General features: G+C 55.2%; 55 protein-coding genes (1 of these 55 only partly in view). 20 read left to right on the top strand and 35 right to left on the bottom strand.

Annotation, left to right across the window (positions count from 1 at the left end):
• From NR195_RS10625 to tkt, 7 genes are all read right to left on the bottom strand, one after another.
• A protein-coding gene (locus NR195_RS10625; RefSeq protein ID WP_010248826.1) for an oxidative stress defense protein crosses the window boundary here: on the bottom strand, window positions 1–390 show its 5' portion. The gene continues 333 nt to the left of window position 1, outside the view; 390 of the gene's 723 nt are visible here — the first part of the coding sequence; the start codon lies at window positions 388–390; its stop codon lies beyond the left edge, outside the window.
• Window positions 391–533: 143 nt separating this feature from the next.
• Window positions 534–1157 (bottom strand): arginine exporter ArgO, encoded by a 624-nt coding sequence (gene argO / locus NR195_RS10620; RefSeq protein WP_010671062.1) that lies wholly within the window; start codon window positions 1155–1157, stop codon window positions 534–536.
• 124 nt (window positions 1158–1281) lie between these two features.
• Window positions 1282–2163 carry a small-conductance mechanosensitive channel MscS gene (gene mscS / locus NR195_RS10615; RefSeq protein ID WP_010248833.1) on the bottom strand — a complete coding sequence of 294 codons (882 nt, stop codon included), beginning with the start codon at window positions 2161–2163 and terminating at the stop codon, window positions 1282–1284.
• A 190-nt stretch (window positions 2164–2353) separates the two neighbouring features.
• Window positions 2354–3433: a class II fructose-bisphosphate aldolase gene (gene fbaA, locus NR195_RS10610; protein WP_010248835.1), complete on the bottom strand. Its 1080-nt coding sequence runs from the start codon at window positions 3431–3433 to the stop codon at window positions 2354–2356.
• Between the two features lie 105 nt (window positions 3434–3538).
• Entirely contained in the window at window positions 3539–4702 is a 1164-nt protein-coding gene (gene pgk, locus NR195_RS10605; protein ID WP_010248837.1) for a phosphoglycerate kinase, read from the bottom strand.
• Between the two features lie 51 nt (window positions 4703–4753).
• Window positions 4754–5773: an erythrose-4-phosphate dehydrogenase gene (gene epd, locus NR195_RS10600; RefSeq protein ID WP_010248839.1), complete on the bottom strand. Its 1020-nt coding sequence runs from the start codon at window positions 5771–5773 to the stop codon at window positions 4754–4756.
• A 314-nt stretch (window positions 5774–6087) separates the two neighbouring features.
• The gene (gene tkt, locus NR195_RS10595; protein ID WP_031592557.1) at window positions 6088–8082 is read right to left on the bottom strand and encodes a transketolase; all 1995 of its coding nucleotides are present in this window, start codon (window positions 8080–8082) and stop codon (window positions 6088–6090) included.
• A 271-nt stretch (window positions 8083–8353) separates the two neighbouring features.
• On the opposite strand from tkt, the gene NR195_RS10590 reads away from it, so the two are divergent.
• Complete coding sequence (locus NR195_RS10590; RefSeq protein WP_031592558.1) at window positions 8354–9109, top strand: M48 family metallopeptidase; 756 nt, start codon at window positions 8354–8356, stop codon at window positions 9107–9109.
• A 55-nt stretch (window positions 9110–9164) separates the two neighbouring features.
• On the opposite strand, the gene NR195_RS10585 is transcribed toward NR195_RS10590, so the two are convergent.
• The 3 genes from NR195_RS10585 to speA all read right to left on the bottom strand — a co-directional run bounded on the left by NR195_RS10585 (window position 9165) and on the right by speA (window position 12838).
• Entirely contained in the window at window positions 9165–9575 is a 411-nt protein-coding gene (locus NR195_RS10585) for a YidB family protein (protein WP_010248845.1), read from the bottom strand.
• A 196-nt stretch (window positions 9576–9771) separates the two neighbouring features.
• Entirely contained in the window at window positions 9772–10692 is a 921-nt protein-coding gene (gene speB / locus NR195_RS10580; RefSeq protein WP_010248847.1) for an agmatinase, read from the bottom strand.
• A 169-nt stretch (window positions 10693–10861) separates the two neighbouring features.
• Window positions 10862–12838, bottom strand: coding sequence for a biosynthetic arginine decarboxylase (gene speA / locus NR195_RS10575; protein WP_010248849.1), 1977 nt, complete (start codon window positions 12836–12838; stop codon window positions 10862–10864).
• Between the two features lie 843 nt (window positions 12839–13681).
• Between speA and metK the strand changes: the two genes are divergently transcribed.
• Together metK and NR195_RS10565 are read left to right on the top strand one after the other, a co-directional pair.
• Complete coding sequence (gene metK / locus NR195_RS10570) at window positions 13682–14833, top strand: methionine adenosyltransferase (protein WP_010248851.1); 1152 nt, start codon at window positions 13682–13684, stop codon at window positions 14831–14833.
• 534 nt (window positions 14834–15367) lie between these two features.
• On the top strand, window positions 15368–16765 hold the full coding sequence (locus NR195_RS10565) for a sugar porter family MFS transporter (RefSeq protein WP_010248855.1): 1398 nt from the start codon (window positions 15368–15370) through the stop codon (window positions 16763–16765).
• An 81-nt stretch (window positions 16766–16846) separates the two neighbouring features.
• On the opposite strand, the gene NR195_RS10560 is transcribed toward NR195_RS10565, so the two are convergent.
• Together NR195_RS10560 and NR195_RS10555 are read right to left on the bottom strand one after the other, a co-directional pair.
• Window positions 16847–18079 (bottom strand): O-antigen ligase, encoded by a 1233-nt coding sequence (locus tag NR195_RS10560; protein ID WP_256844500.1) that lies wholly within the window; start codon window positions 18077–18079, stop codon window positions 16847–16849.
• 25 nt (window positions 18080–18104) lie between these two features.
• Window positions 18105–19253 (bottom strand): glycosyltransferase, encoded by a 1149-nt coding sequence (locus NR195_RS10555; RefSeq protein ID WP_256844511.1) that lies wholly within the window; start codon window positions 19251–19253, stop codon window positions 18105–18107.
• 141 nt (window positions 19254–19394) lie between these two features.
• Between NR195_RS10555 and NR195_RS10550 the strand changes: the two genes are divergently transcribed.
• From NR195_RS10550 to ruvX, 6 genes are all read left to right on the top strand, one after another.
• Window positions 19395–19907 (top strand): SprT family zinc-dependent metalloprotease, encoded by a 513-nt coding sequence (locus tag NR195_RS10550; protein ID WP_069026548.1) that lies wholly within the window; start codon window positions 19395–19397, stop codon window positions 19905–19907.
• 76 nt (window positions 19908–19983) lie between these two features.
• Window positions 19984–20688, top strand: coding sequence for a deoxyribonuclease I (gene endA / locus NR195_RS10545; RefSeq protein WP_060681026.1), 705 nt, complete (start codon window positions 19984–19986; stop codon window positions 20686–20688).
• Between the two features lie 70 nt (window positions 20689–20758).
• Window positions 20759–21490 (top strand): 16S rRNA (uracil(1498)-N(3))-methyltransferase, encoded by a 732-nt coding sequence (gene rsmE / locus NR195_RS10540; protein ID WP_010248866.1) that lies wholly within the window; start codon window positions 20759–20761, stop codon window positions 21488–21490.
• 106 nt (window positions 21491–21596) lie between these two features.
• A complete protein-coding gene (gene gshB / locus NR195_RS10535; RefSeq protein ID WP_010248868.1) occupies window positions 21597–22541 on the top strand; it encodes a glutathione synthase in 945 nt (314 codons plus the stop codon).
• An 87-nt stretch (window positions 22542–22628) separates the two neighbouring features.
• Window positions 22629–23192 carry a YqgE/AlgH family protein gene (locus NR195_RS10530; RefSeq protein WP_010248870.1) on the top strand — a complete coding sequence of 188 codons (564 nt, stop codon included), beginning with the start codon at window positions 22629–22631 and terminating at the stop codon, window positions 23190–23192.
• Window positions 23192–23611 carry a Holliday junction resolvase RuvX gene (ruvX, locus tag NR195_RS10525; RefSeq protein ID WP_003853387.1) on the top strand — a complete coding sequence of 140 codons (420 nt, stop codon included), beginning with the start codon at window positions 23192–23194 and terminating at the stop codon, window positions 23609–23611. The genes NR195_RS10530 and ruvX overlap by 1 nt, the downstream gene beginning before the upstream one ends.
• Before the next feature lie 5 nt (window positions 23612–23616).
• Here ruvX and NR195_RS10520 read toward each other — a convergent pair whose 3' ends face one another.
• The gene (locus tag NR195_RS10520; RefSeq protein ID WP_256844499.1) at window positions 23617–24612 is read right to left on the bottom strand and encodes a type IV pilus twitching motility protein PilT; all 996 of its coding nucleotides are present in this window, start codon (window positions 24610–24612) and stop codon (window positions 23617–23619) included.
• Window positions 24613–24626: 14 nt separating this feature from the next.
• Here NR195_RS10520 and NR195_RS10515 point away from each other — a divergent pair, with 14 nt between their 5' ends.
• From NR195_RS10515 to hemW, 4 genes are read left to right on the top strand one after another with little or no spacing between them, the layout of a single operon-like run.
• Window positions 24627–25334, top strand: a complete 708-nt coding sequence (locus tag NR195_RS10515; protein WP_010248877.1) for a YggS family pyridoxal phosphate-dependent enzyme — start codon at window positions 24627–24629, stop codon at window positions 25332–25334.
• A 12-nt stretch (window positions 25335–25346) separates the two neighbouring features.
• Window positions 25347–25901 carry a YggT family protein gene (locus NR195_RS10510; RefSeq protein WP_010248879.1) on the top strand — a complete coding sequence of 185 codons (555 nt, stop codon included), beginning with the start codon at window positions 25347–25349 and terminating at the stop codon, window positions 25899–25901.
• A gap of 21 nt (window positions 25902–25922) precedes the next feature.
• A complete protein-coding gene (locus tag NR195_RS10505) occupies window positions 25923–26516 on the top strand; it encodes an XTP/dITP diphosphatase (protein ID WP_256844498.1) in 594 nt (197 codons plus the stop codon).
• Entirely contained in the window at window positions 26509–27648 is a 1140-nt protein-coding gene (gene hemW, locus NR195_RS10500) for a radical SAM family heme chaperone HemW (protein WP_256844497.1), read from the top strand. Before NR195_RS10505 ends, hemW begins: the two co-directional genes overlap by 8 nt.
• A 36-nt stretch (window positions 27649–27684) precedes the next feature.
• On the opposite strand, the gene NR195_RS10495 is transcribed toward hemW, so the two are convergent.
• The 3 genes from NR195_RS10495 to trmB all read right to left on the bottom strand — a co-directional run bounded on the left by NR195_RS10495 (window position 27685) and on the right by trmB (window position 29512).
• Entirely contained in the window at window positions 27685–28401 is a 717-nt protein-coding gene (locus NR195_RS10495) for a DUF2884 domain-containing protein (RefSeq protein WP_010671073.1), read from the bottom strand.
• Between the two features lie 65 nt (window positions 28402–28466).
• Entirely contained in the window at window positions 28467–28793 is a 327-nt protein-coding gene (locus NR195_RS10490) for a YggL family protein (protein ID WP_003853403.1), read from the bottom strand.
• Complete coding sequence (gene trmB, locus NR195_RS10485; RefSeq protein ID WP_010248887.1) at window positions 28793–29512, bottom strand: tRNA (guanosine(46)-N7)-methyltransferase TrmB; 720 nt, start codon at window positions 29510–29512, stop codon at window positions 28793–28795. The genes NR195_RS10490 and trmB overlap by 1 nt, the downstream gene beginning before the upstream one ends.
• Before the next feature lie 154 nt (window positions 29513–29666).
• Here trmB and mutY point away from each other — a divergent pair, with 154 nt between their 5' ends.
• The 3 genes from mutY to mltC are packed head-to-tail and all read left to right on the top strand — an operon-like array spanning window position 29667 to window position 32158.
• Window positions 29667–30752, top strand: a complete 1086-nt coding sequence (gene mutY, locus NR195_RS10480) for an A/G-specific adenine glycosylase (RefSeq protein ID WP_033769896.1) — start codon at window positions 29667–29669, stop codon at window positions 30750–30752.
• On the top strand, window positions 30752–31024 hold the full coding sequence (locus NR195_RS10475) for an oxidative damage protection protein (RefSeq protein ID WP_003853409.1): 273 nt from the start codon (window positions 30752–30754) through the stop codon (window positions 31022–31024). The genes mutY and NR195_RS10475 overlap by 1 nt, the downstream gene beginning before the upstream one ends.
• A gap of 54 nt (window positions 31025–31078) precedes the next feature.
• Complete coding sequence (gene mltC, locus NR195_RS10470; protein ID WP_010248892.1) at window positions 31079–32158, top strand: membrane-bound lytic murein transglycosylase MltC; 1080 nt, start codon at window positions 31079–31081, stop codon at window positions 32156–32158.
• A gap of 945 nt (window positions 32159–33103) precedes the next feature.
• Here mltC and NR195_RS10465 read toward each other — a convergent pair.
• The gene (locus NR195_RS10465; RefSeq protein ID WP_022623848.1) at window positions 33104–35257 is read right to left on the bottom strand and encodes an ornithine decarboxylase; all 2154 of its coding nucleotides are present in this window, start codon (window positions 35255–35257) and stop codon (window positions 33104–33106) included.
• Window positions 35258–35822: 565 nt separating this feature from the next.
• On the opposite strand from NR195_RS10465, the gene NR195_RS10460 reads away from it, so the two are divergent.
• Window positions 35823–36806, top strand: a complete 984-nt coding sequence (locus tag NR195_RS10460) for an MDR family oxidoreductase (RefSeq protein ID WP_064689971.1) — start codon at window positions 35823–35825, stop codon at window positions 36804–36806.
• 27 nt (window positions 36807–36833) lie between these two features.
• On the opposite strand, the gene NR195_RS10455 is transcribed toward NR195_RS10460, so the two are convergent.
• The 6 genes from NR195_RS10455 to NR195_RS10430 form a co-directional block, all read right to left on the bottom strand.
• Window positions 36834–37331, bottom strand: coding sequence for a CinA family protein (locus NR195_RS10455; RefSeq protein ID WP_010671076.1), 498 nt, complete (start codon window positions 37329–37331; stop codon window positions 36834–36836).
• Between the two features lie 91 nt (window positions 37332–37422).
• Entirely contained in the window at window positions 37423–38199 is a 777-nt protein-coding gene (locus NR195_RS10450; RefSeq protein ID WP_081113819.1) for a heme ABC transporter ATP-binding protein, read from the bottom strand.
• Complete coding sequence (locus tag NR195_RS10445; RefSeq protein WP_039388212.1) at window positions 38199–39197, bottom strand: iron ABC transporter permease; 999 nt, start codon at window positions 39195–39197, stop codon at window positions 38199–38201. Before NR195_RS10445 ends, NR195_RS10450 begins: the two co-directional genes overlap by 1 nt.
• Window positions 39190–40011, bottom strand: coding sequence for a hemin ABC transporter substrate-binding protein (locus NR195_RS10440; protein ID WP_111534617.1), 822 nt, complete (start codon window positions 40009–40011; stop codon window positions 39190–39192). Before NR195_RS10440 ends, NR195_RS10445 begins: the two co-directional genes overlap by 8 nt.
• Window positions 40008–41039, bottom strand: a complete 1032-nt coding sequence (locus NR195_RS10435) for a hemin-degrading factor (RefSeq protein ID WP_256844496.1) — start codon at window positions 41037–41039, stop codon at window positions 40008–40010. The genes NR195_RS10440 and NR195_RS10435 overlap by 4 nt, the downstream gene beginning before the upstream one ends.
• A 49-nt stretch (window positions 41040–41088) precedes the next feature.
• Window positions 41089–43461, bottom strand: coding sequence for a TonB-dependent receptor domain-containing protein (locus NR195_RS10430; RefSeq protein WP_256844495.1), 2373 nt, complete (start codon window positions 43459–43461; stop codon window positions 41089–41091).
• A 239-nt stretch (window positions 43462–43700) separates the two neighbouring features.
• Between NR195_RS10430 and NR195_RS10425 the strand changes: the two genes are divergently transcribed.
• Window positions 43701–43997: a SelT/SelW/SelH family protein gene (locus NR195_RS10425; protein ID WP_010248912.1), complete on the top strand. Its 297-nt coding sequence runs from the start codon at window positions 43701–43703 to the stop codon at window positions 43995–43997.
• Between the two features lie 8 nt (window positions 43998–44005).
• Here the strand turns inward: NR195_RS10425 and NR195_RS10420 are convergent, their stop codons facing one another.
• From NR195_RS10420 to NR195_RS10385, 8 genes are all read right to left on the bottom strand, one after another.
• On the bottom strand, window positions 44006–44545 hold the full coding sequence (locus NR195_RS10420) for a PadR family transcriptional regulator (protein WP_256844494.1): 540 nt from the start codon (window positions 44543–44545) through the stop codon (window positions 44006–44008).
• Window positions 44546–44617: 72 nt separating this feature from the next.
• Window positions 44618–45400, bottom strand: coding sequence for a siderophore-interacting protein (locus NR195_RS10415; RefSeq protein ID WP_306278181.1), 783 nt, complete (start codon window positions 45398–45400; stop codon window positions 44618–44620).
• Window positions 45401–45731: 331 nt separating this feature from the next.
• Complete coding sequence (locus NR195_RS10410) at window positions 45732–45926, bottom strand: hypothetical protein (protein ID WP_010671084.1); 195 nt, start codon at window positions 45924–45926, stop codon at window positions 45732–45734.
• Between the two features lie 218 nt (window positions 45927–46144).
• The gene (locus tag NR195_RS10405) at window positions 46145–47014 is read right to left on the bottom strand and encodes a helix-turn-helix domain-containing protein (protein WP_122889627.1); all 870 of its coding nucleotides are present in this window, start codon (window positions 47012–47014) and stop codon (window positions 46145–46147) included.
• Window positions 47015–47232: 218 nt separating this feature from the next.
• On the bottom strand, window positions 47233–47406 hold the full coding sequence (locus NR195_RS10400) for a DUF2474 domain-containing protein (protein WP_010671086.1): 174 nt from the start codon (window positions 47404–47406) through the stop codon (window positions 47233–47235).
• Window position 47407: 1 nt separating this feature from the next.
• Window positions 47408–48412, bottom strand: a complete 1005-nt coding sequence (cydB, locus tag NR195_RS10395) for a cytochrome d ubiquinol oxidase subunit II (RefSeq protein WP_010248926.1) — start codon at window positions 48410–48412, stop codon at window positions 47408–47410.
• Between the two features lies 1 nt (window position 48413).
• Complete coding sequence (locus NR195_RS10390; RefSeq protein ID WP_010671087.1) at window positions 48414–49826, bottom strand: cytochrome ubiquinol oxidase subunit I; 1413 nt, start codon at window positions 49824–49826, stop codon at window positions 48414–48416.
• A gap of 781 nt (window positions 49827–50607) precedes the next feature.
• Entirely contained in the window at window positions 50608–50988 is a 381-nt protein-coding gene (locus NR195_RS10385) for a helix-turn-helix domain-containing protein (RefSeq protein ID WP_010248931.1), read from the bottom strand.
• Window positions 50989–51086: 98 nt separating this feature from the next.
• Between NR195_RS10385 and NR195_RS10380 the strand changes: the two genes are divergently transcribed.
• Window positions 51087–51944: an SDR family oxidoreductase gene (locus NR195_RS10380; protein ID WP_256844492.1), complete on the top strand. Its 858-nt coding sequence runs from the start codon at window positions 51087–51089 to the stop codon at window positions 51942–51944.
• A 351-nt stretch (window positions 51945–52295) separates the two neighbouring features.
• Window positions 52296–53954, top strand: coding sequence for an alpha,alpha-trehalase TreF (gene treF, locus NR195_RS10375; protein WP_045139632.1), 1659 nt, complete (start codon window positions 52296–52298; stop codon window positions 53952–53954).
• 80 nt (window positions 53955–54034) lie between these two features.
• On the opposite strand, the gene NR195_RS10370 is transcribed toward treF, so the two are convergent.
• From NR195_RS10370 to NR195_RS10355, 4 genes are all read right to left on the bottom strand, one after another.
• The gene (locus tag NR195_RS10370) at window positions 54035–54541 is read right to left on the bottom strand and encodes a ferritin-like domain-containing protein (RefSeq protein WP_033758779.1); all 507 of its coding nucleotides are present in this window, start codon (window positions 54539–54541) and stop codon (window positions 54035–54037) included.
• A 10-nt stretch (window positions 54542–54551) separates the two neighbouring features.
• Window positions 54552–55034: a ferritin-like domain-containing protein gene (locus tag NR195_RS10365; RefSeq protein ID WP_111534623.1), complete on the bottom strand. Its 483-nt coding sequence runs from the start codon at window positions 55032–55034 to the stop codon at window positions 54552–54554.
• A 502-nt stretch (window positions 55035–55536) separates the two neighbouring features.
• Window positions 55537–55701 carry a general stress protein gene (locus NR195_RS10360; protein ID WP_004571242.1) on the bottom strand — a complete coding sequence of 55 codons (165 nt, stop codon included), beginning with the start codon at window positions 55699–55701 and terminating at the stop codon, window positions 55537–55539.
• Between the two features lie 744 nt (window positions 55702–56445).
• Entirely contained in the window at window positions 56446–57411 is a 966-nt protein-coding gene (locus tag NR195_RS10355) for a sensor domain-containing diguanylate cyclase (protein WP_256844491.1), read from the bottom strand.
• Window positions 57412–57671: the final 260 nt, after the last annotated feature.

Genomic DNA, 57671 nt, shown 5'->3' with positions numbered 1-57671 from the left:
CAGATCATTCAGCTTGTCCAGCTGACGCAGGGTTACCTGCACCTGACGCACCGCACGGTAGCCTTTCAGGACGGATTTACCCTCTTTGGTGTAATCGTACTCAGGCTGGGTGCTCAGGTTTGCCGCATCAATATCTTTCTTCTCAATGCCGTTTTTCTGCAGAAAATCGAAATATTGTGCAACCCGGCTATCCGCCTGCTTTTTCGCATCTGCGGCATCTTTTGACGACACGTTCACCACGATAGAGAGCGTGGCGATATCGGGACGGGCATCGACCGTTGCCTTGCCTGAGGTCACCACGTGTGGCCCGTTCGGTAACTCATCAGCGTGTACGCCAGGCAATGCCCCGGCGCTCATGATTGCGGCCAGAGCCAATGCTTTCAGTTTCATGAAAGTCCTCCTTGAAAAGGTACTATGACGGCTTCCAACCGGCGAAGCCCAACAGCGCATCGGTATGCGCCATGCTTTGAGTGGTCATTATGGCAAAAGTTCGGCCTCCGCGCGGCAATAACCGCACCGGATCGACGTTGGGATCAAAATCCGGCAATGCCCTGGCGCGCCAGTTGCAGGGCAATAAACCACATCACCGCGCCTACCAGCAGGTTAATGATGCGCTGGGCTTTGGCGGTGCGCAGGCGTGGTGACAGCCAGGCGGCCAGCAGCGCCAGACCAAAGAACCACAGGATCGACGCACTGATGGTGCCCAGCGCAAACCACTGACGCGCGGTGGTGGTCGGCAACTGACCGCCAAGACTGCCCAGCACCACAAAGGTATCGAGATAGACGTGCGGATTGAGCCAGGTCACTGCCAGCAGCGTCGCGATAATGCGTCCCCTGCTCTGCTTTAATGGCTCACCGTCCGCCAGATCGGCGTCGCCGCGAAAAGCGCTACGCAGTGCGCCCCAGCCATACCACAACAGAAAGGCTACGCCCGCCCAGGTGATCACCATCAGCAGCAGTGGAGACTGGCTCAGCAAGGCACTGCCGCCAAAGATCCCACCGCAAATCAGCAGAATATCACTCAGCGAGCAGAGGGCCGCCGTCATCAGATGATACTGACGCTTCACGCCCTGATTCATCACAAAAGCGTTCTGCGGTCCTAGCGGCAGAATCAGCGCGGCGCCCAGGGCAAGCCCCTGAAAATAGAGAGATAACACAGGATTATTTCCTCACATCGTTAGAGGAGGAGAAGTATAAAGAGAGAGGATGATTAGCGGAAATTGAAAGAATTAATCTGCGATTAGCAAAATGAATGGGCGACAGACGCCGCCCACTTAAAGATTACTGTGGCTGAACCTGGGTTGCTTCTGCTTCAGGCGCCGGCTTCTGATGCAGATGCACATCCATCTGCGGATAAGGAATACCAATCCCTTTTCCATCCAGCGCACGCTTAAAGTTCTTCAGCAGATCCCAGTAAACGTCCTGCAGGTCGCCGCTGTTGCTCCAGCAACGCACCACAAAGTTCATAGAGGAGGCTGCCAGTTCGTTAAGACCGATCTGGATACCTTTATCTTTCAGCACGCGGCTATCCGCTTCTACGACCTGTTGCAGTAAGGCGATCACTTCATCCACATCCGCCTCGTAAGCCACGCCAATGATAAATTCATTACGGCGAACCGGTTCACGCGAGAAGTTGACGATGTTCCCGCTGATGATCTTGCCGTTTGGCACCACCACGATTTTGCCGTCTGCCGTTCTCAGCGTGGTGGAGAAAATCTGCACATGCAGCACGGTTCCCATAACGCCGCCCAGATCGACGAACTCGCCGGTGCGAAACGGACGGAAGGTGACCAGCAGAACGCCTGCAGCAAGGTTAGAGAGTGACCCCTGCAGCGCCAGACCCACGGCCAGACCCGCAGCACCCAGCACGGCAATCACCGAGGCGGTCTGCACACCGATGCGTCCCAGCGCTGCGATAACGGTGAAGGCGATGACCCCATAGCGCACCAATGCGGAGAGGAAGTCCGCCACGGTAGCGTCTATGTGACGGGCGCGCAGCAGGCGATTTACGGCATTAGAAATGATACGGGCGATAATCATCCCGATAATAATGATGGCAATAGCTGCAACGATATTTACGGCATAGCTGATGATCAGCGCCTGATTGCGAACCAGCCAGTTACCTGCGTTGTTTAAGCCGTCGACGACGTGTAACTCTTCCATTAATAAGCCCTGTTGTTAGATTCCCACCGGGAATGAAAAAACTGCCAGATGACATCCGACACCCTGCCATCAAGGGTAATCAATTATCTCCTTAAGCGCCAAACCGACCGGCGTTTAACCCTGTTTTTCCAGAAATTGTGCATAAAAAAAGGCCCTTTCGGGCCTTTTTTGTACGGTAACGACTCGTCAGTTACAGCACGTCGACAGCGTTAAGCTCTTTGAAAGCCTGCTCCAGACGCACTACCATAGAGGCCTGGGCTGAACGCAGCCAGACGCGTGGGTCGTAGTATTTTTTGTTTGGCTTGTCAGCGCCTTCCGGGTTACCCAGCTGCGACTGCAGATAGCCTTCGTTCTTTTTGTAGTACTGCAGGATGCCGTCCCAGGTTGCCCATTGGGTATCGGTATCGATGTTCATCTTGATCACGCCGTAGCTGATAGACTCTTCGATTTCTGCAGCAGAAGAACCTGAACCGCCGTGGAAAACGAAGTCCAGCGCGTTGTGCGGCAGGCCATGTTTTTCACACACATATTTCTGCGAATCGCGCAGAATGGTTGGGGTCAGTTTCACGTTACCTGGCTTGTAAACGCCGTGTACGTTACCGAATGATGCCGCAATGGTGAAGCGCGGGCTGATAGCATTCAGTTTTTCGTACGCGTAGTTCACATCTTCTGGCTGGGTGTACAGTGCAGATGCGTCCATGTGGCTGTTATCAACGCCATCTTCTTCACCACCGGTGCAGCCCAGTTCGATTTCCAGCGTCATGTCGAGTTTCGCCATGCGCGCCAGATATTTGCTGCTGATCTCGATGTTCTCTTCCAGTGACTCTTCTGACAGGTCGATCATGTGAGAAGAGAAGAGTGGCTTACCGTTTTTCTGGAAGTACTCTTCACCTGCGTCCAGCAGACCGTCGATCCATGGCAGCAGTTTCTTGGCACAGTGGTCAGTGTGCAGGATAACCGGCACGCCATACTGCTCAGCCATCAGGTGAACATGGTGCGCACCCGCGATAGCGCCGAAAATTGCCGCGCCCTGTGGTTTGTCAGTTTTGAAGCCTTTACCCGCGATAAATGCAGCACCGCCGTTAGAGAACTGGATGATGATTGGCGCTTTAACTTTCGCCGCTGCTTCCAGTGCCGCATTGATGGAGTCAGTGCCGACGCAGTTTACGGCTGGCAGTGCGAATTTGTTCTCTTTCGCAACTTTGAAGATCTTCTGTACGTCATCACCAGTGACAACGCCGGGTTTTACGAAATCAAAAATTTTAGACATGATTGTGTCCTGTTTCGTGACCGTTGTTCCCCTTGAGGAACGTCGATTTAAACGCCCAGACGGGCAAGACTTCAGGCGATGCCGCCAGGCATCGCCCCCAAAGGATTACTGCTTCGCACGCTCTTCCAGCATGGCAACTGCAGGCAGTTTTTTGCCTTCCACGAACTCAAGGAACGCGCCGCCGCCGGTAGAGATGTAGGAAATTTTGTCTTCGATGCCGAACAGGTCGATAGCCGCTAAGGTATCGCCGCCGCCTGCAACAGAGAAGGCATCGCTGTCTGCAATGGCGTTAGCTACGATCTCGGTGCCTTTACGGAAATTAGGGAACTCAAACACGCCCACCGGGCCATTCCACAGGATGGTTTTGGCATCCTTCAGGATGGCAGCCATCGCCTGTGCGGTTTCATCACCAAAGTCCATAATCTCTTCGTTATCCGCAACTTCCGAAACCTTTTTCACGGTAGCGGTCGCAGTTTCAGAGAATTCTGTGCCGACACGTGAGTCAGTTGGAACCGGAATACCGTGCTGATCGCGCAGGCCTTTAGCCGCTTCAACAAAGTCTGGCTCATACAGAGATTTGCCGACGTTGTTGTCGATAGCGACGAAGGTGTTGGCAATGCCGCCGCCCACAATCACGGTGTCCGCGATTTTGACCAGAGATTGCAGCACGTCAAATTTGGTAGAGACTTTAGAACCCCCTACCACAGCCACCAGCGGACGCTCCGGGTTGCTCATGACTTTACCCAGCGCTTCCAGTTCTGCAGAGAGCAGCGGGCCGGCACAGGCGATAGGGGCAAATTTACCGACGCCGTGGGTAGAAGCCTGTGCGCGGTGCGCGGTACCAAAGGCGTCCATCACAAAGACGTCGCACAGAGCAGCATATTTTTTAGACAGTGCTTCGTCATCTTTCTTTTCGCCTTTGTTAAAGCGAACGTTTTCCAGCACAACCAGTTCGCCAGCGCCGACTTCAACGCCATCGAGGTAATCTTTTGCCAGGGTCACGGTGGTGCCGCTAAGCTTGTCTTTCAGGTAGTTAACTACCGGCAGCAGCGAGAACTCTTCATTGTATTCACCTTCGGTCGGACGACCCAGGTGAGAGGTAACCATTACTTTCGCGCCCTGTTTCAACGCCGCTTCAATGGTTGGCAGAGAAGCACGGATACGTGCATCAGACGTCACTTTACCTTCTTTAACCGGTACGTTCAGATCGGCACGGATCAGAACGCGTTTACCAGCCAGATCCAGATCGGTCATCTTAATTACAGACATGGTGAATCCTCTCGTTGATTCTCATAAGTTTTGCCAGACGCATACCGCGTCTTACCTGAAACCGCTTGCGGCCATCGCTAACGTCGTGTCGAGCATTCGGTTAGCAAAGCCCCATTCGTTGTCACACCAGACCAGGGTCTTGATAAGGTGTTGACCGCTGACCCGCGTTTGTGTTCCGTCCACAATGGCACTGTGCGGATCATGGTTAAAATCTACTGAGACTAACGGTAATTCCGTATAGTCAACTATACCACGAAATGTCCCTTCTGCCGCGCTTCGCAACAGGGTGTTAACTTCACACGCCGTCACCGCCTGATGCACAGAAACGCTGAGATCAATGGCCGTCACGTTAATCGTCGGAACGCGAACGGCTATCGCCTCGAAGCGATCGTTGAATTTCGGAAAAATACGGGTAATGCCTGCCGCCAGGCGAGTGTCCACCGGGATGATCGACTGACTGGCTGCACGCGTACGGCGCAGATCGCTGTGATAGGCGTCGATCACCTGCTGATCATGCATCGCCGAGTGGATCGTGGTGACGGTGCCGGATTCGATACCAAACGCATCATCCAGCAGTTTAATCACCGGGATAATGCAGTTAGTGGTACAGGAAGCGTTGGAGACGATGCGGTCACTGGCGGTGAGTAACTGCTGGTTAACGCCATACACCACTGTGGCGTCGAGATCGTTTCCGCCGGGATGAGAGAACAGCACTTTTTTGGCGCCAGCCTGAAGATGCGCTTCGCCATCAGCGCGTGAGCCATAGACGCCGGTGCAGTCCAGCACCACATCCACGTCGAGTTCACGCCACGGCAGATCGGCAATGGCTGCACGGTGCAAAATGCGCAGGGTATCGCCACCCACCCACATTACATCGCGCTCCTGGCGGACATCGAAAGCAAAACGGCCATGGCTGGTATCGTATTTCAGCAGATGCGCCATACCGGTGGCTTCTGCCAGCTCGTTAATCGCGACCACGGTGATCTCTGCACGTCGGCCCGTTTCATACAGCGCGCGCAGGACGTTGCGTCCAATCCGGCCAAAACCATTTATCGCTACCCGTACCGTCATTTCTCTCCTGCCACGTCAGACTGAAAAAAACGTGCCGTTAGCCTGAGCGTTTCACTGCATTTTGTACAGGAGATTCTTACCCGGCATTGTCCGAAACCAGGGCGATTTGCCTGGCGACTGAAACGGTTCAGCTACAATAATAGAAGGAAGGAATAACAGGAATGATTGTGATCAATCTGACTGCTTAAATTTGGATCTGCGTCACAAATTAAAGCAAAAGGCGGTTATTACTGCAGGAATAAAAAAGTAAAAGGGACGAAAATTTCGTCCCTCTGTTTTTACAGCCGGGCGGGAACAGGCCCGCCTGACCGGTTTTACGCCAGCAGCGCTTTCGCTTTCGCGACAACGTTGTCGACGGTAAAGCCAAACAGTTCGAACAGCTGATCGGCAGGTGCAGATTCGCCGAAGCTGGTCATGCCCACGATAGCGCCGTTCAGGCCGGTGTATTTGAACCAGTAATCAGCGATGCCCGCTTCGATTGCGACGCGTGCGCTGACCGCTTTTGGCAGCACGGATTCACGGTACTCATCGCTCTGCTTGTCGAAGGCATCCGTTGATGGCATAGAGACCACGCGCACTTTGCGGCCTTCGCTGGTGAGTTTGTCCCAGGCACCGACAGCCAGTTCAACTTCGGAACCGGTGGCGATCAGGATCAGCTCAGGCGTGCCATCGCAATCTTTCAGCACGTAACCGCCGCGCGCTACGTTAGCCAGCTGTGCCGTGTCACGCTCCTGCTGCGCCAGGTTCTGACGAGAGAAGATCAGCGCAGTCGGGCCATCTTTACGCTCAATGGCATATTTCCACGCCACCGCAGATTCAACCTGGTCACATGGACGCCACAGGCTCATGTTTGGCGTGGTGCGCAGGCTCGCCATCTGTTCAACCGGCTGGTGCGTCGGGCCATCTTCGCCCAGACCGATAGAGTCGTGGGTGTAGACCATGATCTGACGGATCTTCATCAGTGCCGCCATACGCGCTGCGTTACGCGCATATTCAACAAACATCAGGAAGGTCGCGGTGTAAGGCAGGAAGCCGCCGTGCAGCGCCAGGCCATTGGCGATTGCGGTCATACCGAACTCACGCACGCCGTAGTGGATGTAGTTACCCGCAGCATCTTCGTTGATCGGCTTAGAGCCAGACCAGATTGTCAGGTTGCTGGGTGCCAGATCGGCTGAGCCGCCCAGGTATTCCGGCAGAATTTTACCGAAAGCTTCAATAGCATTCTGTGAGGCTTTACGGCTGGCGATCTTCGCCGGGTTCGCCTGCAGCTGCTCAACGAACTTCTGCGACTCTTCCTGCCAGTTAGCTGGCAGTTCGTTGCTGACGCGGCGTTTAAACTCGGCAGCCAGTTCAGGATGAGCCTGTGCGTAAGCGGCGAATTTCTCATTCCATGCAGACTCTTTCGCCTGGCCCGCTTCTTTCGCGTCCCACTCAGCGTAGATATCAGAAGGAATTACGAACGGCGCGTGGGTCCAGCCCAGCTGTTTGCGGGTCAGTGCCACTTCATCATCACCCAGCGGTGCGCCGTGTGAATCATGGGTACCGGCTTTGTTCGGTGAACCAAAACCGATAACGGTTTTGCACATCAGCAGGGAAGGCTTGTCGCTGACGCTTTTCGCTTCCTCGATCGCTTTCGCAATCGCATCCGCATCGTGACCATCGACGCCGCGCACCACGTGCCAGCCATAAGCTTCAAAGCGCTTAGCGGTGTCGTCGGTGAACCAGCCATCAATGTGACCATCGATAGAGATACCGTTGTCATCATAAAACGCCACCAGTTTGCCCAGCTTCAGGGTACCGGCCAGTGAGCAGACTTCGTGCGAGATACCTTCCATCATGCAGCCATCACCCATGAAGACATAGGTGTTGTGGTCTACGATGTCATGACCCGGACGGTTGAACTGTGCTGCCAGCGTGCGCTCAGCAATGGCAAAACCGACTGCGTTAGCGATGCCCTGCCCCAGCGGACCGGTAGTGGTTTCAACGCCCACGGTGTAGCCATATTCCGGGTGACCTGGAGTTTTTGAGTGCAGCTGACGGAAGTTTTCCAGTTCGCTCAGGGGCAGATCGTAGCCGGTCAGGTGCAACAGGCTATAGATCAGCATTGAGCCGTGACCGTTAGAGAGCACGAAACGGTCGCGGTCAGCCCACAGCGGGTTGGTTGGGTTGTGGTTCAGGTAGCCGCGCCAGAGTACTTCAGCGATGTCCGCCATGCCCATTGGGGCACCCGGATGTCCCGATTTCGCTTTCTGTACTGCATCCATACTTAACGCACGAATGGCGTTGGCAAGCTCTTTACGAGAGGGCATTTTCTACTCCAGGTCGGATTAATGCTTCGCACCTTAACTTATTGTTATTAATGAGTTACCGGGCAAAACAAGGAAAAAGTTGCCCATCAATGTACATGAGAAACGGGGCAAAAGTACATGCTGTAAAACGCTAAATGCAGCCGCTTCGTATGGCTTTTCCAGCCATATCTGCTAGCAAAGTGCAGACTGGCACGCTATAACCAAATCGTTTATTCACCTGTCTGAGTTTCAGGTGTTTGTTTTTCTTACCTTGTTATGAATGGGATACAGCATGAAAATCAAAAAAATGGTGTTAGCGCTTGGACTGACCACGCTGCTCAGTGGCTGTCAGGGTTTAGACAACAATGCGCTGATGCAGTCGGGCGCGCAGGCGTATCAGGCTTATACCCTCAGCGACGATCAGGTAAAGCAGCTGAGCGATAAATCCTGTGAGCAGATGGACAAAGATAATCAGATTGCGCCTGCTAACAGTGATTATCAGCAGCGTCTGAACAAGATCGCCGCGGCGCTGGGCGATAACATCAACGGCGTACCGGCTAACTACAAGGTTTATCAGACCAAAGATGTCAACGCCTGGGCGATGGCAAATGGCTGTATTCGTGTTTACAGCGGTCTGATGGATATGATGACTGACAATGAAGTGGAAGGCGTGCTGGGTCATGAGATGGGCCACGTCGCGTTAGGTCATACGCGCAAGGCGATGCAGCTGGCGTATGCCACAACCGCGGCCCGCACCGCAGCCGCCTCGGTTGGCGGCGTGATTGGTTCACTGTCGCAGTCGCAGCTGGGTGAAATGGGTGAAAAACTGGTGAATGCGCAGTTCTCCCAGACGCAGGAATCACAGGCGGATGACTACTCCTACGACCTGATGAAGAAGCGCAATATCGATCCAATGGGCCTGGCCACCAGCTTTGAAAAGCTGGCGAAGATGGAACAGGGACGTCAGAGTTCGATGTTTGACTCGCATCCCGCCTCTGAAGCGCGCGCAGCGCATATTCGTGAGCGAATTGCTGCCGACAGCAAGTAATCCTGCCTCTGAGCGCGCATGCATCCGGCGTGCGCGCTTAGCCGTGCGAAGTCCGCTAGCGCTTAAATATCTGATCCACCATCGAGCCCAGATCCAGCTTATTGTCATGCAGCGCCTGTTCATCCATGTGTCCCTGCGGCGACATTTTATCAATTAGCTGCGGCAATAGCGCGGCCAGCGTACCCGATGCCCCTTTCACATCGGTGCCGAGTTTGTCGGCCAGTGACTGCAGTTCATCCTGACCAAAAGCAGACTGAATCTCACTGTGGCCAACCGGATGGTTATCGCCGGTGCCGATCCAGGAACCAAACACCTCACCCAGCCCGCCCTGCTGGAATTTTTGCAGCAGCACTTCAATACCGCCCTGCTCCTGCACCCAATGCCAGACAGCCTGTAACTGTCCCGGCGGATGCCCTTCACTCTGGTTGCCATCCAGTGCGCCAGCCAGTTCATCAAGAAAGCCCATGATTATCTCCACTACGCCATTTTTACGCTGTAAGTTTAGTTGCAGATAGGGGTTCGCGCCTGACGGTTACCCGTCGGGGTCAGAAGGGAATCGATCGGATCCGGCAAAGAGAGGAAGATCACAGCAGCGGCGTCTGCCCGATGGACAGGACGCCGCGTTCAGCGCCTGCCGGACTGAAGCCGACAGGCAGCAGGCATCAGCCTTTGTTTACAGCCTGAACATGCAGCATATCCAGCGCCAGCGTAGCCGCTGCCAGTGCCGTCAGATCAGCATGATCGTAACCCGGTGCGACTTCCACCAGATCCATGCCGACAATGTTCATGCCCTGCAGGCCACGGATCAGCTTGGTCGCTTTATCGGTGGTCAGCCCGCCAATCACCGGCGTGCCGGTGCCAGGCGCATGCGCCGGATCCAGACAGTCGATATCGAAGGTCAGATAGACCGGCAGATCGCCGACGGTGCGTTTCACTTCGGCGAGGATATCGTCAACGCTGCGGTCATTGACCTGCGCCGCATCCAGCACGTTGAAGCCCAGGCTCTTGTCGAATTCGGTACGGATACCAATCTGCACTGAGTGCTGCGGATCGATCAGACCCTCTTTCGGCGCGGTAAAGAACATGGTGCCGTGGTCAAAGGTCGGGCCGTTGGAGTAGGTGTCGGTATGCGCATCAAAGTGCACCAGCGCCATCTTGCCAAAGTGTTTTGCATGGGCGCGCAGCAGCGGCAGTGTGACGTAGTGGTCGCCGCCAAAGGTCATCATGCGCTTGCCATTGGCCAGCAGTTTTTCAGCATGGGCCTGCAATTTGTCGGAAAGATCCTGCGAATCACCGAAGGCGTAAACCAGATCGCCGCAATCGACGACGTTCAGACGCTGACGCAGGTCGAAATCCCACGGCCAGCGGCAGCCTTCCCAGGCCAGATTGGTGGAGATCTGGCGAATCGCACCCGGACCCAGGCGGCTGCCCGGACGACCCGAGGTCGCGGCATCAAACGGCACGCCGGTGATAACCCACTCGGCGTCGCTGTCGTAAGGCTGAAAATTCAGCGGAAAACGCATGAAACCAAAGGCGTTAGAAACCAGGGAGTTGTCGTACTGATTGCCAAGCGTGTTATACATAATTGCTCTCTCTATGTGCGTAAGTCGGGCCAGCCCGCAAACCATTAAGGTTGAGATGAAAAAAATCCCCTCCGCGTCGTTAGGCCCGACGAGGAAGGGATTGAGTGAGTCAGATTATCGACATAGTTAACGGCAACTGCAATATGCGATTACCGGTCGCCAGGATCGATTATTCATCTTCTAAATAGGTATAGCCGTAGAGGCCGCTCTCGAACTCTTCCAGGAACTGCGCGCGCAGCTCTTCGTCGAGATCGGATGCCTGAACCTGATTGCGGAACAGCGCCATCAGCTCGTTGGGATCAAGCTGCACGTAACGCAGCATGTCCGCCACGGTGTCGCCTTCATCGGAGAGCTGCACTTCCACATCGCCATTTTCGCGTGCGTAGACATCCACCGCTTCGGTGTCACCAAACAGGTTATGCATGTTGCCCAGAATTTCCTGATAAGCGCCCACCATAAAGAAGCCCAGCATGGGTGGGTTATCAAGGTCATATTCCGGCATCGGCATGGTCGTCGCGATACCGTCGCCATCCACGTAGTGATCGATGGTGCCATCGGAGTCACAGGTGATGTCGAGCAGCACGGCACGGCGCTCCGGCTTCTTGTTCAGGCCTTCCAGCGGCAGTACCGGGAACAGCTGATCGATACCCCACGCATCCGGCATTGACTGGAACAGCGAGAAGTTAACGTAGATCTTATCCGCCATCCGCTCCTGCAGTTCGTCGATGATTGGACGGTGTGCACGGTTGCTCGGATCGAGATGCTGCTGAATATAGTGGCAGATGCTCAGATAGAGCTGCTCAGCCCATGAACGCTGCTTGAGATCGTAGGTGCCTGACGAGTAGCCGGTATGGATATCAAACAGATCCATCTGGCTGTCATGCAGCCATTCACGAAGCGAGCGGCGGGTACTTGGCTCGTGCATCTCCTGCCAGGTTTCCCACATGCTGAGGATCGGGCGCGGCGCATCCGCATCCGGCGTTTCAGGTTCGCTGAACTCGTTGCGCTCCACCCCAATGATGTTGGAGACCAGTACCGTGTGGTGCGCGGTTACCGCACGGCCCGACTCGGTGATCACGGTCGGATGCTCCAGACCGTGCTCATCACAGGCAGCACCAATCGCCCAGATTACGTTGTTGGCGTACTCATTCAGGCCGTAGTTGACCGAGCAGTCAGACTGCGAGCGCGTTCCTTCGTAATCGACGCCCAGACCGCCGCCGACGTCGAAACATTTGATGTTGACGCCCAGCTTGGCCAGTTCGACATAGAAGCGCGCCGACTCACGCACGCCGGTGGCGATATCGCGGATGTTGGACATCTGCGAGCCCAGATGGAAATGCAGCAGCTGCAGGCTGTCGATGCGACCCGCTTCACGCATGATCTCAACCAGTTTCAGCACCTGGGTGGCTGACAGGCCAAACTTCGACTTTTCGCCGCCGCTCGACTGCCATTTACCGGAGCCCTGCGAAGCCAGACGCGCACGGATACCAAGACGCGGCACCACATTCAGACGCTCTGCTTCTTCCAGCACCAGCCGCACTTCGGTCATCTTCTCCAGCACCAGATAGACCTTGTGGCCCATCTTCTCGCCGATCAGCGCCAGACGAATATATTCGCGATCTTTATAGCCGTTACAGACGATCACCGAACGGGTCTGACCGGCGTGCGCCAGCACCGCCATCAGCTCGGCTTTTGAGCCCGCTTCCAGTCCCAGCGGTTCGCCGGAGTGGATCAGTGACTCAATCACGCGTTTGTGCTGGTTAACTTTAATCGGGTAAACCAGGAAGTAGTCGCCTTTGTAACCGTAAGATTCACGCGCACGTTTAAAGGCGGCGTTAATGGAACGCAGACGGTGTTGCAGGATCTGCGGGAAGCAGAATAAAGCAGGCAGACGCTGGCCCTGCGCTTCGCGCTCTTTGACCAGACGAGCTAAATCGACGCGCACATCAGGACGATCCGGATCGGGACAGACACTGATGTGGCCCAGTTCGTTAACGTCGTAATAGTTGTTGCCCCACCAGGCGATGTTGTACGTACGCAACATTTTGCTCGCATCCTGATCGTTCATTGCAACCTCCTGCATGGAGCGGAGTGTACCCTGTTCGCCAGCTGACGAACCTTTGATATTCTTCATGTCGTCAGACATCGCGAACCTCAATTTTCCGTTGAAAGATGAAACTGTTAACCGGCTTTATGGCCGCTAATCTGAAAACCTGTTGCCACATTAAACGCAATGTCCTGTTCACCTGACGTTGCCGTCAGCGCGATTCACGCATGAGAGTTAAGTGTAAAACACCCGGGCCATCTCCGTTTAAACAGAGAACATTTAACTGATCTGTATTGACCATGGATAACCTGCGTCGTTCCGCTGCGCGAGCGCAGAGAAGAGACAAAACCGATCGAGCAGAGATAAAGATTAGCCTGCGCCTGTGTCGGTAAAATTACCGCATCGGACATCGCGTCGGCAGGAAAGAGAAACAGATGGGAGGCAGGAGAGAGCCAGCGCAGCGCCGCAGCGCAGAGAACCGGAAGAAGAAAAAGCGTGGTTCATTACTTGTATCACCTCCGCATATGCCAGGGGCACATGGAAAACAACCTGGGTGAAAGCCAGACCAGAGTCTGACAGGCGCGACGCAAACAGTGGCGTCATCCTTGCTGCTGCTATCAAAGCAGCGGCGTTTTATACAGTTTACAGCCGTAAAATGCAAAAATATTATCGGGGAATTGCGTGTAGCGTCAGCAAATTATGCCGATAACAGAGACAGGTTAAAGGCTGAAACAGAAAAAGGGCTGGTAATTGGTTTACCCTCTATCCTAAAATAGCCGTCCAGATGGTTTTCCATCTAAACAGGTTACTATCCAGGCGGTGTTGGCCTGCTGTGCTGACACAACCTCACTGCTCGCGGCTTTGCCTGAAGGGGCGTCAGGTCAGACCACCTCACTGGCGCTATGCAGTCGTACTCAAACCATATTTAAGGTAAAGAACAGAATGGCTAAACACCTTTTTACGTCCGAGTCTGTATCAGAAGGACATCCCGATAAAATCGCCGACCAGATCTCCGATGCTGTGCTGGATGCGATCCTTGAACAGGATCCTAAAGCGCGCGTGGCCTGCGAAACCTACGTTAAAACCGGTATGGTGCTGGTTGGCGGTGAAATCACCACCAGCGCCTGGGTTGATATCGAAGAGATCACCCGTAAAACCGTACGTGAAATCGGCTATGTCCATTCCGATATGGGCTTTGACGCCAACTCCTGCGCGGTATTAAGCGCGATTGGTAAACAGTCTCAGGATATCAATCAGGGCGTTGACCGTACCGATCCGCTGGAACAGGGCGCGGGCGACCAGGGCCTGATGTTCGGCTATGCCACTAACGAAACAGACGTGCTGATGCCTGCGCCGGTGACCTATGCGCACCGTCTGGTACAGCGTCAGGCTGAAGTGCGTAAAAATGGCACCCTGCCGTGGCTGCGCCCGGATGCCAAGAGCCAGGTCACTTTCCAGTATGACGATGGCAAAATCGTGGGCATCGATGCAGTTGTGCTCTCTACCCAGCATGCTGAATCTATCAGCCAGAAAGATCTGCAGGAAGCAGTGATGGAAGAGATCATCAAGCCGGTTCTGCCTGCAGAGTGGCTGAGCGCCTCGACCAAATATCACATCAACCCAACCGGTCGCTTTGTGATCGGCGGCCCGATGGGCGATTGCGGTCTGACCGGTCGTAAAATCATCGTAGATACCTACGGCGGCATGGCGCGTCACGGTGGCGGTGCGTTCTCGGGTAAAGATCCATCTAAAGTTGACCGCTCTGCAGCCTATGCGGCGCGTTACGTGGCGAAAAACATCGTAGCGGCCGGTCTGGCTGACCGTTGTGAAATCCAGGTCTCCTACGCTATCGGCGTGGCTGAACCCACTTCTATCATGGTGGAAACCTTCGGCACCGAGAAAATCTCTACCGAACAGCTGACGCTGCTGGTGCGCGAGTTCTTCGACCTGCGTCCATATGGTCTGATCCAGATGCTGGATCTGCTGCACCCAATCTATAAAGAGACCGCAGCTTACGGTCACTTTGGTCGTGAACATTTCCCATGGGAAAAAACCGACAAAGCTGCCCTGCTGCGTGAAGCGGCTGGCCTGTAAGGTTACCGGCTGCTGATAAAAACCCTGCCACTGCGGCAGGGTTTTTTATTGCCTTTTCAGCCCCATTGCTAACCGGAGCAATTTTGCTCCCGCTACCCTTCTGAACGACAGGCCAGCGCAATTTCTGGTGAGCGCGTGACGACAAAAAAAACGCATCTGCCCGACATCTTCTTCTCTCTGCAGCAAATTTTCAGTTCTCAGCTACACTTCTTTTCGCTTTTTCTGACGACTAAATGTTAACGATTACAAATTGAAATGCTTTGTTTATCCGATATTTAGGAATTAACGCACGTAGTTATTCTGCTGAAAATGCGTTATTTTCAGCGTCGTCTGATAGCCAGTAAATAGAGCATTGTCAGAAACTTAATGAGTGCTATACCTCACTGGTTAATTAATCTTTCCGGGAAAAATATGCTGAATTTCAGGGTTTCAGCGTGTGTAAGCGATTACACTGATGTGATCAGGCTCACTTTTTTCCCGCAAAAGGTTTTTTAACATTGATAAAAACAATGATGGATAAACCTGGAGGCTAAAATGCCTGGCAATACACACAAAAGCAGAACTTCAAATAAGGCGATGACCTTATTTGTCTGCTTTCTGGCGGCCCTTGCGGGTCTGCTGTTCGGTCTGGATATCGGCGTTATCGCCGGTGCTCTGCCGTTTATCGCAAAGGACTTTAACGTCACCCCTCATCAGCAGGAGTGGATCGTCAGTTCCATGATGTTTGGTGCGGCGGTCGGTGCTATCGGCAGCGGCTGGATGTCATCCCGCCTGGGCCGTAAAAAAAGCCTGATGGCCGGTGCGATTCTGTTCGTTATCGGTTCACTCTGGTCGGCGATGTCGCCAAACCCGGAAATGCTGATCAGCGCCCGCGTTCTGCTGGGCCTGGCAGTCGGTATCGCCTCTTATACTGCCCCGCTTTATCTTTCTGAGATCGCTCCGGAAAAAATTCGCGGCAGTATGATTTCGCTTTATCAGCTGATGATCACCATCGGTATTCTTGGCGCTTACCTGTCCGATACGGCGTTTAGCTTTACCGGCAACTGGCGCTGGATGCTGGGCATCATCACTATTCCGGCACTGTTGCTGCTGGTCGGCGTTTTCTTCCTGCCAAACAGCCCACGCTGGCTGGCGGCGCGAGGCAACTTCCGCGATGCACAACGCGTACTGGATCGTCTGCGTGACACCAGCGAGCAGGCAAAACGTGAGCTGGAAGAGATCCGTGAAAGCCTGAAGATCAAACAGTCTGGCTGGGGTCTGTTCACCAGCAGCAGCCACTTCCGTCGTGCGGTCTATCTCGGCATCCTGCTGCAGGTGATGCAGCAGTTTACCGGCATGAACGTCATCATGTATTACGCGCCAAAAATCTTTGAAATCGCGGGCTTCACCAACACCACCCAGCAGATGTGGGGCACGGTGATTGTGGGTCTGGTTAACGTACTGGCGACCTTTATTGCCATTGGCCTGGTGGATCGCTGGGGTCGTAAACCTACCCTGATTCTGGGCTTTATGGTGATGGCAGCCGGTATGGGCGTTCTGGGTACGATGCTGCATTTCGGCATTCACTCGCCGGGCGCACAGTACTTTGCGGTAGGTATGCTGCTGATGTTCATCATCGGTTTTGCGATGTCAGCCGGTCCGTTGATCTGGGTACTCTGTTCCGAAATTCAGCCGCTGAAAGGCCGCGATTTCGGTATCACTGTCTCCACCACCACCAACTGGATCGCGAACATGATCGTGGGTGCGACCTTCCTGACGATGCTGAATACGCTGGGCAATGCGAACACCTTCTGGGTCTACGCACTGCTTAACCTGTTCTTCATTCTGCTGACGGTGATGCTGATCCCTGAGACCAAAAACGTCTCGCTGGAACACATCGAACGTAACCTGATGGCAGGTAAAAAACTGCGCGACATCGGTTCACGCGACTAACTTTACCCGGTAAAAAACGCGGTAAAAAAAACGGCGGGGTTTCTCTGGAAACCCCGCCGTTTTTATTTGTTCAACGCCCCACTACGCTGTGGTTACCCGCGTTACCGGCAGGGGCCGCCGTATGCAGCAGAGCGCCAGTGCCATAATGAAAATGGTCGCGGTCTGATTATAGGGCAGCACCGAATCGGTCAGTCCGGTGGTAAATAGCGCCACCATCGGCAGCGCCACGCCGCGCAGATCACACTTCTTCATCCAGCCCGCCAGCACAGTCAGATAGAGCAGCGCCAGCGACGCCGTACCCAGCCAGCCCTGCAATGACGTCACCTCGAGGAACTCGTTGTGCATGTTGTATTTAACGTTGGTGAAGCCTTCAACATTGAGAGGATAGTGCGCAGTGATGAACTGACGCGCCTCAGTGGTGCGCGCATCCGGCGTCGCAAAACCGCCATGGTGCTCAATAAAGTTGACCGCCCCGCCCCAGATGGCGACACGTGCGCCCAGCGAGGTCGAACTGTTTGAACCAAAGTTCTCAATATCCTGCACTCCCTCTACCCAGCGGTTGCTGGTCATCAGAATCAGCACCGCCATTACGCCCACCAGCAGAGCGCTAATCCGCCAGTTGGTCAGCAGCGACAGCCGGTAGGTCTGCACCAGGAACAGTAGCCCCACGGCAATCAGCGCAATCAGGGTCACACGGGTGCCGCACAGGTAGAGCAAGGCAAAGGTCACTGCCACCACAGCGATATCGGCTACCTTCCAGTAAGCGTGCGTCTCATAGCGGCTTAGCCACAGCCAGGCACAGTAGATAAACAGAATCATGTAGGAGGACATGGAGGCGGCTTCGGTGGTGAGCTTGATGCGGATATTCTCAGTGTAGAGATGCTCGTGGATACCAAAGCCCAGCGTAATCAGCAGGCCGATAAGGATGAGCCCTTTTCCGACGCGTAGCGTAGTCAGGGAGACACGATCCCCATAAACAGCCAGACTGAGCAGCACAAAGGCACCCATCAACAGCCGCTTCGCCCCCAGCAGATAGTTGCCCATATTAGTGATGGCATCGCTTGAGGGCGCGGTTTCGATCCCCTTCACGTGAATCGCCCAGAACAGCCGAATCAGGGCAAAGATAATCACCACAGCAAACAGGGCGATATAAAAACCGTTCTCTTTAAACTCCACCCGCCTGCGCACCAGGCCATACAGCACGGACGCGATAGAGAGATAAGAGACCAGATAGAATATTTTTTGCGGCAGGCCGGTAACAAACATATTCAGTGACAGCGCCAGGCAGAGCGCAATAACTGAAAAATTAACCATTAACGTTAATCCATTGCGACTAATTTTATTCGTCATGCTTAACCTCAGTAAGGCGGTTAAACACACTCATCAGGTGCTTCATATAATTTTCCTCATAAAAACCGGTGATGCTCGCTTTAATAGCCTGATGATCGGGGAAGTGGAAATCCCCGCTCATAGCGTTGAGAATCGCGGCCAGCGCCATGCTGTCATGGGTGGGATAGAGCTGACCATTAATACCGTTCTGAATAATTTCCGCCGGGCCGCTGATGCAGTCGGATGAAACACAGTAGACGCCGCGTGACATCGCCTCCAGCAGGATCAGCGGGAAGCCTTCGAAGTTAGAGGTCATGACCAGGCAGGTGACCAGTCTGATATGGCGGATGACATACTCCCAGGCATTCTCCTGCCAGCCATGCCAGGTGATGCGATCCTGAATGCCGAGTTGCGTCACGTAGTGCTGACATTGCGTCAGATCTTCCCCGTCACCCACTATCTCCAGCGTCCAGGGCGCATCCAGCTGCTGCAGGGCATCAAACAGATCTTTAAGCTGTTTCTGCCGCTGATAATGGACGCGACCAATATAGAGAAACTTCAGCGCCTGGGGTCTGCCGATTAGCGTCTCATTGCGTTTGATCGGGTTATAGATCACGTCAACGTCAGTGGCGCGTGCGCCCAGTTCCACCAGCTGCTCTTTAATCTGATTACTGATCGCAAAATGGTGATCGGCCCGCAGCAGATAATGGGGACGATAACGTTCACGCGGAGGCAGGTGCATCCAGCTCGACAATACGATTTTACGTCCTGAAAGCGTGATTGCCCGGCGCGTCATCAGGCAGGGAATGGTGTTGAGGGTCAGGACATGATCGGGCTGATAACGACGAAAGAAGGCGGCCATTCTCAGCGTATGAATAAGATTTTTTATTTTCTTATTCCGCAGCGTGCAGACGCTCTCAGCCAGAACAGCATTGGCGGTCCAGGCGCGGGAGTGGCTCTCCTCTCCGCTGTTGATAATAAACAGCCCTGCTTCGGTACCGGGTTCCGCATTCAGGGCCGTGATCAACTGACCGGTCACATTTTCCATCCCACCACGACCGGCCATCAGATCCGTCACCAGCACAATCCGTTGTTTCCTGACGTTATCATTATTTTTCATTGGTTTATCCATGCCCTGTGCCGTTCGCTTTTCATCCATCCACTCTGCGGTGAATGTCATTAATAGAATATTCTAAAAAAGCCCATAACAATATTTAAACCAGAAATTTTCCCCCAGCCAGAACCACACTTGTCGCTGGCGACGTTGAGTTCCTGCGCGGCGGCGATTATTCTGAGCGCCATGAAAACGCCTCGTCTCCCCATTGCCCTGCAGCAGGCCGTAATGCGCTCGTTGCGCCAGTCGCTTGAACGTGCGAATCAGGCGCTGAAAACCCGTTATCCGGAACCGAAGCTGCTCTACCAGCAGCGTGGTACGGCGGCGGGCACCGCCTGGCTGGCGTCCTGGGAAATTCGCATCAATCCTGTGCTGCTGCTGGAAAACCAGCAGGCATTTATCGATGAAGTGGTGCCGCATGAGCTGGCGCATCTGCTGGTCTGGAAGCAATTTGGTCGCGTCGCGCCGCACGGCAAAGAGTGGAAGTGGATGATGGAGCAGGTGCTGGGCGTTCCGGCACGGCGTACTCACCAGTTTGAGATCGCATCCGTACGCAGCAACACCTTTGCCTACCGCTGTCAGTGCCAGCAGCATCAACTGACCGTGCGCCGCCACAATCGTATACTGCGCAAAGAGAGTGAATATCGCTGCGTGCACTGTGGCAGCCTGCTGACCGCGGGTGAATTTGTCGCGTCCTGAGAAGAATCCCCATTCCGCCCTATTCCACATTCTGTTACCCTGCCGCCCTTTTTCGTACTGAGTAGAAATCTGGAATATGTCTCGCATACTAAGTCTGGCGGTTGCGCTGCTGTTTGCGCCCGCCGCTGACGCCCTTAACCTGAATAACTATCATCAAAATAACTTTCAGCAGGCCAAAACCTTTGCGGCGGCGATCAACGCCGATGCACCGGGTTCTTTTTACTGTGGCTGTAAGATTCAGTGGCAGGGAAAAAAGGGGATTCCCGATCTCAACAGCTGTGGCTATCAGGTGCGCAAAAACGCCAATCGCGCCGCACGCATTGAGTGGGAACATGTGATGCCCGCCTGGGAGTTTGGCCATCAGCGTCAGTGCTGGCAGGATGGCGGTCGTAAAAACTGCAGCAAAGATCCCGACTACCGCCGCATCGAAACCGACCTGCACAACCTGCAGCCTGCGGTGGGTGAAGTGAATGGCGACCGTGGCAACTTCGCCTACAGTCAATGGAACGGCAGCGAGCAGCAGTACGGCCAGTGTGAGATGAAGATCGACTTTAAACTCAAACAGGCGGAGCCACCTGCGCGGGCGCGTGGTGCCATTGCCCGCACCTATTTCTATATGCGCGACCAGTATCATCTGCGTATTTCGCGCCAGCAGACGCAGCTGTTTACCGCCTGGAACAAGCTCTATCCCGTATCAGTTTGGGAGTGCGAACGCGACCAGCGCATTGCAAAGGTTCAGGGCAATCACAATCCTTATGTGCAGCAGGCTTGCCAGCGCTAAAATCCCTGCCCTACACTAGCTCTTTTTCCAATGACGCCGCTGCAGCGCGGCGTCCGGTCTCAGGAACCTTATGCGTATACCTCGCATCTATCACGCCGGGCCATTAAGCATCGGCAGTGAAATTACCCTGGATGAAGATGCATCCAATCATGTGGGCCGGGTGCTCCGGATGACGGCAGGTCAGCGTCTGGAACTCTTTGATGGCACTAATCTGACTTTTGCAGCAGAGATCACGCATGTAGATAAAAAGCGTGTAAAAGTATCGGTCACAGAGAGCCAGCCGGACGATCGCGAGTCACCATTACATCTGCATTTAGGTCAGGTGATGTCGCGCGGTGAAAAAATGGAATTCACTATCCAGAAATCGATCGAACTGGGCGTGAATGTCATTACACCCTTGTTTTCCGAGCGCTGTGGCGTAAAGCTTGATGCTGAGCGTCTGGCGAAGAAGATCCAGCAGTGGCAGAAAATTGCTATTGCCGCCTGCGAGCAGTGCGGCCGTAATCGCGTGCCGGAGATTCGTGAAGCGATGACGCTGGAAGCCTGGTGTGCAGAAGCAGATAGCGGACTGAAGCTTAATCTGCATCCGCGCGCCAGCCACAGCATCAACACGCTGCCACAGCCTGTTGAGCGGGTAAGGTTGCTGATTGGCCCTGAAGGCGGTTTGTCTGCGGACGAGATTGCGATGACGGCGCAGCACGATTTTACTGACATTCTGCTTGGCCCACGGGTATTGCGTACCGAAACTACCGCGCTGACAGCCATTACGGCACTTCAGGTGAGGTTTGGCGACCTGGGTTAAGCGATACTTTCAGCGGAAAGAGAGCAGGCATGATGTCCTGACCGATCGGCCCACTGCAGACCGAACCAGACGAGGCGGTAAATGCCGCCTCACCGAGGAGATAATAATGATTAAACTTGGCATCGTGATGGACCCTATTTCGTCCATCAATATTAAAAAAGACTCCAGCTTCGCTATGCTGCTGGAAGCACAGCGCCGTGGTTATGAAATTCACTACATGGAGATGCACGATCTCTCCCTGCGCGGTGGCGTGGCCTCTGCCCGCACCCGCCTGCTGACCGTCGAGCAGAACCCTGAGAACTGGTATCAGTTCGGCAGCGAGCAGGTGATCCCGCTGGCTGACCTGAATGTGGTGCTGATGCGCAAAGATCCGCCATTCGATACCGAGTTCATCTATGCGACCTACATTCTGGAGCGCGCTGAAGAGCTGGGTACGCTGATCGTGAACAAACCGCAGAGCCTGCGTGACTGTAACGAAAAGCTCTACACCGCCTGGTTTGCCGAGTTTACGCCTGATACCCTGGTGACCCGCAGCAAAGCGCAGCTGCGCGCTTTCTGGCAGGAGCATGGCGACATCATCATGAAGCCGCTGGATGGCATGGGTGGTGCGTCGATTTTCCGCGTGAAGAAAGATGATCCTAACTTTGGCGTGATTACCGAAACCCTGACCGAGCATGAGAGCCGTTTCTGCATGGCGCAGAATTATATTGCGGCGATCACCGAGGGTGACAAACGCGTGCTGGTCGTCGATGGCGAGCCGGTGCCTTACTGCCTGGCGCGTATCCCGCAGGGCGGTGAAACGCGTGGCAACCTCGCCGCCGGTGGTCGCGGTGAAGCGCGTCCGCTGAGCGAAAGCGACTGGGAAATCGCGCGCCGTGTTGGCCCGACGCTGAAAGCAAAAGGGCTGATTTTTGTCGGTCTGGACATCATCGGTGATAAACTGACTGAAGTTAACGTGACCAGCCCAACCTGCATTCGTGAAATTGAGGCTGCGTTCCCGATCTCCATCACCGGCATGTTGATGGATGCCATTGAGAAGCGCCTGGGCTGAGCATGACGCCGGGGCGAAGCTCCGTGATCAACCCAATACCGGTGCGGCCGTCGCGTGCCGGTTATTTTTTTGGTACATCGTGTGAGAATGAATTTACAACATCACTTTTTGATTGCCATGCCTTCATTGCAGGATCCTTTCTTCAAACGTTCCGTGGTCTATCTCTGCGAACATAACGAAGAGGGTGCAATGGGACTGATCATCAATAAACCCATGGAAAACCTGACGGTTGAAGGCATTCTGAAGAAGCTCAAAATCTCTGCTGACGATCGCGATCCGGCGATCAAGCTGGATAAACCGGTGTTTACCGGCGGCCCGCTGGCGGAAGATCGTGGCTTTATCCTGCACTCCGCGCAACGCACCTTTACCTCCAGTATTCGTGTTTCCGATAACACGATCATCACCACGTCCCGTGACGTGCTGGAGTCGATCGGTACGGCGTCTCAGCCCACTAACGTGCTGGTCGCGCTGGGTTACTGCGCCTGGGAAAAAGATCAGCTGGAGAATGAGCTGATGGAAAATGCCTGGCTGACCACGCCTGCTAACAGCAACATCCTGTTCCAGACGCCGATTTCAGAGCGCTGGCGCGAAGCGGCGCGCAGTATTGGCGTCGATATTCACAACATGGCCAGCGACGCCGGACACGCCTGATGTCAACTCAAACTCTGTTAGGATTCGACTTCGGCACCAAAAGTATTGGTGTCGCCGTAGGTCAGCAACTCACTGGCAGCGCCCGTCCGCTGACCGCCCTGAAAGCGCAGGATGGCATCCCGGACTGGCTGGTAATCGAAAAACTGCTGAAAGAGTGGCAGCCCGATTTCGTGGTAGTGGGATTACCGCTGAATATGGATGGCACCGAGCAGCCGCTGACCGATCGCGCACGTAAATTTGCCAACCGCCTGCACGGGCGCTTTGGCATCCGCGTGGAGCTGCAGGATGAACGACTCAGCACGGTAGAAGCGCGTGCTGGCCTGTTTGAACGCGGCGGCTATCGTGCGCTCAATAAAGGATCGGTCGACTCACAGTCTGCTGCCATCATTTTGCAGGACTGGTTCGAAAACCATTACTGACATCCTCACTCAATCAGTCCGGCTGCCTGACGCGCCAGCCTGCTCTGCTCAAACGTCTGCATACCGGCCTGTGCGCCGGTTTGTAACAGCGCAGGGATCTGGTGCATCTTGCCCTCTCTGATCAGATTGGTGATGCCAGGTGTGGCGATCAGTACCTCAAACAGTCCGATGCGCGAACCGGCAACTGATGGCACCAGCCGCTGTGCAATTACCGCTTTCAGGCTGCCCGCCAGCTGAGTACGCACCAGCTGTTTCTCCTCTGCCGGAAAGACATCAACCAGCCGATCCACCGCCTGCGCTGCGCCACGCGTGTGCAGCGTCGCCAGCACCAGATGGCCGGTCTCCGCAGCAGTCAGCGCCTGACGAATAGTCTCGCTGTCGCGCAGTTCGCCCAGCAGTATAACGTCGGGATCTTCACGCAGTGCTGCCTTTATTCCCAGCGAGAACGAACCGCAGTGCAGGCCGATTTCACGCTGCTGTATCAGCGACTGCTGGCTGTGATGGATAAATTCAATCGGATCTTCCAGCGTGATGATATGCCGCGCCTGCTGGCGGTTCAGCGCATCGACCAGCGCCGCCAGCGTGGTTGTTTTACCGCTGCCGGTCGCACCCGTCACCAGAATCAGCCCATCCTGCTGCTCCAGCAGCGTCGGGACAATGGCGGGCAGTTGCAGGCTTTCCAGCGTCGGGCATGCCGTGGCGATGATGCGCAGTGCCAGTGACAGGCCGTTGCGCTGCATAAAGAGATTCGCGCGCAGACGCTGACCATCGGCCAGGCTCAGGGCGAAATCGAGCTGCCCTGCGCGCTCCAGCTCCTGACGCTGCGGGTCACTTAGCCAGCGGGCCATAAACTGCGCCATCCATGCACCAGAAAGCGGGCACTGCTGCGGCATCGCCTCCAGCCTTCCCTGCTGCCGCCAGTAGGGCAAATGTCCGCTGCAAAGGTGCAGATCGGCGGCATTATGCTTTACACTAAGCCCCACCATTTCATCCAGATTCATAATTTCTCCTGACTATGACCTCAATCCAGCAGAACCTACAGCAAGTGCGGCAGCGAATCGCTGCTGCTGCCGCGAGTTGCGGCCGCGCACCAGAAGAAATTACCCTGCTTGCAGTCAGTAAAACCAAACCTGCGAGCGCGGTCGAAGAAGCCTTTGCCGCTGACCAGATTGCCTTTGGTGAAAATTACGTTCAGGAAGGGGTTGAAAAGGTCCAGGCACTGGCCGCACATCCTGAGCTGGAGTGGCACTTCATCGGCCCGCTGCAGTCCAATAAAAGCCGTCTGGTGGCGGAACATTTCGCCTGGTGTCACACCATTGACCGCCAGCGCATCGCGCAGCGGCTCAACGATCAGCGGCCTGCTTCGCTGCCACCGCTGAATGTGTTAATTCAGGTAAATATCAGTGACGAGAACAGCAAATCTGGCATCATGCTGGAGGCCGTTTCCGGGCTGGCGGAGCAGATCGCTGCCCTGCCGCAACTGCGGCTGCGCGGATTAATGGCGATTCCGGCAGCAGAGAGTGATTACGCGCGGCAGCTGGCGGTGTGTCAGCAGATGGCGGAAGCCTTCCGGCAGCTGCAACAGCACTATCCGCATGCAGACACGCTTTCGCTGGGAATGAGCGATGACATGGAGGCGGCAATCGCCGCAGGCAGTACGATGGTGCGTATCGGCACCGCCATTTTTGGCGCACGAGATTATGCGCACAACTCACAACAATAACAGAGGAACTTCATGTTAACACTGACGTTTTTAGTAAAAACGCTGATCGATCTCTACGTCATGGTGCTGCTGTTACGCATCTGGATGCAGTGGTCCCGCTGCGATTTTTACAATCCAGTGGCGCAGTTTGTCGTAAAAGTGACACAGCCGATTGTTAAGCCGCTGCGCCGTATACTGCCGGCACTGGGCCCGATAGATACCGCCTCACTGCTGCTGGCATTTGTGCTGACTACGCTGAAATACCCGATTTTATTGCTGATTCAGGTGGGCGTCTTCTCGGTCGACCCAACCAATCTGCTGGTCGGCCTGCTGTCGCTGGTTAAATCCGCCGGCTATCTGGTCTTCTGGGTGATTATTATTCGCTCCCTGATGAGCTGGATCAGCCAGGGCCGGGGTCCTGTCGACTATCTGCTGGTGCAGTTAACCGAGCCGATGATGGCACCTGTTCGCCGTATTCTGCCTGCGATGGGCGGCATCGACTTCTCAGCGATGATCGTCATCCTGGTGCTGTATGCCCTGAACTTTCTCGGCATGGACCTGTTCCCGGGTCTCTGGTATCTGCTGTAAATGAATCAAACTGGAACTGTTATGCAAAAAGTTGTCCTCGCAACCGGCAATCCCGGCAAAGTGCGTGAGCTGGCGGAGTTACTCTCCGCCTTTGGTCTGGATATCGTCGCACAGACCGACCTTGGGGTTGAATCGGCGGAAGAGACCGGCCTGACCTTTATTGAGAACACGATTCTCAAGGCGCGTCACGCGGCACAGATCACCGGATTACCGGCTATTGCCGATGATTCCGGCCTGGCCGTAGATGCGCTGGGCGGCGCGCCCGGCATCTACTCGGCGCGCTACGCCGGTGAAGAGGCCAGCGATCAACAGAACCTGGAGAAGCTGCTGCAGGCGCTGGAAAACGTGCCGGACGGTCAGCGCCAGGCACAATTTCACTGCGTGCTGGTCTATCTGCGTCATGCGGAAGATCCGACCCCGCTGGTGTTCCATGGCAGCTGGCAGGGTGAGATCACCCGCGCCGCCGCTGGTGCCGGTGGTTTTGGTTACGACCCGATTTTCTTTGTCCCGGCACTGGGTAAAACCGCGGCCGAACTGAGTAAAGCGGAAAAAGGTGCAGTTTCTCACCGGGGTAAAGCATTGACGCTGTTGCTGGAAGCGATGCGTAATGCCTAATCTGCCGCCGTTAAGTCTCTATATCCACATTCCGTGGTGCGTACAGAAATGTCCCTACTGTGATTTTAATTCCCACGCGCTGAAAGATGAGGTGCCGCACGTTGAATACGTGCAGCACCTGCTGCGCGATCTGGAGATCGATTTACCGCTGATCAATGGCCGGGAAGTGCGCACGATCTTCATCGGTGGCGGCACGCCCAGCCTGCTGAGCAGCAGCGCGATGCAGATGCTGATGAATGGTGTGCGGGAGCGTCTGACGCTCTCGCCCGATGCGGAAGTGACCATGGAAGCCAATCCGGGCACCGTGGAAGCGGACCGGTTCAGCGCCTATCAGCGCGCCGGTATCAACCGTATTTCGATTGGCGTACAGAGTTTCAGTCCGCAAAAACTGCAGCGTCTTGGCCGCATTCACGGCCCGGAAGAGGCGGTCCGCGCCGCTGAACTGGCCGAGTCGCTGTCGCTGCGCAGTTTTAACCTTGACCTGATGCATGGCCTGCCCGATCAGTCGCTTGAAGAGGCGCTCGACGATTTACGTCAGGCGATTGCGCTTAATCCGCCGCATCTCTCCTGGTATCAGCTCACGATTGAACCCAACACCCTGTTTGGCTCACGCCCGCCGGTGCTGCCGGATGATGATGCACTATGGGATATTTTCGAACAGGGCGATCAGCTGCTGCAGGCTGCCGGTTATCAGCAGTATGAGACCTCTGCCTACGCGAAGCCGGGTTATCGCTGTGAGCACAACCTCAACTACTGGCGCTTCGGCGACTATCTGGGGATTGGGTGTGGCGCACACGGCAAGCTGACGCAACCGGATGGCCGCATAGTCCGCACGGTGAAAACCCGTCATCCGCGTGGATTTATGCAGGGGAACTACCGCGAAAAACAGTATGACGTTGCCGATAGCGACAAGCCGTTTGAATATTTCATGAACCGCTTTCGCCTGCTGGAAGCCGCGCCGCGCGACGAGTTCAGCCGCTATACCGGTTTGTCAGAGCAGGTGATCCGTCCGCAGATGGATGCTGCGATTGCCTCGGGTTACGTGACTGAAACCGCGGAGCAGTGGCAGATTACGGAGAAAGGGAAGCTGTTCCTGAATTCGCTGCTGGAGCTGTTCTTAGCAGAAGAGTAACAAAAGCGCCTCAGCCCGACAGGCTGAGGCGTTGACCTATTTTTTCAGTGCACCGGTAAGCTGTTTACGCTGATCTTCCAGCGAAATAACGCGATTACACACCTCGTGACCGAAGTTCTGGAAATCCTGCTCCTGCTTGCTCCACTCAGCCTGAATCGACTGCTGCAACCCGCCCAGATTACCCATAATCGCCTGCAGCGGATTACTGCCGCCGCTGCCCTGCTTACTGCCCATCTCGTTCAGGCTATCCTGCATCACGCCGCCCAGTGTCGACTGCACCAGCCTTTCACCTTCGGCGCGAACCTGATCAATCGCCTGATGGTGGAACGTCAGCCCATCTTCACGGTGTTCAATGATGCGGTTCATCTGCTGTTTCAGCTGACCATTCAGCGTGGTCAGGCGATTACGCACGTTGCTGTCGGTGCCCAGTTTTTCAACGATGACCTGATCCAGTGCCGAACGCCCTTTCTCCAGACGTGATGTCGCCCCGCTGTCGATCCACGGCAGATCGCGACGCAGCGCGTTCTGATAGTCGATCGCTTTCTGGCGTCCGGCCGTATCGAGCGTGACCTTCTGTCCATTGAACTGCACGTCGCCCTGCGGCGAGATTTCCATATTGCCGTTGGCACCGACCACCTGCACGCTCTGCGGCTTAATCACCACATCGTCCTGCGGCTTAACGCTGCATTCATAGGCTGCCTGAGCCTGGGTTGCTGCCACCAGCAGCACAGCAAGAAGCGCTTTACGCATCATATCTACTCCCTAAGATCGGGTCTGAAACCCTTTGATCGGGCCTCAGCCCGACACTGTGTGACGACTTAGTCCCACCAGACGTCAAAGAGTTCAGTCATCTGAACGTCCTGCAGCTTGCGATCTTCCAGCCATTTACGAACCAGAGCACGATGCTCATCGGTGCATTTGCCGGTTTTCTGCAGGCAAACCAGACCTTCCCACACCAGGTAACCGCTGCCATCGAAGGCCAGGCCGTTAGGGTCGATCGCTTCATTGATGAACTGGTTCAGCGTCTCATCAATTTCGCTTTCGCTGGTGCCTTCCGGGAAGCGCCAGGCAACCGAGAAGCCCAGTTCCTGGAACTCATCGATGTGCAGTTTTTTACGTAAACGGCGGCTGCGTTGTGTGGCCATTATTTCACCCTCTCAAACATTAAATCCCATACGCCGTGGCCTAAACGCTGCCCGCGCTGCTCAAACTTGGTCAGTGGACGCGTCTCAGGACGCGGCACATAATTCTGTTGTTCTGACTGGTTGCGGTAACCATCGATGCTGTTCATCACTTCCAGCATATGCTCCGCGTAGGCTTCCCAGTCGGTCGCCATGTGGAAAACGCCGCCCAGCTTCAGTTTACGCATCACCAGCTCGGCAAAAGGCACCTGGACGATACGGCGTTTATTGTGACGCGCTTTATGCCACGGATCGGGGAAGAAGAGCTGAACCATGCGCAGCGAGTTATCCGGAATCATCTTCTCCAGCACTTCCACCGCGTCATGGCACATCACCCGAAGGTTCTGCACATCGGCTTCTTTGGCAGCGGCCAGACAGGCACCCACGCCCGGCGCATGCACTTCAATACCCAGGAAGTTCTGATGCGGCGTGTTCTGCGCCATCGTTACCAGCGAAGCACCCATGCCAAAGCCAATTTCCAGCGTCACCGGGGCTTCGCGGCCAAACAGCGCGGGCAGATCGACAGGCTCCGGCTGATATTCCACCCCCATGACCGGCCACAGGGTGTCCAGCGCCTGCTGCTGGCCTTTGGTTAAGCGGCCCTGGCGGCGCACAAAGCTGCGGATCCGGCGTAATGGCCGCCCGTTCTCATCAAATTCTGGGGTGATGACGTCATTAATCATGTAAAAGCCTGCTGGTTAGCCTGTTCCGGGAAACGGGCATTATGCAAAGTTCATAAGCAGAAGCAAGCCTTTGCAATCTTCCGGTTTACACCCAGGTGCGCATGTGCTGGAATTCCTGCCTGAGTGTAGAGTAAACACGGAAAATTTCCTTCTTATGATGCAAGCGCCGCAGTTCGCGCAACAGGTGCTGGACTGGTATCAGCGCTTTGGTCGCAAAACCCTGCCGTGGCAGCTGGAGAAAACGCCTTACAAGGTGTGGCTCTCCGAAGTGATGCTACAGCAAACCCAGGTTGCCACGGTTATTCCCTATTTTGAACGCTTTATGGCGCGCTTCCCCACGGTTACCGATCTGGCTGCGGCTCCGCTGGATGAGGTGTTACATCTCTGGACCGGCCTCGGCTACTACGCCCGTGCGCGTAATCTGCATAAAGCCGCAAAGCAGATTGTCGAGGTTCATCAGGGCGAGTTCCCGCGTAATTTCGATGATGTCTCTGCCCTGCCCGGCGTAGGCCGCTCCACGGCGGGCGCGATCCTGTCGCTGTCACTGGGGCAGCATTTCCCGATTCTGGATGGCAACGTCAAGCGCGTGCTGGCCCGTTGCTATGCTGTCAGCGGCTGGCCGGGTAAGAAAGAGGTCGAAAAGCGGCTCTGGCAGATCAGCGAAGAGGTCACACCCGCCGAGGGCGTCAGCCAGTTTAATCAGGCGATGATGGATCTGGGTGCTATCGTCTGTACCCGATCGAAGCCGAAGTGCGAAATCTGCCCGCTGAACAGCGGTTGTGAGGCGTATGCCAGCAGCAGCTGGGCGAGCTATCCCGGTAAGAAGCCTAAGCAGGTGCTGCCAGAGCGCAGCGGCTGGTTCCTGATGATGCAGGATGGTGATGATGTCTGGCTGGAGCAGCGCCCGCCTGTGGGCTTGTGGGGCGGCCTGTTCTGCTTCCCGCAGTTCACTACGGAAGCGGCACTGACCGACTGGCTGGCGGCCCGCGGCATCCATGCAAAACCGCAGCAGCTTACTGCGTTTCGTCACACCTTCAGCCATTTCCATCTCGATATCGTGCCAATGTGGCTGACGTGGCCTTCTGTCGGGGCGGCGATGGATGAAGCAGGCGGTCTCTGGTATAACTTAGCGCTGCCACCATCTGTGGGATTAGCCGCACCCGTTGAGCGCCTGTTACACGAGCTGCGCCATCCCCGACAACTGGCTTTGAACAGTTGTGAGATTAATGAGGAAGAATAATGAGCCGCACTATTTTTTGTACTTTTTTACAGCGCGACGCGGAAGGACAGGATTTTCAGCTCTACCCGGGCGATCTGGGTAAGCGCATTTACAACGACATTTCCAAAGAAGCCTGGCAGAAGTGGATGGCGAAACAGACCATGTTGATCAACGAGAAGAAGCTCAACATGATGAATCCCGAAGATCGTAAAGTGCTGGAGAAGGAGATGATCAATTTCCTGTTCGAAGGTAAAGACGTTCATATCGAAGGCTATACACCGCCAGAAGCGTAAACATTCCGGGCCTCATCGCTGAGGCCGGTTATCCAGGTCAGGCTTGCATTCCCAATGAATAAAAAATTAATCGCCCTGCTGGTGATAGCACCACTTTTGGTTTCCTGTTCCGGGTCAAAGAAACAGCAGTCCCACGAGGAGTGGGTAAAAGATACCAACGCCTTTGATATTCTGATGGGGCAGTTTGCTCATAATATTGAGAATATCTGGGGTATCAATGAGGTCCTTATCGCCGGACCCAAAGATTACGTCAAATATAGCGACAACTATTACACCCGCAGCCACATTAACTTTGAAAGCGGTAAGCTGACCATCGAGACGATTTCTGGCACCGATCCTATGGCCAGCCTGCGTCAGGCAATCGTGACCACCCTGTTGATTGGCGAAGATCCGGGTAATGTCGATCTCTACTCTGACGCCAACGATATTGAAATCAGTAAAGAGCCGCTGCTGTATGGGCAGGTGCTGGATAATACCGGTCAGCCGATTCGCTGGCAGGGTCGCGCGGAAGCTTTTGCTGACTATCTGATTCAGAATAAATTGCAGCGCCGCACCTCGGGTCTGCATGTGATTTACACCATTTCGATTCCGATGGTGCCGAACCACCTGGATAAGCGTGCGCACAAATACCTGCCGATGGTGCGTAAAGCCGCCGATCAGTATGGTGTTGATGCCTCGTTGATTCTGGCGATTATGCAGACCGAGTCGAGCTTTAACCCCTACGCCGTGAGCCATTCTGATGCGCTGGGTCTGATGCAGGTGGTGCAGCATACTGCCGGTGTTGACGTGTTCCGCATGAAGGGTAAATGGGGCAAGCCGAGCCGCAGCTACCTGCTGGATCCAGAGAACAATATTGATGCGGGTACCGCTTATCTGTCGCTGTTGCAGCGTAGCTATCTGGGCGGCATTCAGGATCCGGTGTCACGTCGTTATGCGGTGATCACCGCCTATAACGGCGGCGCAGGCAGCGTGCTGCGCGTCTTCTCCAGCGATAAAGATCGAGCGTTTTCGATGATTAACGGCATGTCACCGAGCAAGGTTTATTCGACCCTGGCGAACCAGCATCCGTCGGCGGAGTCGCGTCGTTATCTTTATAAGGTGAGTACCGCGCAGAAGAGTTATCGGGGATTCTGATTGGCTCAGCGCTAAAGCCGGGGGGAGTGTTCGCTGCGCGAACGGGCTTGGGTGCAGCGCCTGAAGCTGGGATTGTTCGCTGCGCGAACAGGCTATGAGAAGGTTTCGTTCGCTTAGCCGCGGGTATGCACTGAGCGGGTTCCGCCCGCCAGGCGGTCAGGAGTTTCAGATCGCCCGAGCAGGCGGACGTATTAAGGGGCGGACGCCCGCCCCTTAATAATCCCGGCGTCCGGCTGCCTGCGCGCCCCGCTGTGCGGGGTACCTTCGTCACGCCCTGCAGCCGACGGACCGTCCGGACTCGCCATCCCTGGCTCGTGCCGTCCTTTCGCCGACGTCCTGTCGGCTCATCCTGGCCTCCGGTTGTTCCTCAGCGCTTCGGACGCCTCTCCCAAACCCCCGCCTGTAATTATCTTTTCATTTCGCTGTTGCCGTGCTGTCTGATGGTCTGATAGCGAAGACCATCCCGGAAACTTACAGCGACAGCGAACCTGCCATAAAAAAGCAGAGATAACAGCGAGGGGGTGGGGAGGCCGTCAGAACCGCTGAGCGGATGAGGGATTTCAGGACGAGCGACAGGGATGTCGCGAAGAGGCGGGTTCGCGCCATGGATGGCGCGTCCCGCCGGTCCGTGAGAAATCCTGAAGTAGCGAAGGGACCGCGAAGCGGCGGTGAAGCAGGCCGGAGCCCGGGGTCAAGGGGGCGCGGCGACTGGCGCCCCCTTGTCGGTCGCCTGCAGAGGCGAATCTGAAACTGCCCGGCTTACCAGGCGAACGAAAACCTCTCACAGCCCGTTCGCGCAGCGAACCCAGGGCCTGCCGGGCAAAACCTGCTCAGTGCATACCCGCTGCAAAGCGTACACCGCCGCCAGGCGAAACCTTCTCAGCCCCGTTCGCGCAGCGAACAAAAAGGCAGGCGGGCCGCTACCCGCCTCTGCCCACGCTCAGATCAGCGCCCCACTATCATATTCGCCACCAGATACTTCCGTCCCTGGTCATCCTCTTCGGTGTAAACGCCCTGCAGCTCTGGTGAGAAGCCAGGCAGCAGATTAAGCCCCTCTTCCAGCGCCAGGAAGTAACGCTGCACCGCACCGCCCCAGACTTCCCCAGGGACTACGCACAGCACACCCGGTGGATAAGGCAGTGCACCTTCTGCGGCAACCCGGCCTTGTGCTTCGGCTATCGGCACCAGCTCCACTTCGCCGCGAATATAAGCCTGATGCGCATCCTGCGGATTCACCCTGACCGGCGGGAACTCCGCGGCGCGGAACATCAGGCGCTGCAGATCCTTGACGTTGTGACTGACGTAAAGGTCGTGCATCTCCTGGCAGAGGCGACGCAGGGTATACCCGGCATAGCGTTCGGCATTTTTGCGGTAAATGGTCGGCAGCACTTCGGCCAGCGGCGCATCCTCTTTGACGTGCTGTTCGAACTGCGCCAGCATCGCCACCAGATTCGCCATCTTCTCCGGACTCTCTGCCGGGGTCAGCAGGAACAGGATTGAGTTGAGATCGCACTTCTCCGGCACAATGCCGTTTTCGCGCAGATAGTTCGCCAGAATGGTCGCCGGAATCCCGAAATCACTATACTCACCGCTGGCCGCATCAATCCCCGGCGTGGTCAGCAACAGCTTGCAGGGATCCACCCGATACTGATCGCGCGCATAACCCGCGAAACCGTGCCACTTCGCCTGCGGTTCAAAGCTGAAGTAGCGCAGATCGCGGGCGATCGTCTCAGTGGGCGCATCCTGCCAGCGCTGACCATCCACCGTCTCCGGTACAAACGGCAGGATCATCTCACAGCGATCCAGGATCGCTTTACGCGCCTCAATACCCAGCGTGACGCACTCATCCCACATGCGACGCCCCGCTTCGCCCTGATGCATTCTGGCGTTGATATCCAGCGCGGCAAACAGCGGATAAAACGGACTGGTTGATGCGTGCAGCATAAAGGCGTTATTCAGTCGCTTATGCGGGCAGAAGCGGCGCTGTCCGCGAATATGATTATCTTTTTTATGGATCTGCGAAGTCTGCGAAAAACCTGCCAGCTGCTTATGCACTGACTGCGTGACAAAAATGCCGGGATCGTTCTCATTCAGTTGCAGGGTCAGCGGCGAACAGCCTTCCATCAGTGGAATGAACTGCTCATAGCCCAGCCACGCGGAATCAAACAGGATGTAATCACACAGATGGCCGATGCGATCCACCACCTGACGCGCGTTGTAGACCGTGCCGTCGTAGGTGCCCAGCTGGATGATCGCCAGACGGAAAGGCCGTTCTTCAGCCGCGCGCTGCGGAGCCACGGCCGCGATCTGCTCGCGCAGATAAGCCTCATCAAAACAGTGCGCGTCAATGCCGCCAATAAAGCCGAAAGGATTGCGCGTCGCTTCAAGATAAACCGGGGTCGCGCCCGCCTGAATCAGCGCGCCATGATGGTTCGACTTGTGATTGTTGCGGTCGAACAGCACCAGATCGCCACGCGTCAGCAGCGCATTGGTCACCACTTTGTTGGCACTTGAGGTGCCGTTGAGCACAAAGTAGGTTTTATCGGCGTTGAACACCTTTGCCGCATACTTCTGCGCATCTTTGGCCGAGCCTTCGTGGATCAGCAGATCGCCCAGTTTGACGTCGGCATTGCACATATCAGAGCGGAAAACATTCTCGCCGTAGAAGTCATAAAACTGTTTGCCCGCCGGATGCTTTTTAAAGAAAGCACCGCCCTGATGTCCGGGACAGGCAAAGGTGCTGTTCTGCATATCGACATAGCGGGTCAGCGTCTCGAAGAAAGGGGGCAGCAGCGCCGCTTCATACGCCTGCGCAGCCGCTTCCAGCGCGATCCACTCCTGCGGATCGCCATTCAGCTCACCGCTGACGCCGGGCAGGTGCATCACCTCTTCTTCAAACGCGTTAGCGACAAACACCGGCAGATTAAAGCCGGTATGACGCAGCAGCGCCAGCACGCCGCTACGGGTATCCGCCAGCGAGACGACAACCGCCGCCACATCAGTGAAGTCGGTGTTATCCAGCGTCACCACGTCTCGCGCAGTGTTCAGGGTCAGACTGGGCGCCACAGCGGCGCTGGCAGCAATTTTCAGTGGAGTCATAACAGAATCCCTAACGTCAGGGAGGAAGTGCCAGAGGCACAATTATGGGGACAGTGCCCCGGCGAATACTTAACAGTCAGAAGGCGTTACGCAGCCCGTGGAGAGCAGATCCATAGCCGCTGCCTGGCTGGCCTCACCGCATGGTGAATAACGGAGATATCGGAAAAGAGGATAACCCGGTGAGCGCCGGAAAAAGCGAACGGTAATCCGGGCGGATGCGCGGTGAACCGGACATGGCGACGTCCTCTGTGGCAAAGAAGCAGGGTCAAAAAGTGGCGGTCATAATGTCATCTTTTTCAGGCATGGACAACCCGAACCAGGTAATTATTCAGTCACCCTCTTCGCATGTAACAACATGATTTTTATAGTCTATTTATCATAAAAAATTCACAATACGACTAATTATCTGAATTATATGCAGATTTATGCACTTAACTCACTGCCGCTGTCAGCCTGTTTTTCCGCTCGTGTCGTCTTCATTGCCGGGAGACGGGGCCATTGCCCTACCGCATTGCATCTGCCAGGCGTAAACTGATCTTCTCTTTCCCACTCTGCCGGAGGCTGCATGTTCAAGGCACTGGTCATTGAAAATGACGAACAAGGTTACCGTTCCCTGCTGAAAGATCTCCCCGAATCTCAACTGCCTGACCACGATGTCACGCTCGACGTCAGCTACTCATCCCTGAACTACAAAGATGCCCTGGCTATCTGTAACAAAGGCCCGATTGTGCGCCAGTTCCCGATGGTGCCAGGTATCGATTTTGTTGGCCGGGTGACGGCCAGCCGCCATCCTGACTGGAAAGAGGATGATGTGGCGCTGCTGACGGGCTGGGGCGTGGGCGAAAAACAGTGGGGCGGCCTGGCACAGAAAGCCAGCGTCAGTGGCGACTGGCTGGTGCGCCCGCCCGCCACGCTGAGTCCGCTGCAAACCATGGCAATCGGTACAGCGGGATTGACCGCAATGCTCTGCGTGATGGCGCTGGAAAAACAGGGCATCACACCTGAACAGGGGCCGGTACTGGTAACCGGTGCCAGTGGCGGCGTCGGCAGCTATAGCGTCAGCCTGCTGGCGCGTCTGGGTTATCAGGTGATCGCTTCCAGCGGGCGCACCAGCGACCATGCCTATCTGATTGATACGCTGGGCGCGGCATCGGTCATTGACCGTGAAGAACTCTCCCAACCCGGCAAGCCACTGGCAAAAGAGCGCTGGGCCGCCGCGATAGACAGCGTCGGCAGTCACACCCTGGCGAATGTGCTGGCCGCCACCCAGCGGGACGGCGCGGTTGCCGCCTGTGGTATGGCGCAGGGACTCGACCTGCCAGCCAGCGTCGCACCCTTTATTTTGCGTGGCGTTACGCTGGCCGGTGTCGATAGCGTGATGTGTCCGAAGCCGCTTCGTCAGCAGGCGTGGCAACGACTCGGTGAGCTGATGGATAGCGAACGGCTCAGTAAGCTGAGCCGGGTGATCCCGCTAAGTGAAGCCAGAGAAGGTGCGCAGGCATTGCTGGATGGCAAAGTGCAGGGACGTCTGATTGTCGACTGCCGCTAAGCCTGTTTAAAGGCGCGTTTCGCGCCTTTAACGATCGGCTCGCTGCAGCCGTTTTATGAGTCCTTCCAGCGCGAACTGTGTCCCCTGCTCCATCACCGATTTCGGATCGCCGCTGAACTGATGGCACTCCGCTTCGTCTCTGCCGTCGGGCAATACCCAGCCAAACCAGATGGTGCCCGCCGGTGTACCATCTTCGCCGCCATCCGGTCCGGCATAGCCGGTAATGGATAATCCCACCGGCTCGCCGGAGCGGGCGCAGGCGCCCTGCACCATCTCCCGCGCCGTCTGTTCGCTCACCGCCGTATGCTGTTTCAGCGTGTCAGGGCGCACCCCCAGCAGACGGATTTTGGCATTTTCGCTGTAGGTCACAAAGCCGCTGGTATAAAAGTCTCCGCTGTTTTCCACCGCGGCCAGCGTCATGCTGATCAGCCCGGCGGTACAGGATTCGGCGGTCGCCAGATGAAGTCCGGAAGAGAGTAAAATATTCCCCAGTTGCTCAGCGGTCTGATCTAATGATTTTGCCATTATGGTCTCCTTGAATCTGTCCGGAACTCCAGGTATAGCGCAAAATCAGCGAATAAAACCGCGCAAGGCGATGTTTTTAAAGCGAAACGGTCTAAATACGCAGCTGGATATGCGGCTGTCCACTCCCGGTATGCGCCACTACCTGCAGATCGGCCTGGTACCAGCGCGTCAGCGTCGCTTCCGTCATCACCGTCTGCGGCGAGCCTTGTGCCACCAGTCGGCCTGCGTGCAGCAGCAGTATGCGATCGGCCCACAATGAGGCCTGATTAAGGTCATGTAACACGGTACAGACGGTGAGATCTCCGGCGCGCGTCAGCTGGCGTAATAAACGCAGGGTTTGCTGCTGCCAGAAGAGATCCAGCGCCGAAGTCGGCTCATCCAGAAACAGCCAGCCGCGTGGTCTTCCCTCATGCCAGAGCTGTGCCAGCACCCGCGCCAGCTGCACCCGTTGTTGTTCACCGCCGGAGAGCTGGCGGTAATCGCGCTGCGCCAGCCCTTCACAACCTGTCAGCCGCATAACCTCAGCCACAATCTGCGACGTCTGCGCCTCCGGCCAGGGCGCACGGCCCATCGCCACGACCGACTGCGCAGACTGTGAAAACGTCAGGTTGTTCTGCTGGCGCATCACTGCCCGGCGTCGTGCCAGCTGCTCACGCGGCCATGCCGTCAGCCGTCGATCGCCCAGCCAGCACTCGCCCCGATCGGGCGACAGAAATCCCGTCAGCATCCGCAATAGCGTCGACTTACCTGCGCCGTTGGGGCCAATCAGCGCCACCAGCTCGCCACCTGACAGCGTAACATCGAGATTATCGATAACAGTTTTGCCGCCGCGCGCGAGACACAACCCCCTGGCCTGTAAAATGTCCATCACTCCAGCCCTCGCTGTTGACGCAGAATCAGCCAGAGAAACCACGGACCACCAATCAGGCTGGTCAGCAACCCCACCGGCATCTCGGCCGGAACCACCAGAGTGCGCGCCAGCGTATCGGCCAGCAGCAGCAGAATCGCCCCCGCCAGCGCTGAGCCGGGCAGCAGCCAGCGATGATCGCCGCCAAGGCAAAAACGCATCACGTGTGGCACCACCAGTCCGACGAAGCCGATCACGCCGCTGACCGAGACCGCCGTACCGACCAGCAACGCACTGAGGATCAGCAGCTGATGCTGAGTACGCTTCACATCAACGCCCATGTAGTGCGCATCCTCTTCGCCCGCCTGCAGCAGGTTAAGGTGGCGGGCGCGAGTCTGTAACAGCAGCAAGGCTGGCAGAATCAGCAGCAGGCAGATCAGCAGTGCGGGCCACTGTGCCTGGCTGAGGCTTCCCATGCCCCATAGCGACAGCTGGCGCAGCTGCTGGTCGTTGCTCAGCCATGACAGCACGCCTACCGCTGCCCCGCACAACGCATTAATCGCAATGCCGACCAGCAACAGCCGCGAAAGATTGCCGCGCGCCAGCCGACTGAAACTGAAGATCAGCAGTGTAACCAGCAGGCTGCCGATAAACGCGGCGATCATCGGTAGCCACAATGCCAGCGGTGCTGGCAACGTCAGCGGAATAATGATTGCCAGCGCCACCGCCAGTCCCGCCCCGCTGCTGATCCCCAGCAGACCGGGATCGGCCAGTGGGTTACGAAAAACACCCTGCATCACTGCGCCAGAGACTGCCAGCGCCATGCCCATCACCACCGCCAGCAGCACGCGCGGCAGGCGAATATCCAGCCAGATCTGCCAGATAAGATCGCTGAGCGGTGCCTGCCACAGCGCCCGCACTGAAAGCGACATCGCCCCCAGATTTGCCGCCAGCATCATCGCCACCAGCAGGAAGATCAGCATCAGCATCAGGCCACGCAGCGCATTATCCTTAATCATGGTTTAGCGATTCCGCCGCCTGGCGCAATTTCACGATTGCCCGTGGCGTATCAAGGCCAAACCCCAGCAGTGCCATGGTGTCGATCACCAGCAGACGATGCTGCTGCCCGGCAGGCGTCAGCGCCAGACCCGGTAACTGCCACAGTTGCGCTTCGCCGCCCAGGGTTTTCAGGCCATCCTCGCCTATTACCACCAGATCCGGCGCGGCGGCGATCACCCCTTCCTGCGACAGTGCCTGATAGTGCGGCACCGGGCCCATAGCATTCTCCAGCCCGGCGCTGCGAATGGCGCCATCGGCCGCAGTCTGATTTCCAGCCGCCATCGACTTCATGCCGCTGTTCGCCATGATGTAGAGCACTTTTACCGGCAGCGGTTGCTGCGGCAACTGGCGAATCTGCTGCGTCATTTGCTGCGCCAGTGCCTGAGCTTCGCTTTCACGCTGCAGCGCCTGGCCCACAGTGATAATTTTCTGCGGAATTGCCTGCAGGCTGCTGTCGCCGCTGACCGTGACCACCCTGACGCCCGCGCGGGCAATCTGTTGCAGCACCAGCGACGGTTGCGCCTGCGCGCTGGCGATCACCAGTGTCGGTTTCAGTGCCAGAATGCCTTCGGCGTTGAGCTGACGCATATAACCCACGTCCGGCAGTCGGGCGGCCTGCGCCGGACGCAGACTGGTGCTGTCGCGCGCCACCAGCTGTGACTGGGCATCCAGCGCATAGATAATCTGAGTAACGTCACCGCCAATCGACACCACCCGCTCCGCCGCCAGTGATGGCAGCGTCATCAGCAGCCATAACAGCATCGCTCTTTTCATGCCGCCGCTCCCGGCGTGCGGAGTGCGCCAATCTGCTCGCGCCAGCGTGACTGCTCTGGCGTACCTTCCGTGCGCTGACCGTAGAGCTGGGCGATCTGCGTGCCGTCGGCGGCGAACAGTTCCAGGCTGGTAACAAAGCCATCGCCCGTTGGCTTGCGTGTTACCCAGCTTTCGCAGATCTGATCAGCCATCAGATGCAGGGTGAACTTCGGATTGAAGATGTTGAGCCAGTTTTCCACTGGCTGCAGCTTCTCTACCCTGCCGGTGAAAATCTGAGTACAGCCACGGTTGCCGACAAAAATCATAATTTCATTGCCCGCCTGCTGTGCCATCTGTAGCAGGCGCTCAAGCGCGTCGTTGCCGGTCTGCCAGGCGAGATCCTCACCCACCGCGCGAAACGCCTGCGGCCGTGACACCTGGTGGCGCTTCAGCAACGCGAAAAACTGATGAACATCGGTCATGGCGCGCCATTCACGGTCGATGGCGGTGGCATCAATCGCCTCCGTCAGGGGAGCAGCGGCAACCGGCTCAACCACGAGCGGCGTCGCCGCGGCGTCGGTAAAGTCGGCGATCAGCGTCTGCCACACTGCCATGTTGGTCTGCTCCGTGGCGTAAACTTTCAGCACCGCATCGCCATGACGATCAAAAATCTGAATGCTGTGACGAACGCCCTGCCCGGTCGGCTCCTGCAGAGCAAAGGCGCTGCACCACTGACCGACGAACAGGCGCAGATCGAGCGCACGGGGATTAAGCACCAGGCCACCATGCGCGCCAATCTGCACATTGTGGTATTCACCCAGATGTTCATGTACCGCATAAGCGTTACGGGTAATGTTTTTGGTTTCGCCGACTGCGCCCAGTGCCTTCAGCAACGCCGGAAAATCGCGTTTCAGCGCCACGGCATCAACGCCGATGCGCGCTTCACACAATTCCGCTTCGCTGATGCCGATCAGCGCGGCCAGGTCGCGGGCATATTTGTTCGGTTGTTCACCTTTAAGGACAAGATAGTGCTGATAAATCGGGTTCATGACTCAGGCTCTCTTAGTAATGCCCTGCATCAGCGCAGGGCGACGGCTATCAAAAATCGACGTTAACACCTAACTGGAAAGTACGGCCCGGCATCACGGCCAGCGCCTGATCGTTGCGCTCCTGCTGAGTGGCGCTGGTCAGTTCACGGCTGCTGAGGTAATCCCGGTATTTGCGATCGGTTATGTTGTAAAGCCCGCCACTCAGCCTGACGTTGTGCGCGACGCGCCAGTAAGCGGTCATATCTACCATGCCATAACCCGGCACCCGCATGTAATCGGTGCTGGAGTCGGCCAGGCTGCTGCCGTTGTTAGCGAAGCTTTCGCGGTTAGTCGCACTGGCTTGCTTACCTTTGACAAAGGTAGCGGTAACGGCGGCACCGTAGCCGCGCGCCTCATCATCCCAGGCGAGTCCGACGATCGCTTTCATCGGGGCAACACTCTCAAGGTCGATGTAGCGGTCACCAAGGTAGCTCGACTTTGCCGCGCCCTGCGTATAACCAAACGCCAGATTGGCGCTCAGACCTTCGACCTCGCTGAACCAGCTGCCGAAGTTCACTTTACTGCTGATTTCAGCCCCGTAGATGTAGGCTTTATCGCGGTTCTCCGCCTGATAGGTGGTGTAAATGTTGGCAGGCACATTGACGAACTGACCCGGATTAGCCGCCCGGCTGTAGCGGGTAAAGGCAATAAAGTTTTTATAGTCGTTATAAAAAGCGGCAGCGTTAAGCGTGACGCCTTTTGCCACCTCTCCTTTTACACCCCACTCGTAGTTGTTGCTGGTTTCGGTTTTCAGATCTGCATTACCAATCAGCGCATACTGCGCGGTGCCGGCATAGCTGGAGCCAAGGTTCCATGAACCATAAAGCTGCGTATCGTTGGGGAACTGCGCGCCACGGGTATATTGCAGATAAGTCATCAGCTTCGGTGTCAGATCGTACTGGAAGGCAATCGAGGGCAATATCTGGGTGTCGCTGTTTGGCGACCCATAGAGCGCTGAAACTTCGCTGGCGTCGAGCACGCTACTGTTCGTGGTCAGCGTTGCCACATCACGCGGTCGGGTGTTCTGATAGGCCACGCGCGCGCCTGGCACGATGGCCGCCCGATGTCCGTCAGCATCGAAGCTGATGGTATCCTGCAGATAACCACCCACGCTGTAGCTGCGACTGTTAGCCTGCGGCTGCATGATCGCAGTAAAAGTACTGGCTGGCGGTGACTGACGGAAAGGTCGCTCAGTATCCACCAGGCGCGCATTCAGCCCGGCACTCAGTTCATGTCGCCCGACGCTTTTAAGCGCGCGGGTGTCAAAACCGAAGCTGTCGCTGTTGTAATCGGAATAGACGGTTTGCCTGGCGGTGGCACTCGACGGCATCCGGGTGTTGTCATGCGCCTGGGTCTGCTGCCAGTAAATGCGGGTCGTCAGGCTGTCGACCAGGTCATTGTAAGGGGTGTACTCATCCGCCAGGCTGATGCCCCAGCGGCGGGTATCACTCTGCTGCTGTGCCGTCCCCCAGACTGTATTGCCTGAAGTGCTCCAGCTGTCGTAATGGCTGTGGTGGGTTTTGTGATAGTAATCGACCGTCGCGCTGAGCTTGTGAGCATCATTGGGCTGCCAGATGCCGGAGGTCATAAAGGCGTCGGAGTGCCAGTTAGCGGGATACGCATCCAGCGTATCGCTGTTGTTACGGGTCTGCTGTCCGTCACGGCGACTGTAAACAAAGATGCCGCGCAGTTCATCGTCACCGGCAGCGGCGGTGATGCCGTTATGCCAGCTGCGACTGGATGAGTCATAGTCGCTCTGATAACTGAACGCGGTCGCTTTTCCGGGATGCAGGTAATCGTCGGGAGACTTATTACGGAACGAGACGTTGCCGCCAATCGAGGTGTTCGGCTGTTCCACTGCTGTGGCGCCCTTCTCAATCTCAATACGGCCAAACATATAAGGATCGATGTAATCGCGGCCAATGCCAAAGCTGTCGAGACCTGCGCGTCCTACATAGCTGCGGCCAGTGGCCTGCGGCAACGGAATGCCGTCCACATCCAGACCGACGCGGTTGCTCTCGAGGCCACGAATGTTGTAGCCGGTATAACCGGCCCGATCAAAACCGCTCTTACCGGCTGATGAACCGCCACGGGTACCGGTAGCACTGATCAGCGGTTCATAGCGCATGATCGATCCAAAGTCAGTGGCACCACGCTGTTGCAGATCGCTGGCAGAGAGCGAGGTTTTACTGCCTGCCGTTTTTTTGATTTCCGGTGCTGTCACCGTCATTACCGGTTCGGCACTGCTGCCATAGCGATCAGAAAGGGTTAGCGTGGCAGATTCACTGCCCGCAGCATAAGTGCAGGTGGTATTGATGAAGGTGGCGAGCAACGCCAGTTGAGTCAGACGCGGTTGCGTCAATCTCCGAAAACGTGGTGACATAGGCGCGAATTACCTGATTAATTGTTAGTATTCGCTCACTTGCTTGCTGGCAACAGTAAAACGGCTCCGCATAAAAGCCGTGAAAAGTCAGAACATCATGCTGGTGTAGTAATTATCGCCCGGAATTTAATGCAACTGATAATCATTATCAATCTTATTTACATTTAGATGTAAACCACAGCGCACAAATTGTTAACCCGAATGCATTGGCATTTATCAACACGTAAAGGAATAGAGTTATGGCGCAAAAACCTGTGGTTGTTATTCACTACTGTATGCAATGCAACTGGCTGATGCGGTCAGCGTGGATGGCACAGGAACTTCTGCATACGTTCGCTGAGGATCTGGCGGAGGTGACGCTGAAACCGGGCACCGGCGGTATCTTTGAGATTACGCTGGATGAGCATCTGCTGTGGGAACGTAAGCGGGATGGTGGCTTCCCGGATGCGACCACGCTGAAACAGCGTGTGCGGGACATCTGCTTCCCGGATCGTACGCTGGGCCACATCGACAAACACAAAACTGAAGTCAGCTAACTCCGAGATTAGCTGAGGGTGATTTTTTCTGCCGCGTCGTGCAGCGCCTTAATCAGCGTCTGCAGCGCGGCTTCTGAGATATCTTCCTGCGCAAGCCGCCGGTTCAGCGCGACCTTCAGCCCATGAATCGCCTGCTCAACAGCAGGAATGCTGCGGTTATTGACCAGAATTGCCAGCGTAGAGAGCCGTGTAATCAGGCTGGTGACCGTTTCACGGTTCTCTGCCAGCTGCGCTTCTCCCGATGCCGTCAGGCGGTAGGCTTTACGCGTTGCCTGCGCATCCACCACCTGAATCGCCTCCATCTCTTCCAGCAGCGTCAGGTTGGGATAAATGATCCCCGGACTGGGCGAATACTCTCCCTTTGACAGCTCCTCGACAGACTTGATCAGCTCATAGCCGTGAGCGGCATTCTGCGCCAGGAAATGGAGCATCAGCAGGCGAATCTCACTTGCTTCCAGCATCTTTTCACGTCGCTTGCGCCGTCCGCTGCAACTGCCTGCGCGCGCAGTCTGATCCTCAGATGAAGTGGAAGTCGGATGCTGTTTCATGGCCTGCCCTGCTGCGAAAAAGTGGGATTGATGGTAGTGCGCCGCCTGGCAAAACTCAATTGCCTTAGCGACTTACTTATGGTGCCAGTAGGCCACCGCCCGTACGAAGTCACTGTTGAGGCCGCGCTGCACCGTGAAGTAGTCACACAGCGCTTTAACAAACTCACCTTCGCCGGTCAGCCAGACAAAGTAATCTTCCGTCGGGATAGTGATCTGATCCAGCCGGGCAATCAGCTGGCTGAGCTGCGCTTTCTGCATCTGGCCGCTGCCGAGCCAGTTTGTCGTCACATCAGCCGTATCAGATAAATAGTCGCGGCCCGTCGCTTCATCGGTAAAGGCATAGAGATGCAGCGCCTGCGCCCGGACGTCACGCTGACGGCGCGCAAAAGCCGGCAGCCCGGTTTCATCACAGACGTAGAGCTGGAATGCGTAATCGGTCGGCACCACCAGCGAGCCGCGTGGCCCGCCGACAATCAACCGATCGCCAGGCTGCGCCTGAGTTGCCCAGTCACTGGCTACGCCCTGCTCATGAATATAAAAATCGAGGGTCAGTGAAGATTCACCATCGAATTCCAGCGGTGTGTAATCACGCGCCTGCGGACGCAGCCCTTCGGGCCAGACAATCCCCGCATCGGTAATTTGTGGCAGAGCCAGTGTGGCCCCTTCAGCGGAAGGGAAGAAAACCTTAATGTGGTCATCAAAGCCTGGCGACGTAAAGCCCGCCAGATCGCTACCGCTGAACCGGATGCGCCAGAATTTACCGGCAATGTTAGTTTTACTCGCGACCTGAATATGACGGAAACGCAATTCATTACGGACGCGCTGTGGTACACGCTGATCGGCTGATACAGGCAAAATTTCTCTCCTGAAACGAGATGGATGCCCGTGACTCAAGGGCATGCTGATAATAATGGAATAACAATCATTCTCATCTGAAGTGCCAAGATTAGCTATGATATATCTTCACTACAAGAACGAAAAATGCGATCCAGCGGTTTAAGATATATTTTATGCCTGTACGGGTGTGCGTAGTGCAGACGAAGAGCGGCCCTGATAAGAGCGTTCAGTGAGAGGTAAGCAGCAGGTGCGGCGTGTTTACGGGGGCAGGCAGAGAAGGCGGAAACTGTCCGGCTCCTGACGAGCCGGGCATGATGTTGCGCCACAGATTCTGGCAGCGCATGACCACTTACAGTGTGTCGTTGAATCCGGAGAGGGAAGGATTGCTGCTGGTGTGTTCCGGCAGCTCACCATCGCCCAGAATTTCATGCTGGGTGGCCTGAGAGTGCGGATGCAGTCCGGCAGGAGGTGAAAAAGGTTCAGCCTGTTGTGCCATCGCCATGACAGGCAATGCCAGGATCAGTGAAATCATTAAGCGTCGCATAGTTGTCTTCGTTTGTTTTTTTGACCAGAAAAGGCCTGAAATGCAGGTAAATATTCCAGCCCTGGCACAGATGCACGATGATTCAGGCATGGCAGGGTTTCGGGAGAGGATTTTACGCCAGAACGGCGAGTTATTTTATAAAATCGTGCGGTTTGTCACGGTTTACCGCACGAATTATGCATTAACAGGGTCGGGAGCCACACACCCTGCCCTGCTTGCTACGCCTGCATCACCGGAATAGAAAAAACGCCGCTCAGCCAGTCGGGCTTACAGTGCGCAAAATCGAGACGCAGCAGATCTTTACCCGGACGACGTGACACACCCAGTGCTGGCAGATGCTGATAGTAGATATCCTCGATAAAGCGTGTCAGCTGCTCCGGGCTGCCGCTCCAGCGGATCGACGCATAGAGTCCACTAACCTCGCTCCAGCTGGCGGTGTTGTCACCCAGCAGCCCGGCATGTTGCGGCTCCAGCGCCTGAAACAGGCTGATATTTTGCTGATCAGCAGAGCTATGGCCCGGGCCATACTGAAAGCCTAACCAGCCATGCGACACGCGGCCGCCCGCCAGCGCCACCAGTTGCCGCGCCTGTTCAGCCACCCGGTGATCGCGATCGGCAATGTAATCGCCAAACTTACACTCCCACTCCAGCGTTTCTCCGCACAGATGCAGCTCTTCCTCACGCTCCACCAGCGTTGCACGCTCTGCCAGCGATCGCACCAGAATGCGGCCATGGAAGTTTTTAACCGGCAAATGGGGAATACGGCGAAACGCGCCAGGCGTCAGCGAAAAGTGACCTTTGAATACCCGGGTAAAATTTTGCTGGTTATCAAAACCAAAACGTACGGCGATATCGATCAGCGTCATGCGGGTCAGACGCAGCGCCATAGCGGCCATCGTCAGACGCCGTTTACGGGTGTAAGCCGCCAGGGTCTGTCCGGTCATCTCCTTAAACATGCGCTGCATGTGCCATTTGGAATAACCTGACTTGAGGGTAATCTGATCGATATTAAGATCGTCGGTGAGATTGGCTTCAATCCACTCGACCAGATCGTTGATGTGCTGTTTTTTAATGGCCTGACTGAGCATGATGGCGATTTACGACGCGGGTTAGGACTGGGATTTCAGTTACAAAAGGATAACAAAAATCGCAAATCGGTGTAAGGAAAGGGTAAGCATTGCGCGCCCGTTCAGGGCGTTTCCGCATTAATTGCTTAGGTTACTAACTAAAAAAGGCTGACTGTCGTCAGCCTTCTGATTATTGATAAAAACTGCGCCGGATAGCTGTAAGACGGAGCCTGCGACAACTAATGACTGCGCATTCCGGCCGCTGTCATCATCATACGGAACAGCGAGGCGACAACGCCCAGCGCCAGCACGCTGGCGGCATAGATAAACACCAGCCACATCACACGCTTCCACCATGGCGCTTTCGTTTCTTCATTGTGATTGTGGTCTTTCATGCTGCTGAGGCTTTTCATATCAATGATATCCTGCGTCTGCTTTGATTTTTCCACGGAACACGTAGTAGCTCCAGAAGGTGTAGCCCAGGATCATCGGGATAATCAGCAGGCTACCCACCAGCATAAAGGCCTGGCTCTGCGGCGGTGAGGCGGCAGCCCAGATGGTCACTGATGGCGGAATAATGTTTGGCCAGATACTGATGCCCAGCCCGGAGAAGCCCAGGAAGATCAGCGCCAGCGTCAGCAGGAACGGTGAATAGTGCGCCTCGCGCTTAATAGCGCGCACAATGCCCCAGGAACAGAGCAGCACCAATACCGGAACCGGCAGGAACAGGAACAGGTTGGGTTTGCTGAACCAGCGATGCGCGATATCCGCATGCGCAAACGGTGTCCACAGGCTGATGATGCCGATAATCACTAACAGCGCAATCACCAGCGGCGTAGCCAGCGCAGACATTTTACGGTGCAGCTCATTCTCGGTCTTCATGATAAGCCAGGTGCAGCCCAGCAACGCGTAGGCAACAACCAGACCCACGCCGCAGAACAGCGGGAACGGTGCCAGCCAGTCCATTGCGGAACCGGCAAAACGGCGTCCCTCAACCGGAATACCATCCAGCAACGCACCCACGGCCACACCCTGACTGAAGGTGGCGATGACTGAACCGGCAATAAACGACTTATCCCAGAACGCCCGATGGCCTTCTACCGCCTTGAAACGGAACTCAAAGGCGACACCACGGAAAATCAGGCCAATCAGCATAGCGGTCAGCGGAATCGACAGCGCATCGGCAATCACCGCATAGGCCAGCGGGAACGCGCCGAACAGGCCAGCGCCACCCAGAACCAGCCAGGTTTCATTTCCGTCCCAGACCGGCGCGACGGTGTTAACCATCATGTCGCGCTCGCCAGCATCTTTATTGAACGGGAACAGCAGACCAATACCCAGGTCGAAGCCATCCATCACGATATACATCAGGGTTGCGAAAACGATAATCGCAAACCAGATAACGGAATAATCGATCATCTTAGTGGTCTCCATCCTTAAAGGTGGCAGCGGAAAGCGGACGCGCCGGGGTTTTCTTCTGACCAGGACCACCCTCTTCGGTGATATGGCCTTCGCCGGTAACCGGTCCCTGCTTAATCAGACGCATCATGTAGTGATACCCCACGCCGAACACCGAGCTGTAGACCAGAATAAAGGCCAGCAGGCTGATGCTCATGTGCATATCCCCATGTGCCGAGACCGCATCAATCGTGCGCTGCACGCCATAGACCACCCACGGCTGACGACCGATTTCAGTGGTAAACCAGCCTGCCAGAATCGCAATCAGACCCGATGGCCCCATCAACAGCGCAAACCACAGGAAAGGACGCGACTCATAGAGACGCCCTTTAAAACGCAGCCACAGGCTGACTACGCCCAGCGTAATCATCAGCAGGCCCAGCGCCACCATCACGCGGAAGGACCAGAAGATGACCGTTGAATTAGGCCGGTCCTCTTTCGGGAAGGACTTCAGCGCCGGGACCTGCTTGTCCAGGCTATGCGTCAGAATCAGGCTGCCAAGATAAGGCACCTCCAGCGCATACTTGGTACGTTCCTGCTCCATGTCGGGGATCCCGAACAGGATCAGCGGTGTGGCTTCCCCCGGTGGGTTTTCCCAGTGCCCTTCAATCGCCGCGATTTTGGCAGGCTGGTGTTCCAGCGTATTCAGACCATGAGCATCACCAATCATCGCCTGAATCGGCGCGACAATCAGTGCCATCCACAACGCCATTGAGAACATCTTGCGGATTGCGGGATTGTTATTCCCCTTCAGCAGATGCCAGGCCGCCGACGATCCCACAAAGAAAGCACTCGCCAGGAACGCCGCTACAGACATATGGAACAGGCGATAAGGGAATGAGGGGTTAAAGACGATTTTGAACCAGTCCTGCGGAACCACGATGCCATTCTGGATGATGTAGCCCTGAGGCGTATGCATCCAGCTGTTAGAGGCCAGGATCCAGAAGGTGGAAATCAGCGTACCAAGGGCGACCATGCAGGTGGCAAAGAAGTGCAGCCCGGGACCCACGCGATTCCAGCCAAACAGCATCACGCCCAGGAAGCCCGCTTCCAGGAAGAACGCCGTCAGTACTTCATAGGTCAGCAGCGGACCGGTAATACTGCCAGCAAACTCCGAGAAGCCGCTCCAGTTCGTCCCGAACTGATAAGCCATGACCAGTCCTGATACCACACCCATGCCGAAGTTAACGGCAAAGATTTTCGACCAGAAGTGGTAGAGATCGCGATAGGTGTGATCGCGGGTTTTGAGCCACATACCTTCGAGCACGGCCAGAAAACTGGCGAGACCGATGGTGATGGCGGGAAAGATAATATGGAAGGAAACAGTAAATGCGAACTGAATCCTGGCCAGATGAAAGGCATCTAATCCGAACATTGCTTACCTCTTTGCCACATAGAACACCATGTATTTACTTATAATTAACAACTTAAGCCTGATGCGCCTGGTTCTCTGCGCTTATTGAAATTCCCGCCGCAAATTTAAAACTATTCGCGGCGAGGAAATAGAAACAGTGGGGTTAATGAAAACTATAACAGTCTTTATTGATTCTGATCATTGTTTTTGACGGGAATTATTTATTTAAAAATAAGGCCTAAAGGTTAATCAGAGCGTGTTTATGTGTCGTTAATGTTACGGTAATTTGTACTTTAAAAATCGATCGCGCTAAAGTGAACCTTGCCCGCAAATTTCCTTCAACAGGCTGTTTTCAGACACTATTTTGTTATAAACCCTGATTGAGTAAAGGTCAAATTTTAGAGCCCCCAAATTAAATACCCTTATTTTTTAACAGGTTAAAAGAGTAAACAGTTACCTCTGCCGCTTTGTTTGCTTTTTGGCTTTTGCCTGGCTAATGCAGCAATAACTTCAGACAGAAAAAACGCAGAACGGCGCTTTTAAGCGCCATCAGAGATGTTAATAAAATGAGTCAAAAAGAAGGTGTGAATTAACAGCACGCTGCGGGCAGTCGATTATTCCGGGCCAGAGATTCATAAAACGATTTAATAACCAGCAACCGTGCGAAAAGAGCGCCGGGATTATTTGCCCTGCCGTTACGTTATCGCGGTTGCAGGAAGTGAGATAACAGACAAATGGGGTCAGAAATTTTGCAGCGAGTATACCCATGCCGTCACGTTATGACGGCTGATACAGGGTGATTTTACTCTGCCGCAGATTTTTCGCGCTGTGCCAGAATCCGGCTCAGGTTCAGCTCCAGCCAGTCAGCCAGCCCCACAACCTGTTCACCGACTTCGCGTCCAAGCGGGGTTAAGCGATATTCCACGTGCGGTGGCACCACATCGTAGGCGATACGCTGCACGAAGCCATCTTCTTCCAGGTAGCGCAGATTCTGCGCCAGCATCCGCTCGCTGACGCCACCGACCGTCCGGCGCAACGCGCTGAAGCGCAGCGTCTGGTCCTGCAGGGCCAGCAGAATTAATACGCTCCAGCGGCTGGTCACGCGTTTTAGCACGTCACGTGACGGGCAGTTGACGTTGAGCAATTCGCCGCGGATAAATTTTTCACTCATTTTTTCAGACATTTAACTTACCCATTTCAAACTAACAATTCTGTAAGTACTTACTAAAAATTAGTTTATACACTAGTCTGAATTTCACCAACAGCCACAGGAGTATTAACATGATTGCAGTTACAGGTGCCACCGGCCAGCTGGGCCGTTTCGTGATTGATGCATTACTGAAAAAAGTCCCGGCGGGAGAAATTGTTGCCGCCGTCCGTACGCCTGCCAAAGCGGCCGATCTTGCGGCGCTGGGCGTTATTGTCCGTCAGGCCGATTATGGCCAGCCAGAGACGCTGGAGACCGCTTTTGCAGGCGTGGATAAGCTGCTACTGATCTCCGGTAGTGAAGTAGGCCAGCGTGAAGCACAGCATAAAGCCGTCATCGAGGCTGCTCGTGCGGCGGGCGTGGGCTTTATCGCCTATACCAGCCTGCTGCATGCGGATACCTCGCCGCTGGGCCTGGGCGTTGAACACCGTGCAACAGAAGCGCTGCTGAAAGCCTCTGGCATCCCGTTCGCCCTGCTGCGTAACGGCTGGTACAGCGAGAACTACGCAGCCAGCATCCCACCGGCGCTGGCGCATCATGCGTTTATTGGCGCAGCGGGTGAAGGTCGTATCGCCTCGGCAGCGCGTCAGGATTACGCTGAAGCGGCGGCAGAAGTGATGACCCGTGAGGATCAGGCGGGCAAAGTGTATGAACTGGCAGGCGACGACAGCTACACGCTGGCGCAGTTTGCTGCGGAGATTGCCGCACAGAGCGGTGAAAAGGTTGATTACGTCAATCTCTCTCAGAGTGAGTTTGCGGCGGCGCTGAAAAATGCAGGCCTGCCAGAAGGTCTGGCGGAAATGCTGGCAGATTCCGATGCCGGTGCAGAGAAAGGCGGTTTGTTCGATGACTCCCGTCAGCTGAGCCAGCTCATCGGTCGCCCCACCACCACCTGGCAGGCAGTCATTCGCGCGGCACTGGCAAATCATTAATTCTGTCGTTCATGAGCGGACAATCGGGTCCGCTCACCTCACTCTCCTGTCCGAATTCCCGTTGGGTATGCCACTTTCTGCACTCTTTGCGGCTGCTGTTTCTTTTACAAAATGTGAATAAACGCCAGTTTTCTTCAGGTTAAATTTTTTTATTCAGGTCGCTAAGAGATTCATCTGAAATGCGTTTTTTGTGAACAGCGTTATATTTGGTTGAATTGTCTGGAATTTATCCAAAAACCTCGATTAATCGACAATATTTATTACGTTCATAGATATTCTGCATTGTTGTTCCGGGGGAGGAGAGGTCTATAATTTGTCCTTTGTGCAACCACGACCGCTCAGGAGGCCGTTATTAATACCCATCGCCAGCAACAAAATGCACTTGAAGAGGTTCGTGCCGGGGCGGAAGTTGAGTATCAATACGATCCCCATGAACTGAAGCTGGATCGCATGCAGGATTCTGAACCGGAGCCGGAGCTGATTGAAGGCTTGCCGGCGCCGGATGCGCTGACCCCTGCCGATCGTTATCTGGAACTGTTTGAACATGTTCAGATGTCGCGGATTTTCGAGGACAGCAAAACCTTCCCCGACTGTTCGCCCAAGTACGATCCGCTGGATGTGCTGATGCGCTATCGTCGACAGAAACGCAGCAGTGATTTTGACCTGTCGCGTTTTGTCGCCGATCACTTTTATCTGCCTGGCGTAAACGAAAGCTTTTATGTCTCCAACCCGGATAAAACGCTCAATGAGCATATCGACGACCTGTGGCCGGTTCTGACCAAAATGCCGCAGCAGCATATGCCGCACTCATCGCTGCTGCCATTACCCAAACCCTATGTGGTGCCGGGCGGACGTTTTGGCGAAACCTACTACTGGGACTCTTACTTCACCATGCTCGGCCTGGCAGAATCGGGCCGCGACGATCTGCTGCGTCACATGGCGGATAACTTTGCCTGGCTGATCGATAACTACGGTCATGTGCCAAACGGCAACCGTACCTATTACCTCAGCCGCTCGCAGCCGCCGGTGTTTGCCCTGATGGTTGAGCTGTTCGAAGAAGATGGCGTGCGCGGTGCTAAGCGCTATCAGGAACAGCTGATGAAGGAATACCAGTTCTGGATGGACGGTGCCGGTTCACTGATGCCGAACCAGGCTTATCGTCACGTGGTGCGGATGCCAAACGGCTCACTGCTGAACCGCTACTGGGATGACCGCGATACGCCGCGCGATGAGTCGTGGATCGAAGATGTGGAAACCGCCCGCGAATCGAAACGTCCGGCCAGCGAAGTGTATCGTGACCTGCGTGCCGGAGCGGAATCGGGCTGGGATTACTCCTCGCGCTGGCTGCGTAACCCGAAACGGCTGTCGAGCATCCGTACCACGCAGTTTATTCCTATCGATCTGAACTCGTTCCTGTACAAGCTGGAGCTGATGATCGCCACCCTGTCGCACGCGAAAGGCGAAGAGCTGACCGCGCTGGCCTGGCAGAAAAAAGCGGAAGCGCGCAAGCGTGCGATTACCCGTTATCTCTGGGACAGCACCGCCGGTGTGTTCCGTGACTACGACTGGCGTCGGGAGCGTTTCGGTGCCTTTACCGTCGCTTCCGTGGTGCCGCTGTTTGTCGGTCTTGCAACGCCGCACCAGGCGCACCTGCAATCGATCTCGCTGCGCCATCTGCTATTGAGCAACGGCGGCCTGCTGACCTCAATGGTGGAAAGCGGTGAGCAGTGGGATCGACCCAACGGCTGGGCACCGATGCAGTGGATGGCGGTTGTTGGCCTGAATAATTACGGTGAAGAGACGCTGGCGACTGAAGTGGCAGTGAACTGGCTCAACACGGTCAACAACTTCTATCAGTTGCACCATAAGCTGGTAGAGAAGTATGACATCAGCGGCGAGCGCGCCCGTCCTGGTGGCGGTGGTGAGTATCCGTTACAGGATGGATTCGGCTGGACTAACGGCGTTACACGTAAGCTGATGACGATGTATGGGCATTTAATGGCTGACTGAGTATCGCAGCCGGTAAACCTTTAAAACGCAAAAAGCCGGGTTATCCCGGCTTTTTCATGTTTCATGCAGGCTATTCAGCGCTACTTCTTCGCTTCAGTACCTGGTTGTGACGCACGTTGCAGGAACTGCTGTGTCACTTCAGGCAGGTGCTGCAGCAGCCACTCCGCCATCGCCACTTCCTGATCGCGGATCTCATTCAGTATGCGCACGCCCTGCGCATCACCGACCTGCTCAGCCGCGGCGATCAGGCTGGTGTAGCTGGCGATCTCGGCATTTTCGAATACATAGCCACTGATAGCGCCCTTCACCACTTCATCTGAGTTAAACATGCCGCCCACGGCCTGGCCGGTGGCTGCCATTTTGCCCATCGCATCTTTCATTACAGAGTGATCGATACCGTGGCTGTCGAGCAGCTGTTCCAGCAGAGTCAGCTGATGTTTAGTTTCATCCAGATGTTGCGCCAGACGCTGTTCCAGCGCCGGATAGTGTTCAAGACGACCTGACATCTTGCTCAGCATGCTTTCTGCTTGTTTTTCCATCGCATGCGCATCGCGCAGCCAGTCGTGATAATGTTCAATCGCAGTCATGTATTACTCCTTAAGAGACGGTAATAGACTCGGCTACCGAGGTGAGCTTCTCATCCGTTTGCTTCTCTTCATTCAGGGTTTCTTCCAGCAGCTGCGCGGCTTTGGTGTAACCCAGCTTCAGCGCCAGCGCATGCAAAGTGCCGTATGTAGCAATCTCATAATGCTCAACTTTCTGCGCTGCACCGATCAGTCCATGATCGCGAATCTCGCCCTTCTCGACCGAGTCGATAATTTCCTGCGCTTCTTCAACCAGACCTTCCAGCGCATGACATTTCATTCGTTTGATTTTGACTTCAGGTGTTACTTCCACCAGTTCGTCGAGTCGTTCAATCTGAGCACGGGTCTCTTCCAGATGCTGATTAAACGCAGCGATAAGATTTTCGTCACTGGCTGCACGCGCCATTTTAGGCAATGCACGGGTTATCTGCTTCTCAGCGCTGTATACATCGGATAAGTCATGGATGAACAGATCGTTTAACGTTTTCACTGTCATAAGATAGCCTCATTGATTAAAAAGCTGCGTCTGTAATAACGCAGCGCCAGTCATATCGTTGACACCTGAAAAGTCTAGTGGAGATTCTTAATATCACACGCTGCATCAGTATGAATTTAAGACAAAAGTGGCATGTAAAATGCATTTTCCTTTTTACAGCAAAGATTTAGCTGAATAATGTTTTTATCGTTGCCGCTTCGTTAGCTGCGCTGGATTTTGTACAAAGTAATAAATCGTTGTATACATTTTTAAGATTAACTGAATAAAAAAGTACCAGTCAAAAACTTACCTGTACAAAGTTGTATTTAACCGTATAGCTTTAATCGATCGGAAATAAAAAACCGGAAGGGTAAACCCTTCCGGTTCAATTAACAGGTCCCGCCATTGCCAATGATGGAGCAATGACATAATTCAGGGTGTAATTATCTTCACGAGGAACTAAACAGATTCAAAATGCCCGGCTAACAGAGTAACCCTGCCGTCACAGCAGTGTTAAAGACGTTCAGCTCCGGCGGCTAACCTTACCTCCCTTGCGCCCCGCTTCAATGGCACGTTCAGGATCGTTCTTGAAGTTACCGCCGCTTTTCTGGCCTCCTTTGCGTCCTGCTTCAGCAGCACGCTCTTTGTCGGCCGCAAAATTCCCGGCCCCACCGCGATATTGAGTCATATGCGTCCTCTTTGAATTTTAAAAATTGGAATTTGCACAGTTAACGCTTCATCAGGCCGATTCAGCAACATAAATGTAGACAGAAAATCGGACCGATCAAGTGAGATAAATAAAAAACCCGTCACAGTTCTGGCTTAATGATCGTACTACCCTCAACCGAAATGATAACGGATTCCAACCATCGCTCTTTTCAATTCATAAAAGAGCCGCGGCATGAAAAATCTTTATAACGAAAATCGCCGCGCCCTATTAATCGATCATTTTCAAAAAAAGTCCAATTGAAAAAAATATAAGCGAAGCGGTAAATAGATAGATTAATCAACATCAGGTAGTGAAGATGATCAACAAACGATCAATTTCCCCAAGCGAAGCGCTAAATAGAAATCTGAAACCCTGCTTTTACGTCAAAAATAAGCGAAGCGTGAAGCATTGATGGCACCAGTTAAAAACAGCCGGAATCGATCAATAAACGATCAATTCTGCTGATTTAATGAAAATTTTTATTAAAAAGAGAGGTCAGATTTAGCGATGAAATTTGAATATAAGCGAAGCGGATGAATTTCTGCTTCCTGAAGGCAAAAAACAGGTTTTCGGAATAGTACTAAAAAGCATTTTCTGCGGGGATACGCATAAATTTTGCATGCCTGTGAAAAGGGGAACTCAACGTTATGAATGAGATGGCGCAAAGCCATGAGGGAAATAGTGCGTTAATGGCAGGCAAAATACATGCCCTGTTCAGCAGAGTCAGAGGGAGTCGGGAAAAGTGGAATCAAAAGCGACACCGCGCTTGCCATTTTTCTTGATGCGGTACATCGCTTCATCAGCACGCTGCAGTGCAGTATCAAAGTCATCTTTGTCCTGCGCCTGAGACACACCGACAGACGCCCCAATGAGGGCATGCCCGTTTGCCATATCAAAAGGTGTCATTACCGCGTCAAGACAGGCGTGCGCCAGTTTCTTTACCCGTGGATGGTTCAGCGCGCAGGGTATTAACAATACAAACTCGTCGCCGCCCAGTCGGCCAATGATCACTTCTGCCGGAGAGAGTTCCGTAAACCGCTGACTTAACTGGATGAGGACTTCATCTCCGCTGCGGTGCCCCAGGGTGTCGTTGACGTGTTTGAAGTTATCCAGGTCAATAAAGACCACGCAGAGCGGTCCCTGAGCTTTCATTTCACAGAAATAATTCTGTAGAGCATGACGATTGTTGAGCAGCGTAAGGGGATCGTGCAGCGCCAGCAGGGCGAGCTGCTCCTCATATTGCTTCTCTTTGGTCATATCGATGTGAGTGCCGATCACTTTAACCGGCTCTCCGTACGCATTCCATTCGCTGACCCGGCCCCGATCCAGCACCCACGTAATGCTGCCATTTTTGGCGATCATGCGGTGCAGGGCCTCGTAATAAGGCGCTTTCCCGGCGATGTGGTCGTTGAATGCCTGTAGAACGTCGGCGGCATCATCGGGATGCAGGCTCTCTTTCCAGGATTCAAAGTTGGCGTCGGTCTCTTTCGGCTGGAAGCCCAGCATCGCCCCCCAGCGCCGGTTGAAGATCACCAGTTTGCCGCTGGGAATATCCAGCTGCCACAGGAACAGCCCGGTACCATCCAGCGCCGCATTGAGTTTTGTGCGGGCGTCATGCGCTATACGCTTCAGACGCGCATTGTGCTTTTTGAGGTTCTGTATCTGCAGACGCAGCGCTTCTTCTGACATAACCGTGTGAGAGGAGGAAAAAGGGGTATTGTGCCTGTCAGGCTGATTCTGTAAAGGGTGGCTTATAAAACACGATTAGCCGCGGTCAATTGCAGGCTGGACAGGATATCAGGCGGTGCCAGTCTGGCAATGCAGCACAGAGGCAAACCTGGCAATTGGTTTCGCCATGAAATCTGTTTGTGTTGCTACAGGGTTGAGAAGTGGAATGGGCGCGGGAGAGGCGAAATTCGGAATGTTCGGGAATGGCGGGAGTCTGTCGA

Source organism: Pantoea sp. Ft-CA_14 (genome assembly GCF_024520875.1).
GTDB classification, from domain to species: domain Bacteria; phylum Pseudomonadota; class Gammaproteobacteria; order Enterobacterales; family Enterobacteriaceae; genus Pantoea; species Pantoea agglomerans.
Note: the sequence above shows the minus strand (reverse complement) of the source record. Positions and strands in the feature narration are given on the sequence as shown.

Coding starts and splice junctions, on each gene's coding strand:
- NR195_RS10585 (WP_010248845.1), bottom strand. CDS start 9,575: ATGGGCTTTCTTGATGAACTGGCTGGCGCACTGGATGGCAACCAGAGT.
- NR195_RS10430 (WP_256844495.1), bottom strand. CDS start 43,461: ATGTCACCACGTTTTCGGAGATTGACGCAACCGCGTCTGACTCAACTG.
- gshB (WP_010248868.1), top strand. CDS start 21,597: ATGATTAAACTTGGCATCGTGATGGACCCTATTTCGTCCATCAATATT.
- fbaA (WP_010248835.1), bottom strand. CDS start 3,433: ATGTCTAAAATTTTTGATTTCGTAAAACCCGGCGTTGTCACTGGTGAT.
- NR195_RS10425 (WP_010248912.1), top strand. CDS start 43,701: ATGGCGCAAAAACCTGTGGTTGTTATTCACTACTGTATGCAATGCAAC.
- NR195_RS10420 (WP_256844494.1), bottom strand. CDS start 44,545: ATGAAACAGCATCCGACTTCCACTTCATCTGAGGATCAGACTGCGCGC.
- NR195_RS10530 (WP_010248870.1), top strand. CDS start 22,629: ATGAATTTACAACATCACTTTTTGATTGCCATGCCTTCATTGCAGGAT.
- NR195_RS10450 (WP_081113819.1), bottom strand. CDS start 38,199: ATGGACATTTTACAGGCCAGGGGGTTGTGTCTCGCGCGCGGCGGCAAA.
- NR195_RS10490 (WP_003853403.1), bottom strand. CDS start 28,793: ATGGCCACACAACGCAGCCGCCGTTTACGTAAAAAACTGCACATCGAT.
- NR195_RS10370 (WP_033758779.1), bottom strand. CDS start 54,541: ATGACTGCGATTGAACATTATCACGACTGGCTGCGCGATGCGCATGCG.
- NR195_RS10410 (WP_010671084.1), bottom strand. CDS start 45,926: ATGCGACGCTTAATGATTTCACTGATCCTGGCATTGCCTGTCATGGCG.
- cydB (WP_010248926.1), bottom strand. CDS start 48,412: ATGATCGATTATTCCGTTATCTGGTTTGCGATTATCGTTTTCGCAACC.
- NR195_RS10560 (WP_256844500.1), bottom strand. CDS start 18,079: ATGGTTAATTTTTCAGTTATTGCGCTCTGCCTGGCGCTGTCACTGAAT.
- NR195_RS10515 (WP_010248877.1), top strand. CDS start 24,627: ATGACCTCAATCCAGCAGAACCTACAGCAAGTGCGGCAGCGAATCGCT.
- pgk (WP_010248837.1), bottom strand. CDS start 4,702: ATGTCTGTAATTAAGATGACCGATCTGGATCTGGCTGGTAAACGCGTT.
- NR195_RS10550 (WP_069026548.1), top strand. CDS start 19,395: ATGAAAACGCCTCGTCTCCCCATTGCCCTGCAGCAGGCCGTAATGCGC.
- mltC (WP_010248892.1), top strand. CDS start 31,079: ATGAATAAAAAATTAATCGCCCTGCTGGTGATAGCACCACTTTTGGTT.
- epd (WP_010248839.1), bottom strand. CDS start 5,773: ATGACGGTACGGGTAGCGATAAATGGTTTTGGCCGGATTGGACGCAAC.
- endA (WP_060681026.1), top strand. CDS start 19,984: ATGTCTCGCATACTAAGTCTGGCGGTTGCGCTGCTGTTTGCGCCCGCC.
- NR195_RS10390 (WP_010671087.1), bottom strand. CDS start 49,826: ATGTTCGGATTAGATGCCTTTCATCTGGCCAGGATTCAGTTCGCATTT.
- NR195_RS10590 (WP_031592558.1), top strand. CDS start 8,354: ATGAAAATCAAAAAAATGGTGTTAGCGCTTGGACTGACCACGCTGCTC.
- NR195_RS10385 (WP_010248931.1), bottom strand. CDS start 50,988: ATGTCTGAAAAAATGAGTGAAAAATTTATCCGCGGCGAATTGCTCAAC.
- NR195_RS10445 (WP_039388212.1), bottom strand. CDS start 39,197: ATGATTAAGGATAATGCGCTGCGTGGCCTGATGCTGATGCTGATCTTC.
- tkt (WP_031592557.1), bottom strand. CDS start 8,082: ATGCCCTCTCGTAAAGAGCTTGCCAACGCCATTCGTGCGTTAAGTATG.
- NR195_RS10555 (WP_256844511.1), bottom strand. CDS start 19,253: ATGGATGAAAAGCGAACGGCACAGGGCATGGATAAACCAATGAAAAAT.
- mutY (WP_033769896.1), top strand. CDS start 29,667: ATGATGCAAGCGCCGCAGTTCGCGCAACAGGTGCTGGACTGGTATCAG.
- NR195_RS10380 (WP_256844492.1), top strand. CDS start 51,087: ATGATTGCAGTTACAGGTGCCACCGGCCAGCTGGGCCGTTTCGTGATT.
- speA (WP_010248849.1), bottom strand. CDS start 12,838: ATGTCTGACGACATGAAGAATATCAAAGGTTCGTCAGCTGGCGAACAG.
- NR195_RS10455 (WP_010671076.1), bottom strand. CDS start 37,331: ATGGCAAAATCATTAGATCAGACCGCTGAGCAACTGGGGAATATTTTA.
- NR195_RS10520 (WP_256844499.1), bottom strand. CDS start 24,612: ATGAATCTGGATGAAATGGTGGGGCTTAGTGTAAAGCATAATGCCGCC.
- NR195_RS10435 (WP_256844496.1), bottom strand. CDS start 41,039: ATGAACCCGATTTATCAGCACTATCTTGTCCTTAAAGGTGAACAACCG.
- trmB (WP_010248887.1), bottom strand. CDS start 29,512: ATGATTAATGACGTCATCACCCCAGAATTTGATGAGAACGGGCGGCCA.
- mscS (WP_010248833.1), bottom strand. CDS start 2,163: ATGGAAGAGTTACACGTCGTCGACGGCTTAAACAACGCAGGTAACTGG.
- hemW (WP_256844497.1), top strand. CDS start 26,509: ATGCCTAATCTGCCGCCGTTAAGTCTCTATATCCACATTCCGTGGTGC.
- speB (WP_010248847.1), bottom strand. CDS start 10,692: ATGTATAACACGCTTGGCAATCAGTACGACAACTCCCTGGTTTCTAAC.
- NR195_RS10510 (WP_010248879.1), top strand. CDS start 25,347: ATGTTAACACTGACGTTTTTAGTAAAAACGCTGATCGATCTCTACGTC.
- NR195_RS10440 (WP_111534617.1), bottom strand. CDS start 40,011: ATGAAAAGAGCGATGCTGTTATGGCTGCTGATGACGCTGCCATCACTG.
- NR195_RS10460 (WP_064689971.1), top strand. CDS start 35,823: ATGTTCAAGGCACTGGTCATTGAAAATGACGAACAAGGTTACCGTTCC.
- NR195_RS10365 (WP_111534623.1), bottom strand. CDS start 55,034: ATGACAGTGAAAACGTTAAACGATCTGTTCATCCATGACTTATCCGAT.
- rsmE (WP_010248866.1), top strand. CDS start 20,759: ATGCGTATACCTCGCATCTATCACGCCGGGCCATTAAGCATCGGCAGT.
- NR195_RS10565 (WP_010248855.1), top strand. CDS start 15,368: ATGCCTGGCAATACACACAAAAGCAGAACTTCAAATAAGGCGATGACC.
- metK (WP_010248851.1), top strand. CDS start 13,682: ATGGCTAAACACCTTTTTACGTCCGAGTCTGTATCAGAAGGACATCCC.
- NR195_RS10355 (WP_256844491.1), bottom strand. CDS start 57,411: ATGTCAGAAGAAGCGCTGCGTCTGCAGATACAGAACCTCAAAAAGCAC.
- NR195_RS10360 (WP_004571242.1), bottom strand. CDS start 55,701: ATGACTCAATATCGCGGTGGGGCCGGGAATTTTGCGGCCGACAAAGAG.
- ruvX (WP_003853387.1), top strand. CDS start 23,192: ATGTCAACTCAAACTCTGTTAGGATTCGACTTCGGCACCAAAAGTATT.
- NR195_RS10400 (WP_010671086.1), bottom strand. CDS start 47,406: ATGAAAAGCCTCAGCAGCATGAAAGACCACAATCACAATGAAGAAACG.
- NR195_RS10495 (WP_010671073.1), bottom strand. CDS start 28,401: ATGATGCGTAAAGCGCTTCTTGCTGTGCTGCTGGTGGCAGCAACCCAG.
- NR195_RS10505 (WP_256844498.1), top strand. CDS start 25,923: ATGCAAAAAGTTGTCCTCGCAACCGGCAATCCCGGCAAAGTGCGTGAG.
- NR195_RS10475 (WP_003853409.1), top strand. CDS start 30,752: ATGAGCCGCACTATTTTTTGTACTTTTTTACAGCGCGACGCGGAAGGA.
- NR195_RS10465 (WP_022623848.1), bottom strand. CDS start 35,257: ATGACTCCACTGAAAATTGCTGCCAGCGCCGCTGTGGCGCCCAGTCTG.
- NR195_RS10405 (WP_122889627.1), bottom strand. CDS start 47,014: ATGCTCAGTCAGGCCATTAAAAAACAGCACATCAACGATCTGGTCGAG.